The 57,671-nt window shown below is 59.1% G+C and carries 45 protein-coding genes (1 of these 45 running past the window's edge); 23 read left to right on the top strand and 22 right to left on the bottom strand.

All coding sequences use genetic code 11. The features are described from left to right. Positions 1–430 carry the 3' portion of a TetR family transcriptional regulator gene (locus tag H4J77_RS13485; RefSeq protein WP_182248857.1) on the top strand. The gene continues 182 nt to the left of window position 1, outside the view, so only the last 430 of its 612 coding nucleotides appear in the window; the start codon falls outside the window, past its left edge; it ends in the stop codon at positions 428–430. Positions 431–477: 47 nt separating this feature from the next. Here H4J77_RS13485 and H4J77_RS13480 read toward each other — a convergent pair whose 3' ends face one another. After that, the gene (locus H4J77_RS13480; protein WP_182248855.1) at positions 478–2,442 is read right to left on the bottom strand and encodes an alkyl/aryl-sulfatase; all 1,965 of its coding nucleotides are present in this window, start codon (positions 2,440–2,442) and stop codon (positions 478–480) included. Between the two features lie 318 nt (positions 2,443–2,760). Here H4J77_RS13480 and H4J77_RS13475 point away from each other — a divergent pair, with 318 nt between their 5' ends. Together H4J77_RS13475 and H4J77_RS13470 are read left to right on the top strand one after the other, a co-directional pair. Next, entirely contained in the window at positions 2,761–3,858 is a 1,098-nt protein-coding gene (locus tag H4J77_RS13475; protein ID WP_123890501.1) for a carboxynorspermidine decarboxylase, read from the top strand. A 46-nt stretch (positions 3,859–3,904) separates the two neighbouring features. After that, positions 3,905–5,143, top strand: a complete 1,239-nt coding sequence (locus H4J77_RS13470; protein ID WP_182248853.1) for a saccharopine dehydrogenase family protein — start codon at positions 3,905–3,907, stop codon at positions 5,141–5,143. Positions 5,144–5,191: 48 nt separating this feature from the next. Here H4J77_RS13470 and H4J77_RS13465 read toward each other — a convergent pair whose 3' ends face one another. Next, complete coding sequence (locus tag H4J77_RS13465) at positions 5,192–6,904, bottom strand: VOC family protein (RefSeq protein WP_182248851.1); 1,713 nt, start codon at positions 6,902–6,904, stop codon at positions 5,192–5,194. Between the two features lie 224 nt (positions 6,905–7,128). Between H4J77_RS13465 and H4J77_RS13460 the strand changes: the two genes are divergently transcribed. The 4 genes from H4J77_RS13460 (at position 7,129) to recD (ending at position 17,743) form a co-directional block, all read left to right on the top strand. Next, positions 7,129–8,478 carry a glutamine synthetase family protein gene (locus H4J77_RS13460; protein ID WP_182248849.1) on the top strand — a complete coding sequence of 450 codons (1,350 nt, stop codon included), beginning with the start codon at positions 7,129–7,131 and terminating at the stop codon, positions 8,476–8,478. 94 nt (positions 8,479–8,572) lie between these two features. Next, positions 8,573–12,055, top strand: a complete 3,483-nt coding sequence (recC, locus tag H4J77_RS13455; RefSeq protein WP_182248847.1) for an exodeoxyribonuclease V subunit gamma — start codon at positions 8,573–8,575, stop codon at positions 12,053–12,055. Next, a complete protein-coding gene (gene recB, locus H4J77_RS13450; protein ID WP_182248845.1) occupies positions 12,052–15,687 on the top strand; it encodes an exodeoxyribonuclease V subunit beta in 3,636 nt (1,211 codons plus the stop codon). Before recC ends, recB begins: the two co-directional genes overlap by 4 nt. Continuing rightward, a complete protein-coding gene (gene recD / locus H4J77_RS13445; RefSeq protein WP_182248843.1) occupies positions 15,677–17,743 on the top strand; it encodes an exodeoxyribonuclease V subunit alpha in 2,067 nt (688 codons plus the stop codon). Before recB ends, recD begins: the two co-directional genes overlap by 11 nt. Positions 17,744–17,771: 28 nt before the next feature. Here recD and H4J77_RS13440 read toward each other — a convergent pair whose 3' ends face one another. The 4 genes from H4J77_RS13440 to H4J77_RS13425 form a co-directional block, all read right to left on the bottom strand. Further along, a complete protein-coding gene (locus H4J77_RS13440; RefSeq protein ID WP_182248840.1) occupies positions 17,772–18,158 on the bottom strand; it encodes an NADPH-dependent FMN reductase in 387 nt (128 codons plus the stop codon). Between the two features lie 334 nt (positions 18,159–18,492). Beyond that, a complete protein-coding gene (locus H4J77_RS13435) occupies positions 18,493–18,816 on the bottom strand; it encodes a hypothetical protein (protein WP_123890492.1) in 324 nt (107 codons plus the stop codon). A gap of 199 nt (positions 18,817–19,015) precedes the next feature. Then, on the bottom strand, positions 19,016–19,687 hold the full coding sequence (locus H4J77_RS13430) for a gamma-glutamyl-gamma-aminobutyrate hydrolase family protein (RefSeq protein WP_182248838.1): 672 nt from the start codon (positions 19,685–19,687) through the stop codon (positions 19,016–19,018). After that, positions 19,684–20,688, bottom strand: coding sequence for an amidoligase family protein (locus H4J77_RS13425; protein WP_182248836.1), 1,005 nt, complete (start codon positions 20,686–20,688; stop codon positions 19,684–19,686). The genes H4J77_RS13430 and H4J77_RS13425 overlap by 4 nt, the downstream gene beginning before the upstream one ends. A 161-nt stretch (positions 20,689–20,849) precedes the next feature. Here H4J77_RS13425 and H4J77_RS13420 point away from each other — a divergent pair, with 161 nt between their 5' ends. The 3 genes from H4J77_RS13420 to H4J77_RS13410 all read left to right on the top strand — a co-directional run bounded on the left by H4J77_RS13420 (position 20,850) and on the right by H4J77_RS13410 (position 23,705). Further along, positions 20,850–21,041: a hypothetical protein gene (locus tag H4J77_RS13420; RefSeq protein WP_123890489.1), complete on the top strand. Its 192-nt coding sequence runs from the start codon at positions 20,850–20,852 to the stop codon at positions 21,039–21,041. Positions 21,042–21,065: 24 nt separating this feature from the next. Then, positions 21,066–21,749 (top strand): TetR/AcrR family transcriptional regulator, encoded by a 684-nt coding sequence (locus tag H4J77_RS13415; protein ID WP_182248834.1) that lies wholly within the window; start codon positions 21,066–21,068, stop codon positions 21,747–21,749. A 285-nt stretch (positions 21,750–22,034) separates the two neighbouring features. Next, on the top strand, positions 22,035–23,705 hold the full coding sequence (locus tag H4J77_RS13410; protein ID WP_182248832.1) for a BCCT family transporter: 1,671 nt from the start codon (positions 22,035–22,037) through the stop codon (positions 23,703–23,705). Between the two features lie 113 nt (positions 23,706–23,818). Here H4J77_RS13410 and H4J77_RS13405 read toward each other — a convergent pair whose 3' ends face one another. From H4J77_RS13405 to H4J77_RS13395, 3 genes are read right to left on the bottom strand one after another with little or no spacing between them, the layout of a single operon-like run. Further along, a complete protein-coding gene (locus H4J77_RS13405; protein WP_182248830.1) occupies positions 23,819–24,556 on the bottom strand; it encodes a 3'-5' exonuclease in 738 nt (245 codons plus the stop codon). Continuing rightward, complete coding sequence (locus tag H4J77_RS13400; protein ID WP_123890485.1) at positions 24,553–26,466, bottom strand: DUF294 nucleotidyltransferase-like domain-containing protein; 1,914 nt, start codon at positions 26,464–26,466, stop codon at positions 24,553–24,555. The genes H4J77_RS13405 and H4J77_RS13400 overlap by 4 nt, the downstream gene beginning before the upstream one ends. 60 nt (positions 26,467–26,526) lie before the next feature. Then, positions 26,527–27,465 (bottom strand): LysR family transcriptional regulator, encoded by a 939-nt coding sequence (locus H4J77_RS13395; RefSeq protein ID WP_182248828.1) that lies wholly within the window; start codon positions 27,463–27,465, stop codon positions 26,527–26,529. Between the two features lie 104 nt (positions 27,466–27,569). On the opposite strand from H4J77_RS13395, the gene H4J77_RS13390 reads away from it, so the two are divergent. The 3 genes from H4J77_RS13390 to H4J77_RS13380 are packed head-to-tail and all read left to right on the top strand — an operon-like array spanning position 27,570 to position 29,693. Further along, positions 27,570–28,034, top strand: coding sequence for a DoxX family protein (locus tag H4J77_RS13390; protein ID WP_123890483.1), 465 nt, complete (start codon positions 27,570–27,572; stop codon positions 28,032–28,034). A 22-nt stretch (positions 28,035–28,056) separates the two neighbouring features. Continuing rightward, the gene (locus H4J77_RS13385; RefSeq protein WP_182248826.1) at positions 28,057–28,866 is read left to right on the top strand and encodes a class III extradiol ring-cleavage dioxygenase; all 810 of its coding nucleotides are present in this window, start codon (positions 28,057–28,059) and stop codon (positions 28,864–28,866) included. Between the two features lie 47 nt (positions 28,867–28,913). Continuing rightward, positions 28,914–29,693 carry an NAD-dependent deacylase gene (locus tag H4J77_RS13380; protein WP_182248824.1) on the top strand — a complete coding sequence of 260 codons (780 nt, stop codon included), beginning with the start codon at positions 28,914–28,916 and terminating at the stop codon, positions 29,691–29,693. 22 nt (positions 29,694–29,715) lie between these two features. Here H4J77_RS13380 and H4J77_RS13375 read toward each other — a convergent pair whose 3' ends face one another. The 5 genes from H4J77_RS13375 to H4J77_RS13355 form a co-directional block, all read right to left on the bottom strand. Further along, positions 29,716–29,997, bottom strand: a complete 282-nt coding sequence (locus H4J77_RS13375; protein WP_123890480.1) for a hypothetical protein — start codon at positions 29,995–29,997, stop codon at positions 29,716–29,718. Between the two features lie 205 nt (positions 29,998–30,202). Next, positions 30,203–31,081, bottom strand: a complete 879-nt coding sequence (locus H4J77_RS13370) for a cache domain-containing protein (protein WP_235869749.1) — start codon at positions 31,079–31,081, stop codon at positions 30,203–30,205. 102 nt (positions 31,082–31,183) lie between these two features. Continuing rightward, the gene (locus tag H4J77_RS13365; RefSeq protein WP_182248822.1) at positions 31,184–32,581 is read right to left on the bottom strand and encodes an 8-oxoguanine deaminase; all 1,398 of its coding nucleotides are present in this window, start codon (positions 32,579–32,581) and stop codon (positions 31,184–31,186) included. 302 nt (positions 32,582–32,883) lie between these two features. Further along, positions 32,884–34,131, bottom strand: a complete 1,248-nt coding sequence (locus H4J77_RS13360) for an amidase (protein WP_182248820.1) — start codon at positions 34,129–34,131, stop codon at positions 32,884–32,886. After that, on the bottom strand, positions 34,128–34,937 hold the full coding sequence (locus H4J77_RS13355) for a cysteine hydrolase family protein (RefSeq protein WP_182248818.1): 810 nt from the start codon (positions 34,935–34,937) through the stop codon (positions 34,128–34,130). Before H4J77_RS13355 ends, H4J77_RS13360 begins: the two co-directional genes overlap by 4 nt. A gap of 90 nt (positions 34,938–35,027) precedes the next feature. On the opposite strand from H4J77_RS13355, the gene H4J77_RS13350 reads away from it, so the two are divergent. From H4J77_RS13350 to H4J77_RS13320, 7 genes are all read left to right on the top strand, one after another. Next, positions 35,028–36,020 (top strand): BMP family protein, encoded by a 993-nt coding sequence (locus H4J77_RS13350; protein ID WP_182248816.1) that lies wholly within the window; start codon positions 35,028–35,030, stop codon positions 36,018–36,020. Between the two features lie 2 nt (positions 36,021–36,022). Then, positions 36,023–37,588, top strand: a complete 1,566-nt coding sequence (locus H4J77_RS13345; RefSeq protein WP_220469363.1) for an ABC transporter ATP-binding protein — start codon at positions 36,023–36,025, stop codon at positions 37,586–37,588. Beyond that, the gene (locus tag H4J77_RS13340) at positions 37,585–38,658 is read left to right on the top strand and encodes an ABC transporter permease (protein ID WP_182248814.1); all 1,074 of its coding nucleotides are present in this window, start codon (positions 37,585–37,587) and stop codon (positions 38,656–38,658) included. The genes H4J77_RS13345 and H4J77_RS13340 overlap by 4 nt, the downstream gene beginning before the upstream one ends. Continuing rightward, positions 38,655–39,575 (top strand): ABC transporter permease, encoded by a 921-nt coding sequence (locus H4J77_RS13335; protein WP_123889543.1) that lies wholly within the window; start codon positions 38,655–38,657, stop codon positions 39,573–39,575. Before H4J77_RS13340 ends, H4J77_RS13335 begins: the two co-directional genes overlap by 4 nt. Before the next feature lie 28 nt (positions 39,576–39,603). Continuing rightward, a complete protein-coding gene (locus H4J77_RS13330) occupies positions 39,604–40,272 on the top strand; it encodes a TetR family transcriptional regulator (RefSeq protein WP_123889544.1) in 669 nt (222 codons plus the stop codon). Positions 40,273–40,390: 118 nt separating this feature from the next. Beyond that, a complete protein-coding gene (locus H4J77_RS13325; protein ID WP_182248812.1) occupies positions 40,391–41,962 on the top strand; it encodes a gamma-glutamyltransferase family protein in 1,572 nt (523 codons plus the stop codon). 101 nt (positions 41,963–42,063) lie between these two features. Next, positions 42,064–42,759 (top strand): GntR family transcriptional regulator, encoded by a 696-nt coding sequence (locus H4J77_RS13320; RefSeq protein ID WP_182248810.1) that lies wholly within the window; start codon positions 42,064–42,066, stop codon positions 42,757–42,759. On the opposite strand, the gene H4J77_RS13315 is transcribed toward H4J77_RS13320, so the two are convergent. From H4J77_RS13315 to H4J77_RS13300, 4 genes are read right to left on the bottom strand one after another with little or no spacing between them, the layout of a single operon-like run. Next, positions 42,733–43,980 (bottom strand): amidohydrolase family protein, encoded by a 1,248-nt coding sequence (locus H4J77_RS13315; protein ID WP_182248808.1) that lies wholly within the window; start codon positions 43,978–43,980, stop codon positions 42,733–42,735. The genes H4J77_RS13320 and H4J77_RS13315 overlap by 27 nt on opposite strands. Further along, the gene (locus H4J77_RS13310) at positions 43,977–46,469 is read right to left on the bottom strand and encodes a branched-chain amino acid ABC transporter ATP-binding protein/permease (RefSeq protein WP_182248806.1); all 2,493 of its coding nucleotides are present in this window, start codon (positions 46,467–46,469) and stop codon (positions 43,977–43,979) included. The genes H4J77_RS13315 and H4J77_RS13310 overlap by 4 nt, the downstream gene beginning before the upstream one ends. Beyond that, on the bottom strand, positions 46,466–47,335 hold the full coding sequence (locus H4J77_RS13305) for a branched-chain amino acid ABC transporter permease (protein WP_182248804.1): 870 nt from the start codon (positions 47,333–47,335) through the stop codon (positions 46,466–46,468). Before H4J77_RS13305 ends, H4J77_RS13310 begins: the two co-directional genes overlap by 4 nt. Positions 47,336–47,394: 59 nt before the next feature. Beyond that, the gene (locus H4J77_RS13300) at positions 47,395–48,582 is read right to left on the bottom strand and encodes an ABC transporter substrate-binding protein (protein ID WP_182248803.1); all 1,188 of its coding nucleotides are present in this window, start codon (positions 48,580–48,582) and stop codon (positions 47,395–47,397) included. 196 nt (positions 48,583–48,778) lie between these two features. On the opposite strand from H4J77_RS13300, the gene H4J77_RS13295 reads away from it, so the two are divergent. Beyond that, positions 48,779–49,177 (top strand): nuclear transport factor 2 family protein, encoded by a 399-nt coding sequence (locus H4J77_RS13295; RefSeq protein WP_182248802.1) that lies wholly within the window; start codon positions 48,779–48,781, stop codon positions 49,175–49,177. Here H4J77_RS13295 and H4J77_RS13290 read toward each other — a convergent pair. Next, the gene (locus H4J77_RS13290; RefSeq protein ID WP_182248801.1) at positions 49,174–50,004 is read right to left on the bottom strand and encodes a helix-turn-helix transcriptional regulator; all 831 of its coding nucleotides are present in this window, start codon (positions 50,002–50,004) and stop codon (positions 49,174–49,176) included. The genes H4J77_RS13295 and H4J77_RS13290 overlap by 4 nt on opposite strands. 93 nt (positions 50,005–50,097) lie before the next feature. Here H4J77_RS13290 and H4J77_RS13285 point away from each other — a divergent pair, with 93 nt between their 5' ends. Continuing rightward, a complete protein-coding gene (locus tag H4J77_RS13285) occupies positions 50,098–51,087 on the top strand; it encodes a bile acid:sodium symporter family protein (RefSeq protein WP_182248800.1) in 990 nt (329 codons plus the stop codon). 185 nt (positions 51,088–51,272) lie between these two features. On the opposite strand, the gene ppnN is transcribed toward H4J77_RS13285, so the two are convergent. Next, positions 51,273–52,646, bottom strand: a complete 1,374-nt coding sequence (gene ppnN / locus H4J77_RS13280) for a nucleotide 5'-monophosphate nucleosidase PpnN (protein WP_182248799.1) — start codon at positions 52,644–52,646, stop codon at positions 51,273–51,275. Positions 52,647–52,928: 282 nt separating this feature from the next. Between ppnN and H4J77_RS13275 the strand changes: the two genes are divergently transcribed. After that, positions 52,929–53,816, top strand: coding sequence for an alpha/beta fold hydrolase (locus H4J77_RS13275; RefSeq protein ID WP_182248798.1), 888 nt, complete (start codon positions 52,929–52,931; stop codon positions 53,814–53,816). A gap of 96 nt (positions 53,817–53,912) precedes the next feature. Here H4J77_RS13275 and hsdR read toward each other — a convergent pair whose 3' ends face one another. Both hsdR and H4J77_RS13265 read right to left on the bottom strand, forming a co-directional pair. Beyond that, the gene (hsdR, locus tag H4J77_RS13270; RefSeq protein ID WP_182248797.1) at positions 53,913–56,474 is read right to left on the bottom strand and encodes an EcoAI/FtnUII family type I restriction enzme subunit R; all 2,562 of its coding nucleotides are present in this window, start codon (positions 56,472–56,474) and stop codon (positions 53,913–53,915) included. Positions 56,475–56,545: 71 nt separating this feature from the next. Beyond that, positions 56,546–57,511: a restriction endonuclease subunit S gene (locus H4J77_RS13265; RefSeq protein WP_310734979.1), complete on the bottom strand. Its 966-nt coding sequence runs from the start codon at positions 57,509–57,511 to the stop codon at positions 56,546–56,548. Positions 57,512–57,671: the final 160 nt, after the last annotated feature.

Below are 57,671 nucleotides of genomic sequence, written 5' to 3'. Positions count from 1 at the left end.
GTTGGCATACTCTCAGGAACCGCTTGAGCAGTTGGTTGCGCAGGCGCGTAACGGCGAGCTACTGCCACTGGCAACCATAGAGCGCTTTGTAACGCGTTGGTTTGATTTATTGGTGGAGGACGCCTGGTTCCGACAGTCCTTTGAGATCCTGTTGAACAAGACAGAAATGACTGAAGCTGTTTCGGCCACGCTTAAGCGTGAACGCAAGCTGACACGCAGCATGATAAGCACTTTACAGGAGTTGCTTTTGGCGGCGCAGGAAGAGGGGGCTATACCGCAAGCTCAGCCTGCAGAGCAGTTGGCACTAATGGTTTATACGCAGCTTATGGGGATTACCCAGAGCTGGTTGTTTGCGCCGAGACTATTCAGCTTGAGTAAGCAACGAGGATTCTTTGCTGAGCGACTATTGGTCGCTTTGCAGCAACCATGAAAAACCCCGCCCTCGCCTCGTGGCCGAAAGGCGGGGGTTTTTGCCTACTAGTGCTTTACCGGTTCTACGATAGGAAAGTTGCCTGAAGGCACTTCCAGCATCTGCAGCAACCCGAAGAATGCACTTGGCTCGCCCGATATGGTGATTTCGCCGGCTTTGACCGCATCAGGGAACGTGGTGCGGCGCAGCAAGATCTGGTTCAGTGTTTCTCTGGTCATGACTACCGTTGCCTGTGCTGCATCGTCCTGCTCGTTTTCGCGATAAGTCAGGGTAGAGTGCTCCAGGTTCAAGCGGTAGTTTTCCTCGGTATCGCTGAGCTGCCAGTTGATCACCAAGTGCTTGCCTGCGGCCTTGTCGGCATCCAGGCGCACAGCCATCAGGTCAAAGAACATGCCGGTATCCAGCGCCTGCAGTACGTCGGGTGATAGCGAGCCTTCAGTGGCTTCGGTTGGCCCGTTGCGCAGCTCCATGGCACCGGTGAGATAGGCTCCTCGCCAGGTACCTGCTTCTGCCTGATAACCCAATTGTTCCAATGCGTCTGCGCCGAGTTCACGGGCCGCCTGATTTTCAGGTTCGGCGAACACTACCTGGTTCATCACTGACGCCACCCAGCGATACTCGCCGTTATCAAAGTCTTTGCGGGCTTGTTCGATAACCTTGTCGGCGCCGCCCATATAGGCCACGGTTTTTGCCGCGTTTTGCTCAGGCGGTAGCGGATTGAGGTTGGCTGGATTGGCGTCGTACCAGCCCATATAGCGCTGGTAGATGGCTTTGGCGTTGTGGCTCAAGGTGCCGTAGTAGCCGCGCGCGTACCATTGCTGATCAAGGCTTTCGGGCAGTTTTATTTGCTCGGCAATGTCGCCAGGCAGGTAGCCCTTGTTGATCATACGTACCGACTGGTCGTGGATGTATTTGTACATATCACGCTGGGCAGAGAGAAACTGCTTGGTTGCCTCCTGATCCCATACTGGCCAGTGGTGCTGGCCGATCAGAACATCAGTCTTGTCGCCAAAGCGCTCCAAGGCTAGATCAATATAGTGCGACCAGGCACTGGCATCGCGCACTGCCGCGCCGCGAATGGTATAGACGTTGTGCATGTGCTGGCTGGTGACTTCGCCGGTGTCCAATACCTTGAACTTGGGGAAGTACATCATCATTTCTGACTCCGCTTCCGAGCCGTGCGCCATCTGGAATTGGATTTCGATGCCATCGATGGTCAGATTGGCATTGTCTGGCACGGTATCGGTTGGCGCGATCAGCGATCGTGAGCCGTGAGAAAGGGCCTTGCCCAGGCCGGTGTCGACATGTCCGCGCTCACCAGGCGGTAATGTAGCGCCAAACTGGTAAGTGGCGCGCCGGCTCATCGCCGGGCCGGCGATGACATTTTCCGATACAGCGTGCTCCATGAAGCCTGCGGGGGCGTACACGTGCGCCTTGCCAGCCTTGACGTCAGCCTCGTCCAGCACGCCTTTAACGCCGCCCCAGTGGTCAACGTGATTATGGGTATAGAGCACAGCGACAACCGGTTTCTCTGGGCGGTTCTGGTAGTAGAGTTCGAGGCCCGCTTTAGCCGTAGAGGGCGAGAGCAGTGGATCAATGATGATCAGGCCTGTGTCACCCTCGATAATCGTCATGTTGGCCAAATCCATGCCGCGAATCTGATAAAGGCCATCGGTTACCTTGAACAGACCATGAATGTTGTTTAGCCGAGCCTGACGCCACAAGCTCGGGTTGACGGTATCCGGTGCGGCTTCTTGGTCAAGAAAGCTATAAACACTCATATCCCAGGCGACTGAGCCATCTTCGTTCGTTACTTTGCCGTCCGGCAGTTGGGCAATAAAGCCGCGCTGGGCATCAGTAAAAGCTTGCTGGTTGGCAAAGGGTAGTTGTTGCAATACCGCTTGGTTACTGGTGGCAGTGCTGGCGGTCGCAGGGTTGGTGCTAGCCTGTGTGGCAAGGCTTACGGTGGCTGCTATTGCACTAATGCAGTAGATGAAGGTGCGAGCTCGCATCGGGTGTCTCCCAGGATTTAGCTGGCGTCGTCTGGTTAGACGCGCTCTTGTTGTGATCGGAAAGAACGATTGGCGCTGACAAAACTATAGGCAGTCTTGTGCGTATCTGGCTAATGCATTTTTATTGTTATTTTGATGCTTTTTTTGCATGGGGTTGGGTGCTGAAGTGAAATTGAAGCATCGCGGGTGTACCCTTGGCGGGCAATCGCGCGTATTCAGAGTGGTTTTTATCGAAGCCGTTGCTTCGATAACCTATAATCGCGCGCTTTAAAATGTCCGGGTGCACCGGGCTTTAGACCGCTGGAGGTAACAACCGAATTGATCAAGACGCCTTACTACCTCATCGACAAGAGTAAGTTAAAGCAGAACATGGAGCGGATCGCCTACGTGCGAGAGCATTCCGGCGCCAAGGCCCTGTTGGCACTCAAATGCTTCGCCACCTGGTCCGTGTTCGACTTCATGAGTGAGTACATGGATGGCACCACTTCTTCGTCATTGAACGAGGTCAAACTGGGCCGCCTCAAATTCGGCGGTGAAACCCACGCTTACAGCGTGGCCTACGCTGACGACGAAATTGAAGAAGTCCTGAGCAATGCTGACAAGATTATCTTTAACTCGATCAGCCAGCTGACCCGTTTTAGCGACGCCTCGAAGAATACAGTGCGCGGCCTGCGCCTGAATCCTGGCGTGAGCAGCTCCGACTTCCTCATTGCCGACCCATCTCGTCCGTTCAGTCGTTTAGGTGAATGGGATGCGGAAAAAATTGCCGCTGTGCTGCCGCTGATTTCCGGTTTCATGATTCACAACAACTGCGAGAACGGTGATTTTTCTCTGTTCGATGACATGCTGGGTCAGATCGAAGAGCGTTTCGGTCATCTGTTACAGCAGGTCGAGTGGGTCAGCCTCGGTGGCGGTATTCACTTTACCGGTGACGATTATCCGGTAGACGACTTTTGTGCGCGGCTAAAGGCTTTCTCCGAGAAGTATGGTGTTCAGGTTTACCTCGAGCCAGGCGAAGCGGCGATTACGTTGAGTACGTCGCTGGAAGTTTCAGTGCTCGATACCCTCTACAACGGTAAGCAGCTAGCGGTGGTTGATAGTTCGATTGAGGCACATATGCTCGATCTGCTGATCTACCGCCAGGACGCTAAAATGGAACCCTGTGACGGCGCCCATCAGTACATGGTGTGTGGCAAGTCCTGTCTGGCCGGAGACATATTCGGCGAGTTCCAGTTTGATCGCGAGCTGAGTGTTGGCGATCGCCTCTCCTTTATCGATGCGGCCGGTTACACCATGGTCAAGAAGAACTGGTTCAACGGCGTGAATATGCCCGCCATTGCAATCAAGCAGCTTGATGGTGAAGTGGAACTGGTCCGTGAATTCGGTTTCCAGGATTACCTAGAAAGCCTCTCCTGAGGCACAACCCCAGCCTTTATCCAAGGAGGCGTTGCGAGGAAGAGTGATGAAAAAAAACGTTCTTATTGTCGGTGCCGGTGGCGTCGCTCAAGTGGTCGCGCACAAATGCGCGCAACATAATGATGTGCTGGGCGATATTCATATTGCCTCGCGGACCCTCGACAAGTGCCAGGCACTGGTCGACAGCGTGCGCGAAAAGAACAGTCTGAAAACGGCCGGTGAACTGCAGGCCCATGCGTTGGATGCGCTTGATATAGCTGCCACCAAGGCGCTGATTGACAAGACTAAATCGCAAATAGTCATCAACGTTGGTTCGGCATTCATCAATATGTCGGTCCTGCAGGCCTGTATCGAGACCGGTGCTGCCTACCTTGATACCGCCATTCATGAAGACCCGGAAAAGATCTGCGAAACGCCGCCGTGGTATGCCAACTACGAGTGGAAGCGTCGCGAGCTCTGTGCTGAAAACAAGATCACCGCCATTCTCGGCATTGGCTTTGATCCGGGCGTGGTCAACGCCTATGCCAGTATTGCGGTTAACGAATATTTCGACAGCGTAGATGAAATCGACATCATCGATATCAATGCGGGCAGCCACGGCAAGTACTTTGCGACCAATTTTGACCCGGAAATCAACTTCCGTGAATTTACCGGTCAGGTGTGGTCTTGGCAGAACAGCCAATGGACCAGCAATAAGATGTTTGAGGTCAAGCGTACCGACGACCTTCCTGTCGTGGGTATGCAGACCAGCTACATGACCGGTCACGATGAAGTGCATTCATTGTCGCAGAACCTGAACGTACCGAACGTACGTTTCTGGATGGGCTTTGGTGAACACTACATTAACGTGTTTACCGTGCTGAATAACCTGGGCTTATTGTCGGAGCAGCCAGTGACTACCGCCGAAGGGCTGGAAGTTGTGCCGCTGAAAGTGGTCAAGGCGGTATTGCCCGACCCTTCTTCGCTGGCGCCCGAATACACCGGCAAAACCTGCATCGGTGATGTGGTCAAAGGCAAAAAAGACGGTAAGCACAAGGAAGTATTTATCTACAACGTGGCGGATCATGCCGAGGCCTATGCCGAGGTGGGCAGCCAGGGTATTTCCTACACCGCTGGTGTGCCTCCGGTGGCCGCGGCCATTCTGATCGCCAATGGTGCCTGGGATGTAGAGAAAATGGTTAACGTCGAAGAGCTGGATGCCAAGCCCTTCATCAACCTGCTCAATGAGATGGGTTTGCCGACCCGTATCAAGGATGAGCAGGGTGATCGTGCGCTGAGTTTCTAAACACAGCGTCCGTCAAAAAAGGCCAGCTGAACAGCTGGCCTTTTTTTGTCAGGGTGTGGTCGTTGATTGCCCCCAGGGCGCTAGTAGTAACTCCAGCAGGGTACCGTCGGCATCCTTGGCGTAACCTACCAGCTGTCCGCTGCGGCCAACTTCCTCGGAAATCTCTGGCGTCTGAATGATGCGCTGGCCGGCATCGTCTATGGTCTGGATAAAGGCCTCTGGTGATGCTGTCGCAATCTCCAGTTTCACTGGATTGTCGTTATAGTTGCGGACTGAGCCGTTGGTCCAGTTCATCAGCACCAAGGCTGAGCCGCCATAACCCTGCAGGATGTACTCGTTGTACTGGCCGGCAATGGGCAAGAATAGCGATACCTTGAAGCCGAGCGTGTCGGCGTAGAATGCCTTGGCAGCAGCGAGATCGCTCACGCCGATACCGAAGGCACCAAAGTAGGAATCGGTGGCGGCAGCGTCGCCAACGATCTCGATCAGGTTATTGTCCAGATCACGACCAAAACCGACTACCGCATTGCCGAGCGCAGGGCCCTGATCCACAGGCTCAACCAGAACAACGCCACCGGCATCGCGGATATCCTGCGCAAACGCCGTCGGGTCTTTGGCGTAGAACACCAGCTTGCCCGGATTCTGGCGGTAGTTGCGAGTCACACCGTCGGTAAAGCCCATGAGAATGACCTGCGAGCCACGGCCATCGGCGGATTCCAGCACTACTTCCTCGCGGTTTTCGCGGGTACGCCGCTCAATCTCGCGCATGCCCAGCCCTTCAAGATAGAAAGCAAGCGAATCATCCAGACTGCTGACGCCGATCGCGGCGCCGCTCAGGTACGCGCGAAGCGACTGGCGGATTTCCAGCAATGTGCCGTCGGCATCAGTTGCATAGCCAACCAGCGCGCCCTTCAGGTCCGCATCTGTGGACGCCGCCGGCTCCAGGCTGACGGTTTCGCCAGCCTCGGTAATGGCATCGCTCAGGCGTTGCGGCTGAGCGCTGGCCAGCTCCAGCTTGACCGGGTTGTCGATGTAGTTGCGTGGGGTGGCATTGGTCCAGTGCATGAGCACCATTGCCGAGCTGCCCGGAACCGGTGAGGTCAAAATGTACTCGTCGTATTGACCGGGTATTGAGAGAAACTGGCTTTCGAGGAAGCCGAGTGTATCAACATAGAAGTTGCGCGCGCTTTCCAGGTCCGAGACGCCGATACCGAACGCGCCGAAGTAGGAGTCCTGGGCCGTTTCACTGCCGGTGATCTCAATCAGGTTATTGTTCTGGTCACGACCGAAGCCAACAACAATGCCGCCAACGCTGGCTTGTGGGGCGGGTGGCACTGTTATGCGCCCGCCGGCCAAGACAAAACGGCTGGCAAAGGCGCTCGGGTCTTTGGCATAGAACACCAGTTTGCCTGGATTCTGCAGAGTATTGCGGCCAAGGTCGTCGGTGTAACTCATCAGAACGATATATGAACCGCGCTTGTCGGCGGACTCCAACACAACCTCAATCCGGTCGTCCCGGGTGACGCGCTCAACTTCGCTCATGCCCAGGCCTTCGGTATAGACCTGTAGAGCGGCATCCAGATCAGCAACACCGATAGCGGCGGCCCTTAAGTAGATGCTGTTTTGGCGGTTATCGGCAGACGAGGGAGGGCTATTCTCACTGGCTGAGTCATTACCCCCTCCGCTGCTTAAACAGCCAGATAGCAATAGTGCGAGCAAGCCAAGGCTTAGCCTGGAGCGGAGGCGGGTGGTAACTGTCATGGGTATACCTTTTTATTGTCGTTATAGTTGCTGTCGTTCACAGCGTAGCGGCTTATATAGTGAATGAATGTTCGTTCATTTTGCAAGTATTCTGAATCAGCCACCAGTGCAAACCAGCGAGCTGCGGGTAAGAGGGCGGCCTGTGGTTGGTCTCGCCGCAAGTAGATGGGGTATGATCCGGCAACGCCATTTTCGGCAAACCGGCCAGCAAAGGTAGTCGCGCCATGAGTTCTCCACTGTCTGCAGTCCCCATGTCCGAGCGGTTGGCGGGTGTGGCTGATATTGAGTGTGTAACGCCTGATTTGAATGGTGTCCCGCGGGGCAAAGTGATGACAGTGGAGGGCTTTCTCAGCGAGCGTCGCCTGCAGCTAGCGCGCGGCGTGCTGCTGCAGTGCATCATGGGTGGCTATCCTGAGGCCGAGTTTTACGGACATGACGATGGTGACCTGGTGCTGTGTCCGGATGCCGACCAGGTGCATGTGTTGCCCTGGCTGGATCAGACCCGCGCACTGGCGATTTGCGAGGCGGTCGAGCTGGATGGTCAGCTATCCGGCCTGTCTACCCGCGCGCTGTTGCGCCGGGTGGTCAACCAGTACGCCGAGCGCGGCTGGACCCCGGTGGTGGCGACCGAATTGGAGTTCTTTTTGTTTGAGCCCAACCGTGACGATACCCAGGCGTTTCAGCCACCGGTCGGGCTGGATGGTCGCCGCGAGGTGGGGGCGGGCGCCTTTAGTGTCAGCACCAGCAACGGCCTGAAGCCTTTCTTTGACGAGATCAGCGCCGGTATGGCGGCACTGGGTATTCCGCGTGACACCTTTATGCACGAGATGGGCGTCAGTCAGTTCGAGATCAACTTTGTGCACGGTGATCCGGTGCTGATTGCCGATCAGACCTTTCTGTTTAAGCACATGTTGCACGAAGTGGCGCTCAAGCACGGGCTGATTGCTGTGTGCATGGCCAAACCGCTTGCGCGGGTTCCCGGCTGCTCGATGCATATTCACCAGAGCATTGTTGACCAGCACAGCGGGCAGAATATTTTTACTGACGCAGCCACGCAGGAGCCAACCGCCGCTTTCAACCATTTCATCGGTGGTTTGCAGCACTGCATGGCTGAACTGACACTGTTGATGGCGCCTTACGTTAACTCCTATCAGCGCTTCTGCCATGCCTACGCTTCACCCAACAATCTCTGCTGGTCGCACGACAATCGCGCCGCTGGTTTGCGTATTCCGGCCAGCGAGCCGGTCGCGCGCAGAGTCGAGAACCGTTTGCCTGGTGCCGACGCTAATCCTTATCTCGCCGTTGCGGCATCGCTCGCGGCCGGGCTATATGGGATAGATCATGCTTGTGATCCGAGCGCGCCAGCGCAGGGCGAGTTCACGGCGCCTGATGAGTTGGTACTGCCTAATACACTGCACGAGGCCATCAACCGTCTGGATCGCAGCGAAGTCGCCCGCGAGCTATTGGGTGCCGAATTCGTCAACGGTTACCTGGCCACCAAGCGCATGGAGCTGGAAAGCTTCATGGATGAGATAACGCCCTGGGAAAGGCGCTACCTGGGTAGCCAGGTATAACCGGCAGATAAACTGATTGTTATGCCCTGCGACTGGCTTTGTCGCAGGGCTATGTCAGACTGCCGTCGTTTCCCCCCCGCTGACAGGAGCCGCCATGCAGGACGCCGACACGCTCGCCCCCGGTTTGATGATCATCCATGGCAATCGCCTGGAAACCCTGCGTGAGCTGGTGGTCGACTGGATGCGCACGCATCCCCTCGGGCCGCTGGAGAATGAAGTGATACTGGTGCAAAGCAACGGTATCGCCCAGTGGCTGCAGATGGCACTCGCGGCCGATACGGACCAGGGCGGCAGCGGCATTGCCGCCGCCCTGGATGTGCAACTGCCGGCGCGTTTTCTGTGGGACAGCTACCGGGGCGTGCTGGGCCGCGATGCGGTGCCAGAGCAGTCGCCGCTCGACAAACAACCGCTGCTGTGGCGGTTGATGCGACTCCTGCCAGAGCTACTTGAGCAGCCCGAATTCGTTCCGCTGAAACGCTTTCTGGCCGATGACAGCGACTGCCGCAAGCGCTATCAGTTGGCCGAACGGCTGGCTGATCTGTTTGACCAATATCAGGTTTATCGTGCCGACTGGCTGAATGACTGGGCCGCGGGCGAGGACCGTATTGGCCTGGCGCGTGAGGGATTTCGTCAACTGGAAGCCGAAGAAGTCTGGCAGCCGGCGCTGTGGCGCGCGGTGTTGGCCGATGTAGGGATCGAGCGGCTGAGTGATAGCCGTGCCGGTATTCACCCGCGCTTCGTTGAGTACCTGTTGAATACCGAGCAGCGCCCGGCGAGCCTGCCGCGCCGGGTGATTGTATTTGGTATTTCATCGTTGCCGGCCCAGACACTGGAGGCGTTGGCGGTGATCGGACGCTTCAGTCAGGTACTGCTGGGCGTACTTAACCCCTGCCAGTTCCACTGGGGCGATATCGTTGCCGATCAGGATCTGTTGCGACACCAGTATCGTCGCCAGCAACGCCGCCCTGGCGCGCCGGTTCAGCTCGACGACAGCACCCTGCACCAGCATGCGCACCCGCTGCTGGCGGCCTGGGGTAAGCAAGGTCGCGACTACATCAATCTACTGGATCAGCATGATGAACGCGCCGCCTACGAGGCACGCTTTGCCGCTATCAATGGTGGCCGCGTAGACCTGTTTGATGAGCCGCAGGGCAGTCATCTGCTGGCGCAACTGCAGAGCGACATTCTTGAGCTGCGCCCACTCACTGAAACCCGTGAGCACTGGCCAGCACTGCAGGCCGAGCAGGACCATTCGCTGCGCTTTCACCTTGCCCACAGCCCGCAGCGCGAAGTGGAAATCCTGCATGATCAATTGCTCGACGCCTTCGCCAACGATCCGACGTTGAAGCCGCGCGACATTATCGTAATGGTGCCAGACGTAAATACCTATGCGCCGCATATCCAGGCGGTATTCGGCCAGTACAGCCCTGATGATCCGCGCGCCATTCCCTATACCCTAGCCGATCAGGGCCAGCGGGGTCAGGAGCCGCTGCTGATTGCGTTGGAGCATTTACTGCGCCTGCCGGACAGTCGTCTGCCAGTCAGCGAAGTCTTTGATTTGCTGGACGTGCCGGCCTTGCGTAACCGCTTCGAGCTGAATGAGCTTGAGTTGCCTACCTTGCACCGCTGGATTGAGGGCGCCGGGGTGCGCTGGGGATTGGATCAGCAGCGTCGCGAAGCACTGGGTATGCCGGCTGGCCTGGAAGCCAACAGTTGGCGCTTCGGATTACGCCGCATGTTGCTCGGTTACGCTGGTGGGGGGACGACTGCCTGGCAGGGTATCGAGCCCTATGACGAAATCGGCGGGCTGGACGCTGCGTTGATTGGACCGTTGAGTCAGCTGTTGCAGCGTCTGGATGAGTACGAGCAGCAGCTACGCCAGCCCGCCGCGCCGGTGGTCTGGGGGCAGCGTCTGCGGCAGTTGCTGGAAGACTTTTTTAGCGTCGATACCGAGCGTGATCAGCTGCTGCTGGCGCAATTGCACGAGAGCCTTGCCAACTGGCTGGAGCTATGTGAGGCGGTCAAGCTGGATAGTCCACTGCCGCTCAATGTGGTAGTCGAGGCCTGGTTGGACGGCGCAGGCCAGTCGCAGCTCAGCCAGCGCTTTTTGGCCGGCGCGGTGAATGTATGCACCCTGATGCCGATGCGCGCGATTCCGTTCAAACGGATTTGTCTATTGGGTATGAACGACGGTGATTACCCACGGGCGCAGCCGCCACTGGACTTTGACTTGATGGGGCGCGACTACCGCCCCGGTGATCGCTCGCGCCGCGAGGATGACCGCTACCTGCTGCTTGAAGCGCTGCTGTCGGCTCGTGATGGGCTGTATATCAGTTGGGTCGGGCGTAGCATCCGCGACAACAGCGAACGTCCGCCGTCGGTACTGGTCGGTCAGTTGCGTGACCATCTGGCGGCCGGGTGGTGTTTGCCCGATGGCGGAGACTTGCTTGCGGCCCTGACCACCGAACACCCTCTGCAGCCATTCAGTCGACGTTATTTTTCTGCCGACTCGGCGTTGTTTAGCTATGCCCGCGAGTGGCGTCAGCTGCACAACTCCCGTGCTGGCGATGATGAAGACCAGCCGCTGGCACCGGCCACGCTGGAAGCGCCCATCGAGCTGCTGGCGCTGCAGCGCTTTCTGCGTAACCCGGTTGAGCACTTTTTTGCCGCCCGGCTGAAGGTCTGGCTGCAGGAGCAGCACAGCACCAGCGAAGACGACGAACCCTTTGCACTCGACGGCCTGCAACGGCACCAGCTCAGCCAGTGGCTGCTGGAACAGGTGCAGCAGGGCGATTTGCAGGATGACTGGCAGGCCCTGCTGCTTGAGCAGGCCAGCCGCCTGCAGCAGCGCGGCAGCCTGCCGCTGGCAGGTTTCGGTGAGCTGACCCTGGCGCAACTGGTTGCGCCCCTGGGCGGACAGCTTGAGCGCTTCCGTGAGCAACTGCTGTTGTGGGATCAGCCGCTGGAAAATCCGTTGCTGCTGCAGGCGGTGGCGAGCACACCGGACGCTACTATCGAAGTGGTCAGCTGGCTTGCCGGCGTGCGCCGTTGTGCTCCGTTGGACGGCCTGATGAGGGTCCAGCTGGTCACCGGCAGCCTGCTCGGTAAAAAGGGCGCGTTGCGCTGGCGCAAGTTGCTGGGCGAGTTGTGCCAGCACGTGCTGGCTGCGGCCTCTGGTCACCGGCTCACGACCTGTCTGATCGGCGCTGATGCCAGCATTCAGCTGCTGCCGCTGGAGCAGGAACGCGCCGCCAGTATCGTGCGCGATTGGTTGCTGGGGTATCTGCACGGCCTGAGCCGACCGTTGCCGGTCGCTGTGGAAACCGCCTTCGCCTGGCTGACCGAGGGCAAGGACGAAAAGCGCCTCGGTGCCGCGCGGCTCTGCTACCAGGGCAACGACTTCAGTCGCGGCGAGGTCGACGGCAGCCCGGCGCTGCAACGCAGCTATCCCGACTTTGCCAGCCTGCAGGCGAACGACGAGTTTATCGGTTGGGCACAGTCCCTCTATCATCCGCTGGCGCAGGCGATTGAGGATGAATGGTTGATGATTACCCCGGCCGGGGAGGACCAAGCATGAGCAACCAACGCCCTCTGGCCCTGCGCTGCCCGCTGCGTGGCAGTCGCCTGATTGAAGCCAGTGCCGGTACCGGCAAGACTTTCACCATCTCGGCGCTTTATCTGCGGCTGGTGCTGGGGCATGGCGAGGGCGACAGTGCCTTCAGCCGTGAACTGCTGCCGCCGGACGTGCTGGTGGTGACCTTTACCGAGGCCGCGACCCAGGAACTGCGCGACCGTATCCGTGCGCGGCTGGTAGAGGGCGCACAGGCGTTCCGTGGTGAACTGACTGAACCGGACCCGATTCTCGCCGGCCTGCTGGCGGATATCCCTGAAGCCGAGCACGCCAGCGCCGCGCGTAAGCTGGATATCGCCGCCCAGTGGATGGATCAAGCCGCGGTATCGACCATTCACAGCTGGTGTCAGCGCATGCTGCGCGAGCATGCCTTTGACAGCGGCAGCCTGTTTACCCAAACGCTGGAAACCGACCAACGTGATCTGCTGGCCGAGGTCGCGCGTGATTACTGGCGGTTGCATTGCTATCACCTGCACGGCAGTGCGCTGGCCTGGGTGCAGTCCGGTTGGGGCCAGCCGGACGCGTTGCTGGCGCAGGCGCGCCGGTTGTTCGACCCGACAGCCGCTGCGCCAGCTACCGAACTGCAGGCGTTGCTGGAGCAGGTGCTCAACCAGCGTGATGCCGAACTGGCCGCGCTCAAGGTGCCCTGTGTGCAGTGGGCCGATGAGCTGGAAGCGTTGCTGGATCAGGCGGTCGAGCAGGGCGTGGTCGACAAGCGCAAGATTCAGAAGCGCTACTACGCGCCCTGGTTTGAGACCCTGCGCCAATGGGCGCTGACGCCGGAACAGATAAAGCTTGAACTGCCGCCGGCGGCCTGGGCCCGGCTCAGCGAAGACGGCCTCGGCGAGGCCTGGAAGAAGGGCGCTGTACCCGATCACCCGGCGTTGCGCGGCTTGCCGCAACTGCGCGAGGCGCTGGCTGCGCTGCCTAACCCGGACAGCGATGCTCTGCGCCATGCGGCGGACTGGATGTCGGTGCGCTTTGAGGCGGAAAAGCGCCGCCGTGCGCAAATGGGCTTCGATGACATGCTGACCCGGCTCGATGCGGCGCTGCAGGGCCCCAATGGCGACCGGCTGGCCGAGGTTATCCGTCTGCAGTTTCCGGTCGCGCTGATCGACGAGTTTCAGGATACCGACCCGCTGCAGTACCGCATTTTCGATCGCATCTACCGGGTAGCGGAAAACGATCAGGACTGTGCGCTGTTGCTGATTGGCGACCCCAAGCAGGCGATCTACGCCTTCCGCGGGGCGGATATTCATACCTACCTGCGCGCCCGTGGCGACACCGCCGGGCGGCACGAGAATCTGGATACAAACTTCCGCTCTAGCCAGGCGATGGTCACGGCGGTCAATCGGGTCTTCGAGCAGGCCGAGCAGAACTTCGCCGCTGGCGCCTTTCTGTTTCGCAAGGGTGATGACAACCCCATGCCGTTTCTGCCGGTGCAGGCGCGCGGGCGAAAGGAGGTCTGGTGTTGCAACGGTGAGCCCGCGCCGGCCTTGACCGCCTGGTTGCTGGAATCGGAAGAGCCATTGACTGGCGATGTCTACCGACGGGAGATGGCCGAGCGCTGTGCCAGCGAGATGACCGCGCTGCTGCAGGCAGGCCAGCAGGGCAGCGCCGGGTTTGCCCGCAGCGACCAGCCGCTTGCGCCGGTGCGCCCGGCAGACATGGCGGTGCTGGTGCGGACCGGTCGCGAGGCGCAGCTGATTCGTGATGCGCTGGCCGCCCGCGGCGTGCGCAGTGTGTATCTGTCCGACAAGGACTCGGTGCTGGCAACCCAACAGGCGCAGGATGTGTTGCGCTGGTTGCGCGCCTGTGCCGAGCCCGGAAACGACCGCCTGCTGCGCGCGGCGCTGGCCAGCCACAGCCTGCACCTCAACTGGCAGGCGCTGGAACAGTTGAATCAGGACGAGCGCCTGTGGGAGCAGCGGGTCGATCAGTTCCGTGATTACCGGCGCATCTGGCAGCGCCAGGGTGTGCTGCCGATGCTGCACCGCCTGCTGCACGACTTTGAACTGCCGGCACGGCTGCAACAGCAGGACGATGGCGAGCGCGCGCTGACCAATCTGCTGCATCTGGCCGAGCTGTTGCAGCGCGCCGCCCGCGAGCTGGATGGCGAGCAGGCGCTGATTCGCCACCTGGCAGAGCTGATTCGGCAGGCGGACGAGGGGGCTGCGGATGAGCAGGTGCTGCGGCTGGAAAGCGACGCCGAGCTGGTCAAGGTGGTGACCATCCACAAGTCCAAGGGCCTGGAGTACCCGCTGGTGTTCCTGCCCTTTATCTGCCTGAGCCGTCCGGTGCGGGCGGATCAGCCGCTGCGTCTGAGCGACGGCTGGGTATTGAAGCCGAACACCGATCAGGTGGCCGAGGCTGACCGCGAGCGGCTTGGTGAAGATCTGCGCTTGCTCTATGTGGCGCTGACCCGCGCGCGTCACGCCTGCTGGCTGGGCATGGCTGACCTCAAGAGCGGCAACAACAAGCAATCGGTGCTGCACCACAGCGCGATTGCCTGGCTGCTGGGCGGTGGCGCGGCGCTGGAATCATCTATTCAACTGAAAGACTGGCTGACCCGCTGGCAGCCGGACGGCGAGGTAATTGCGCTGCAGGCAGCGCCGGAGCCGCGTGATGATCGACTGCCACTGCTGGATGATGGCCCGGCATTGGTCGATGCTCGCAGCCCGGCACACGGTCGCTTCGATGCATGGTGGATCGGCTCCTACAGTGCGCTGGCGCTCAGCGGCGAGAGTGCCGACAGCGCGCTGGCAGAATGGATTGCCGACGACGAGCGCCAGAGCCGCTTTGTGCCGCTGCGTCGTGGCGAGCAGCCGAGCATTCACCGGTTCCCCCGTGGCCCGCAGCCCGGCACCTTTTTGCACGGTCTGCTGGAGCTGACGGCGCAGGAAGGCTTCGGAGCGCTGCAGGATGCCGAGCGTTGCCGCCGCTGGCTGGCACCGCGCTGCCAGCGCCGTGGCTGGGGAGAGTGGAGTGAGTGCCTGAGCGACTGGCTGGGGCAATTGCTGCAGCGCCCGGGGCTGGTGCCGGGTACCGAGCTGGCGCTGGGTGAGCTGCCGCCGTCGCGTTACCAGAGCGAAATGGCCTTTATGTTTGCCGCCAGCAAGGTCGACGTGCAGCAGATCGATCGGCTGGTCACGGCGATGACGCTGGACGGGCAGCCGCGTCCGGCGCTGCAGCGTGACCGCTTGAACGGCCTGTTCAAGGGCTATATCGACCTGGTGCTGGAGCACGAGGGGCGCTATTACGTGCTCGACTACAAGTCCAACTGGCTGGGTGCAACGGCGGCCGATTACAGCGAGGCGGCCATGAGCCGTGCGCTGCTGGAGCACCGCTACGACCTGCAATACGTGTTCTACCTGCTGGCGCTGCACCGCCAGTTGCAGGCGCGGCTGCCGGACTACGATTACGACCGTCATATCGGCGGCGCGCTTTACTGGTTCATGCGGGGTGTGGACGCGGAAAACGGCGGCCTCTGCCATCAGCGCCCGCCGCGCGAGCTGATTGAAACGCTGGACCGCCTGTTCGCCGGCCAGCCGGTCGAGGAGATTGACCATGCAGGGTGATCAACTGGACCTGCTGGGCGCGCTGCCCGTATCCGCAACGCAGCTGGACAGCAGCGACGCGCTGCTGCAGCTGCTGGACGACTGGCTAGCCAACGGCTGGCTGCGGGCGCTGGACCGGGCCTTCGCCGGGTTTCTGCTGGAGCAGGCGCCGGAAACCAGCCCGGCAGTGCTGCTGGCGGCGGCGCTGGTCAGCCACCAGTTGGGCCATGGGCATGTTTGCCTCGATCTGGCGACTACGCTGGCCGAGCCGGACTTTGCCCTGTCGCTGCCGCCGGAAGGGGAGAGCCTGATCGATACGCCGCTGCCGTCGGCGGTACTGGCGGGCGTTACGCTGGACAGCTGGCGTGCGGCGTTGCAGGCGAGTCGGGTGGTAGACAGCCAGCAACCGGAGCAGGGCAGTTGCCCGCTGGTGCTGATTGGCTCGCGGCTGTATCTACGGCGCTATTGGCAATACGAGCGGCAGGTAGTGGAAGGGCTGCGTGCACGCCTGCAGCCGATGCCCGTATCGGATGACTTGCCCTCACGACTGCAGGCGCTGTTTGCCGACAGTCAGCAGCAGCCGGACTGGCAGCTCATCGCCTGCGCGCTCGCGGCGCGTGGGCGTTTCAGCATTATTACCGGTGGCCCCGGTACCGGTAAAACCACCACCGTTGTGCGGCTGCTGGCACTGTTGCAGACGCCAGCCGTCGAGCGTGGCCAAGCGCTGCGTATTCGCCTCGCCGCACCTACCGGCAAGGCCGCTGCGCGCCTGACCGAGTCCATCGGCAAGCAAGTGGGGCAGTTGCCGGTCGATGACGCGGTGAAAGACGCCATCCCGACCGAGGTCAGCACGCTGCACCGCCTGCTCGGCAGCCTGCCGGACAGCCGCCACTTCCGCCATCACGCGGGTAACCCGCTGGCGCTGGATGTGCTGGTGGTGGACGAGGCCTCGATGATCGATCTGGAAATGATGGCCAACGTGCTGGCCGCGCTGCCGCCGCAGGCGCGACTGGTATTGCTAGGTGACAAGGATCAGCTCGCCTCGGTGGAAGCCGGGGCCGTGCTGGGCGACCTGTGCCGCGACGCGGACGCCGGTTATTACAGCAAGCAGACCCGTGATTGGCTGGAGCAGGTCAGTGGCCAGTCGCTGGCAGCGGCGCAGTTGCACATCGGAGACGACAGCCAGCACGCGCTGGCGCAGCAAACCGCTATGCTCCGTCACTCCCATCGCTTTGGTGCAGACAGCGGTATTGGCGAGCTGGCCCGCGCTGTCAATCGCTGCGCTGCCGATCAGGCGCGCGAGCTACTTACACGGGGCCATTTCACCGATATTCGCAGCCAGCGCTTGTCTGGCCCCAGTGATCCCTGCTTTGCCGCGCTGGCGCTGGGCAGTGACAGCGACACCGGGTTGCCGGGCTACGCTGCATACCTGCAGGTGCTGGATCAGCAGCGCCCGGCCTCATCGACAGCTGCCCTTGATCCGCTCTGGCAAGACTGGGCGCGCGCGGTGCTTAAGACATTTGATCGCTTTCAGTTGCTCTGCGCCGTGCGGCGTGGCGAGTGGGGGGTAGAAGCGGTCAATCAGCGGGTTGCTGCGTTATTGCAGCGGCGCGGCTTGCTGCGCAGCGAGCAGCTCTGGTACGAAGGTCGTCCGGTACTGGTGACGCGCAACGATTACAGTCTGGGTTTGATGAACGGCGACATAGGTATCGCCCTGCGGATTCGCGAGCCGGCCCTGATCGCGGGGCAGGCTGAAACCGATGCATTGCGCGTGGCGTTTGCGCGTAACGATGGGAGCGGCAACATTCGCTTTGTTCTGCCCAGTCGTCTGCCCGAAGTTGAAACCGTGTTTGCGATGACGGTACATAAAAGCCAGGGGTCGGAGTTCGAACACGCGGTACTGGTATTGCCGGAGGCGCGCAATCCGGTACTGACCAAGGAGCTGGTTTACACCGCGATTACCCGAGCCAGCCGTCAGTTTACCTTGCTGGAAAGCCGCCCCGGTGTGTTCGAGGCGGCCGTGCAAACGCCGGTACGGCGGATCAGCGGACTGGACTTGAGCCCCGGTCCAGACTGATCACATTTCGCTCATTACATGCCGTTCATTACATTACGTTCATAAAATCGGCCGGCGGGCTACGATGACGCTCGTGCAGTGCTTGCATAGCGCTCGCATATAACAGTGCCGGTTTGTGTGCCAGCTCGCGGCGGCCCGCGTAAAGGAATAGGTTCTTGACTGCCGGGCAGGCCATGCCGTGCCATTCCGGGGTGATCACCACCACTGCCTGTGCCGCATTTAGCGTGTCGACCATCCCCTGCCAGGGATTATTTGGCGACTCCTCGGGCCATAGCGGCAGCGGCGTGGCGGCCAGGTCAATTATGTCGGTTTCAGCGCCAAGGTGCTGCAGGCGCCCCGCCAGGCAAAGTGCTACGCGGCTGCTCTGGGCGTCAGGGCGATTGGAGCCGGCAATCAGGACAATGCGCGTGCTCATGAAGAAGCCTTGCTTGGCTGGGCTGCCGGCTTTTTGCTGCGGTTAGGTTTGCGAACCAGCGGCTTACTTGCATGCGCGCAAGCGTTGGACGGCAGCGCTATAGCGCAGGCTTTTGGATCGGTTAGTTTGACTATGCCTATGCCTATGCGGTAGAGCGGCTACTACAAGATGAATGTACCGCTTGCGCCTCTGGTATGAATTCGGTGATGACGGGTTTGATGGTGGACGTTACGCACGCCGAGGGTCGCAAGGATTTTTTGCCGGGCTTGCCGACGCCAGAAGTTGACCGCAACACCTATTTACATACGATCTTGCGGTGAAAGATCGGCTAAATTCAGCCGAAATAATCCTGCACCCAATCAAATAGTGTGGCGCTGCTCATGTCCGCCAGAAGAATTTGCTTGAATTCACCGCCGACCTCCTCTTCCCGTGTCACGAACTGGTAGAACACCACGCCGGGCTGCTGGTCGTGCAGTATCAGGGTTATGCGACGCTGGGTGCTTAAGCAGTCTAGGGTGAGCACATCTGCGGGTATGCCGGCATCACGCATGCTCTGGCGCACTTCTACCACCGGGTTGATGTGCTGATGCGCCGCTTGAATTTGCGCATGGGCATCGCTGACCAGGTCGGAAAGGGTTTTCAACGGATCGGTTGGCATGGGCTACTCCGACTTGAATTGGTTGGGACGGAATGTCAGGTAGGTCACCGACACAGTTGTGTTCAAGGTTGCGTACTGCTGGGGCTGGGCAGGCATTCAATACACGGTGTCGGTGAGTGTATTTACGCCGAAGAGGGGCAATTCTGCCAAGTTTTGTAGGGCTAAAAGAAGCGCCACTAACTGGTTTGGTATCGCTCTGCTATCCCACTTCCCGCGCAGCCGTCACCAAGGCCTGAAACAGCCGCCGCTGACGGCGCATGAAGAGCAGAAACTCCGGGTGCCACTGCACTCCGATCACGAAGCGTCGCCCCGGCGCTTCGATGGCCTGAGTGATATGGTCCAGGTCGCGTGCGCTGATCACCAATCCTTCACCCACCTTGTCGATGGCCTGATTGTGCAGGCTGTTGATCTTGCCACGGTCAACACCCAGCAATCGCGCCAGGTGACTGTCGGTCTCCAGGCATAGGGTCTTCAGCGGCAGCAGTGTGCGGCGGTTGGAGGTCAGCTTGCGGCGTGATTTGAGATCTTGAAATAAATCGCCGCCACAGCGCACATTGAGTAGTTGCGCGCCGCGACAGATGCCGAGTAGCGGCAGTTCCCGGGCGAGCGCATCATCGATAATGGCTGACTCCAAGGTATCGCGCGCCGCATCGTATTTGGGCTTTACCTCGGGTTCTGCCGCGTAGAGCACAGGATCGATGTCGTGACCACCGGTGACCACGACGCCCTGATAGGACTGGTTTCGCTTCTCGTCCCCGGGTTTAAGCTGCAGTGGCTCGCCGCCGTAATACCGAATAGCTTGGGCAACCAGAAAACGAGGGCCCGCGGCGCCTTTGCTCGGGCCGGTAATGGCAATGACCGGTTTACTCATCGGACGTCTGGTAGCCAGTTGCGGGTCAAGTGTTCGGGCCAGCTGTCGAGCAGTCGCCCGATACCCTGTCCCAGATAGGTTTGATAGGCACCGCAGCAGCCTTGCAGGCGTTCGTGATCGTTAGCCAGTTTCTCTACTTCAAGCCAATCGTTCCAGGCCGGAGTCAGGTCCCAGCCAGGCTGGTCGATCAGGCAATCGGGCAGGCGATAGTGAAAGGTGGGGCGTGGCTTTATCAGTTCGTCCTGGGTGCGCGCTAGCACGCGGGGCTCGTCGAGGTGGCGGAACAGCGGCAGCATGTCTAGCGCGCGGTTGCGGGTTGGGTTGTGCAGCAGGTAATCATCGATCAGTGTAGGCAAGTCCGGCCAGTAGTCGGTTGCGGTAACCTTGCGCACGTAAGCGCCGGGGAAAGGGTCTACGTAGGTGGTGACGCGGCGGGCAAAGTTGATGCTGGCGCGCTGGTTAATCCAGTCGTAAAGACAGAGAAACGCCTTGAGGTAGGCCGTTAGTGTCCGTGCGTCGGTAGCGGGCACCTCCGGGTTGAACTGCATGCCAAAGGCGTTGGTCAGGCGGTCGGCGGTGCCTTTGGCTCCTGCGTCGCGCAGCAGCGCAATCAACTCGTTGATGATGTTCAGGCGATCCAGCGGTAGCGGTGGGCTAACCAGCTCATAGGGGACCAGCGACTCGGCGACCCACATGATGGCGTCTTCTGCGGAGCTGACAATTTCAGCAGAGGTAGGGTCTTCAGGGTGCTCGGTACGTCCCATTTTCTTTAGCAGGGCAGAATCCAGCTCGACAATCCAGTCACCTGCCGGGTCACCCTTAAGCGTGCGTTCGTAACGACTGGTTTGCTCTATAGTGCATCCGCAATGCTCGGCAACCAGCGCACTTAGTTGACCGAGCTCCAGGCCGTTCATTTCCAGCTCTACCCCGACTCGCCGCTGCGCACCCTCGGCAGTTTTGGTCAGCGGTGGCAGGTTAAGCGCGGTGGGCTTTGACGGCATCGGAATCTCTCCACTTCTGTGGTTAATCAAACAAGACTAACATGCAGTTCATCGGCATGCGCACCCGCAGTACTGATGACAACTGCAATTACGGCGACTTGGTGTAGAATTCAGTGAAGTCCATGTACCCCTTCTTTTTAATCACCTTTAACAGGTAGCTTATGAGCAAATTGTCCGAATTTCGTGCGGCTGAGCGCTTGCTTGCCGACCAGCTGGCGCAGCTGGAAAGCCTGAAGCAGGATGCCGGCTTAAAGGAGGAGCTCGCCTTCAACGATGAGTTGAAGGCGCTCATGAAAGAGTATGGTTTCAATGCGAACTTGGTGTTGCAGATACTTGAATCGCAGTCACGCTGAAAGCCAGGATGAAACTGGAGTCGCATGACAGATAGTCAAAAGAGGCGCCGCCAATCCACGGAGGCTCCGGGCAAGCGTGCCCTGATGGATGCAGCAATACGTTTGGCGGCGAGCAGCCGCTGTATTTCCAGCCTTGGGCTACGCGAGTTAGCCCGTGAAGCCGCCCTGAATCCCAACACGTTTTACCGCCACTTCCGCAATATGGATGATTTGGGTCTGCAATTGCTGCGCGAAGGCAACGACAGGTTGCGTGGTCCGCTGCGGGCTTTGCGTCGGCAGGCAGCGCAGCAGAGCATCGCTGATAACACGACAGACTCGACGCAGGAGGCCGCACTGCGTGGTCGGCGGGTGGCGCAACAGACGGTTAAGCTCTATTTCGATTACGTCCTTGAACACCGCGATTCGGTCGTTATTGCCGGGCGTGAGCTGCATGGCCCATCGGAGCTGCTGCGTGCTGAGTTACGTGAGCAGATGAACGGTTTTGCCGAGGATATGGCGGCCGATATTCAGGAGCTGGGGTTGGCGCCATCAAGTATAAGCGCAGCACGAATCAACCAGATTGCCGCGCTGCTCAGCCGCAACCTGTTCCACCTTTCGCTCGACTTTATAGCCGAGCCGGAGCGTCGCGATAATATTCTGGAACTGGCCCATGAGCAGATCATCATGCTTTTTGCTGGCGCCTCTGTGCTGCAGGATATAGCGGGATAAGGTCGTGAATAGCAGGCCAATAGCGGCGAAAAGGTAGGCTATTGGCTGCAGCGCGATTTCCCTAATGGCTAACCAATGGCTATTATGTGCGCAGTATTACATTAGGAATAGCGTGCAGCGAGGCTTTCCGGTATGCGGAAAACGCTGCAATGCCAATACGTGTTTTACACTTCATAGGTCCCTTGTGGGGCTGTCAATTGTTGCTGCCCTGTCGCCTGTGCGCTGGGAGTAGTAATCAGAACGCGGTTGTTTTTACCGCGCCATTAGCACATCGGAGCACTTCAAATGGCAAAAGAACCATTGAATGATCACGACCCATCAAAGGAGCCACCTCTTCAAGATGGCATCCCAGCGCCTAGCGGCGATTCCAACCTGATTGACACCGATTATGTCATCGGCCAGGACAATATTTCTGGCAACTTCATCTTCAATCTCGATATCCACGGCAAGGTGTTCACCATTTCTTCTTTGGTGGTCGTTTTGTTTGTGGTGTTGACCCTGGCGCTACAGAGTGAAGTCGCTCCGCTGTTTACCGCTCTGCGTGGTTGGCTTACTGGGCACATGGCGTGGTTCTTTATCGGTGCTGCCAACATATTCGTTTTGTTGTGTCTGTTTTTGATTGTATCGCCGTTGGGTAAAGTGCGCCTTGGTGGTATGGATGCCAAGCCGGACTATAACTATCTGGGCTGGTTCTCCATGCTCTTTGCTGCGGGCATGGGCATTGGCTTGATGTTTTATGGGGTCTCCGAGCCCATGTCGCACTTCTCTTCGTCTCTTGGCGGTGTAGCTGTGGGTGAAGACGGCTTGCGCACTGACTGGGCCCCGCTTGCAGGTGCCGTGGGTGATAGCGATGCAGCGGCGCGCCTGGGTATGGCCGCAACCATCTTTCACTGGGGCCTGCATCCGTGGGCGATCTATGCGGTCGTCGCGCTGGCGCTTGCCCTGTTCTCCTTTAACAAGGGTCTGCCACTGACTATTCGCTCTATCTTTTACCCCATTCTGGGTGAGCGTATTTGGGGATGGCCGGGGCATATCATCGATATCCTGGCCGTTTTTGCGACCTTGTTCGGTCTGGCTACTTCGCTTGGTATGGGGGCTGAGCAGGCAACAGCGGGCTTGCATTACCTGTTTGGCTTTAGCTCTGGCAACGTGACCAAGGTGTTGTTGATTACCGGTATTACCGGTCTGGCACTGTTATCGGTGTTGGCTGGTCTGGATAAAGGCGTCAAACGTCTGTCCGAGATCAACATGGTGCTGGCTATCGTGTTGCTGGGCTTTGTTATTGTTGTTGGGCCGACACTGGCGATTGCCACCGGTTTCTTCGATAACCTGCTGGCCTATGTTACCAACTTGCCTGCTTTGTCTAATCCGATCGGTCGTGAGGACGCTAACTTTACTCAGGGCTGGACTGCGTTTTATTGGGCCTGGTGGATCAGCTGGTCACCTTTCGTCGGCATGTTCATTGCGCGGGTTAGCCGTGGCCGTACCGTGCGTGAGTTCCTGATTGCCGTATTGCTGGTGCCCTCACTGGTATCCGTGCTCTGGATGACCGTGTTCGGTGGCACTGCTATTGGCCAGTTCGTGACTGATGGCTTCACCGGTGTGCAGGAAGCAGCACTGGAACTTAAGTTGTTTGCCATGCTGGGTGAGCTGCCATTGACGGAAATCACGTCTTTTGTCGGCATCGTGCTGGTGATTGTGTTCTTCGTTACGTCATCTGACTCGGGGTCATTGGTCATCGACACCATCACCGCTGGCGGCAAGGTCAACGCACCTGTACCACAGCGTGTGTTCTGGGTAATCAGTGAAGGCGTGATTGCCATCGCATTGCTGTTGGGCGGTGGTCTTGCCGCGCTGCAGGCAATGTCGGTGTCTACCGGTCTGCCGTTTACCGTGGTGTTACTGGTTGGCTGTATCGCGATCGTCAAAGGTTTGATGAGCGAGCCGCGCAAGTAAGATTAACGCGGTGCAGAAAAAGCCGGGCCATTTGGGTCCGGCTTTTTTGTGGCCGTATGCTGGTGAGCCGCAGATGATATGGCCTGCGTCAGGTGTTACCCATGCTTACGAAATCAACTCCACAGCCGACTGACCGCCACCTGCGGGCTGTAATGGGTTAGCGCCTGAGCCTGCAGCAACTCCGCCGTAGCAATCGCGTCGGTCAGCGCGTGGTGCGCTTGATAGAGCGGCAGGTTGTAGCGCAGGCGACTGTCGGCCAGGCGGATGGACTGTTTGCGTTTGCCGAACATGCGCTGAAATACATTGGGTTCGCTATCACCGCGATGCAAGCGAGCTTCCAGCTCCATGGTGTCAATCACCGGAAACTGCAGGCCTTCCCCAAGTACTTGCCGGCAGGCCTGATCCAGGAAGCCGCGCTCAATGGCCTGGTAATGTACGACTACCAGTTTGCCAGCGAGTGCTTCCAGTACGGTCTCAATGACGCTGGCCACACGCGGCGCTTGATGAATATCCGAGTGAGTGATGCGGTGGAAGGTAATGGATTCGTCGCTTAGCTCGCTGGTGGGTTTGACTACTTGGTAGAGCGCATCACGACATCGAATCCGTTCCAGGCTAAACGGCACCATGCCCAGGCTTACAATGGCGTCGTGACGGGTATTGAGGCCGGTGGTTTCGATATCCAGTGCGATCAGTGGCGCGTCATCCAGAGCGCAGTCAGCTGCGGGGCAACCCGCCTGATAGAAGGCCTGCAGGGCTGGATGTTGCGCGTGCTCTGCCAGTTGCGCCAACTGATCTTGCCAGTCCGGCGGGGCTTGTCCTGGCTCGGGCGAGCCTGGCGTAAAGCGGATCATAGTGGACGGGTGGCCGGCATGTGTGGGTAGCGGAAGCGCAGAAATTTTTGCGCATTGCTTAGCACCTGGAAGGCGTCCTTCAGCGCTTGTCGCTCGGCGGCAGAGATATTTTCCGGCTCGATGTCGTTATCAGGTTCGACCGATTCCTCGATAGCCAGGGCTTGATGCTTGATTCGCACCAGCGAGAGAAACTCCAGTGCGTAACGCAAACGCTCCAGCGCCTCGGGTGGCATCAGTTTAGTCGCGGCGATCGCATCCAGGCGCTCGAATGAGTTCTGCGCACGTGAGCCGCAGGCCAGCGCGTGTACGCGTATCAGGTCGGTCAGCGGCGCGGTGCCGCGACGCTTCAGATTGATCACGTTTTTATGCTCGCCGTCTTTTTCCATCACAAAGGTGCGGAAAAAACCCAGTGGCGGTGTGCGATTCAGGGCGTTGCGCGACAAGGCACCGAGAAAGGCTTCGTTGCGGCTGGCTTTCTCGGCGAGCAGCTCCTGTAGCTCTTCTACCATTGCAGACTCACCGTAGACGCTATCCAGGTCGAAGAAAATGCAGCTGTTGAGCAAGGCCTCGGGCTTGGGGTTGTTGATCCAGTCAGTGAAGTACCGGCGCCATACTTTGAGCGGCTGGCGCCACTTGGGGTTGGTCGCCATGATTCCACCCTTACAGTAGGTGTAACCGCATGCTGCCAGGCCATCGCTGACGAAAGTAGCCAGCTTGAGGAAGTACTCATCGTGCAGCTTGGGATCAAAGCTGTCATCCAGCACCAGTGCGTTATCCTGGTCCGTCACTACAAGCTGTTCATCGCGGGCCATGGAACCCAGTGCCATGTAAGAGTAGGGCACCGGCGGTGGCCCGAACTGATCCTCGGCGAGCTCGAGCAGGCGTTGGCTGAAGCTGCGGCCAATGCCCGACATCGCACTGCCAATCATGTGTGCGCTGGCTTCGTCACGGGCCATACGCACAAAGGTGGCGCGTACATCCGGCAGCAGGCTTTGCAGCTCTTTGACCGATTGCTTGTTGTAGATACTGCTGACCAGATACAGGCTGCTCTGTGATTCGTACTTGATGATGTCGCTGAGATTAATCAGGCCGATAGGGCGCCGGCGTTGCACCACGGGTAGGTGGTGAATGTTATTGCGCAGCATGCTGAGCATGGCCTCAAACACGGTATCGTCGCCCTGCACGGTAATGGGATTGGGCGACATGATGTTGGCTACTGGTGTATCCAGTGGCAGGCCCTCGGCCAATACGCGTGTGCGGAAGTCGCGGTCGGTCATGATGCCGACCATGACGGCGTGATGTGGCTCGGCGACAGGCACGCGCTCGGCATTGGGCCAGCTGGTCTGCGGGTCGACTACGACCAGCGATGAAACGCTTTGTTCGGTCATCACTTGTGCGGCCTGTTGCACCGTCGTAGTCAGCGGTACGGTGACCGGCAGCCGCGAGATCAGCTTGCGCACCTTGATCTTCATCAGCTCACTGGCGCGGCCATTGTCGACCGCTGCCTTGAGCCGTGACTGACCTTCGGCCTCGACAAAGTCGGCGAAGTTTTCATATTGCTCGCAGAGCTGGTCGAAGAGTACGCCGGGAATGTAGTAGAGCAGGGTATCTTCGATAGCGCGTGCCGGAAAGCGCACGCGGTTATGCCTTAGCAGACCGAAGTGGCCGAAAATGCCGCCCTCCGTCAGCCGGTTATACAGATCCCCGTTGCGGCGGAAAATATCAACCGCGCCACTGCGCACATAGTGCAGCTCGTGAATCTCCTGGTTGAAGGTGAGAATCTCTGTACCTGCCTTGAAGTAGGCGATCTCTACCTGACGAGCAATATCGTTGAGCTGCTCTTCGGGCAGTTCATCGAATGGCGGAAAGCGACTCAAGTGGTCGCGTATTTCGATCAGCTCAATCTGCATGCGGGTTCCAGCCTTGAGTGTATGAGGTCAGTGTAATGGCTATCTTTCCTTTGGTCAGGTTTACGCCTGACTTTTCCCTTGGAGCTGCACTAGTTCACTGCGTAGAAACTCACGGAACACGCGAACCCTCGCGGGTGCTTCGGCGCCGCCCAGACTGATGGCGTAGAGCGTTCCCCGGCTAAGATGCCAGTCAGGTAAGACCTGCTCTAATCCGCCACTGGCAAGGCTACTGGCAGCGACCAGGTCAGGCAGTGAGCCAATACCCGCGCCGGCTAGTAGCAGGCGTTGCGCACTGGCATAGTCGCTGGTACGAACACTGGGCTGCACTAACAACTCGGTGTTGCGACCGCGCTGGTCTTGCATTGCCAGACTGGTCACACCCGCCAGCTCGCGGCCTGCGACCAGGGCGTGTTCAGGCAGTTGCTGCGGGATTTGCGGTGAGCCGTTTTCGCTGAGATAGCTGGGTGCGGCGTAAAGGTTCATGGTGAAGGCGCAGAGGATGGATGCGCGATAGTTCATGCTGGGCAGATTGCCAGGTGTTGCCCGCAGTGCGAGGTCTATGCGGTTGGCGGCAAGGTCTAGCGTGCTATCAGTCAATAGCAGCTCAATGCTGATTTGCGGGTGTTGCGCGCGAAAGCGGACCAGTATGGGGGGGAGTACGTCGATCCCCAGGTCCATAGGCGCCGTGATACGCAAATGCCCCTGTGGCACCGAGCCGGATTGACGTGCATCGTGGGTTGCTTCGCTCAATAGCGATAGGGCGTCGCGTGCTTTCAGGTAAAAGGCGGTACCTTCTTCAGTCGCACTCACCGCCCTCGAGGTACGTGCCAGCAGCGCAGCTCCCAGACGCTTCTCGAGGCGAGATATACGGCGACTGACGCCACCCTTGGTTTCCTGCAGCTGGCGCGCTGCAGCGGAAATACTGCCGAACTCAATGACGGCGCAGAATGCCTGCAGATCTTCCAGTGCGCCGCCTAGGGTTTCCGATTTATCAACCATGAGTTCCTTTTCAGCTGTCTTACGTGAAATTGGAAACGATTATAGGATGTTTTCCAGCAACACAAACAACCTGTTTTTCGGCAAAGTGCCGATGGAGAACACTCATGAATAATCAGAATACAGGCAGTACTGCTACCCCAGGTCCAGCCTTCATCGCGCGCTTAGCGCCCCTGGGCTACCCGCTGATTCGCATTACTGCGGGTTTGATGCTGATGCCCCACGGTGCGCAGAAGCTGTTTGGCTGGTTTGGTGGTTATGGTTTGCAAGGCACCGGCCAGTTTTTCGGTGAAACCCTGGGCATGCAGCCGGGTGTACTGTTTGCCTTGTTGGCTGGCCTGGTCGAGTTCTTCGGTGGCCTGGCGCTGGTCCTTGGCCTGCTGACTCGTCCGGCGGCACTGGCAATCACCTTTATGCTGGGTGTGGCGCTTACGGTGCACATGGCTAATGGCTTTTTCTGGACTAACGGTGGCGTTGAATACCCGCTGTTCTGGGCCTTGACGGCTTTCGGCATCTTCCTGCGCGGCGGTGATCGCTTCTCGCTGGATGCCCGCCTGCGCCTCCCTATCTGATCCTGTATACGAGGAGTCGAGCATGTCTACTGTGATGATGCCGACCGTCTTCCTTCCCCACGGCGCTGGCCCCTGCTTCTTTATGGAGTGGGAGCCGGCCGACACCTGGAGGCGGATGGAGGCCTGGCTTCGCGAGCTACTGCCTACTTTGGGTGTAGCGCCGCGAGCACTGTTGGTAGTTTCCGCCCATTGGGAAGAAGCGGTATTTACTCTGAACACTAATGCAGCCCCTGGGCTGTTGTTTGATTATTACGGCTTCCCACCGCACACCTACGAGTTGCAATGGCCAGCACCTGGCGCGCCTGAGTTAGCCGTTGAAGTGGCCGCGTTGCTTGATCAGGCGGGCATGGCAGTAGCGACTGATAATCAGCGCGGACTGGACCATGGCGTATTTGTGCCGTTGAAGCTGGTTTGCCCGCAAGCGGATATTCCCGTCCTGCAATTATCGCTGCAGGCTGATATGGACGCGGCCGGTCACATTGCTCTAGGTAAGGCACTTGCTCCCCTGCGGGAACAGGGCGTGCTGATTATCGGCAGCGGCATGAGCTTTCATAACATTCCGCTGATGCGCTCCAATTTGGCTCACTCAAGCCCGGCCGCTCTGGCGTTTGATCAATGGTTGGCGGAGATTGTGGTGTTGCCCGAGGCACAGCGCAACCAGGCGCTAACGCACTGGCGCCAGGCGCCTGGAGCGCGTTTGGCGCACCCTGATGCAGAGCATCTGTTGCCTTTGCATGTGGTAGCTGGCGCCGCTGGCCGTGACCCGGGTGTGTGTGCCTTTCGCGATGTTGCCATGGGCGTGCCGCTGGCAGGCTATGTATTTGCCGGCTAATTCGCGCTCTGTCAGTATGCGTCAAAGGCTCAATTCAGGCGCATTAGATGAAATTTGACCAGGCATTACCAGCGCAGCTGCGTGCAGCTCAACGGGTCGTTGTGTTCACCGGCGCCGGTGTGTCGGCAGAAAGTGGCATCCCTACTTTTCGCGATGCCTTGACCGGACTCTGGTCGCGTTTTGACGCAGCCCGTTTGGCTACGCCAGACGCGTTCATTGATGATCCTGAGCTGGTGTGGGGCTGGTATGAATGGCGCCGTATGCAGCTATTGGCCAGCCAACCCAACCTGGCGCACTGGGCGATCGCGCAGCTGGCTCAGCATGTTCCTAAGCTGACGCTGATTACCCAGAACGTGGATGATCTGCATGAGCGGGCTGGCAGCACTAAGGTTTTGCACCTGCACGGCAGTCTGCAACAGCCGCGTTGTTTTGACTGTAATGAAGACTATTCGCTGCCTGATGCAGCGCCGCAGGAGCCAGCAGAAGGACGTCGCCTGGCGCCGCCCCGATGCAGCCTGTGCGGTGGCGCGGTGCGGCCTGGTGTGGTCTGGTTTGGTGAAAGCTTGCCGGTGCCGGTGATGGAAGCTGCCTTTGCCGCAGCGGCCAACTGCGACCTGCTCTTGTCGGTCGGCACCTCCGGCGTGGTGCATCCCGCTGCGCAGATTCCAGAGATCGCCTTACGCAGCGGGGCGGGGGTGGTTCATGTTAATCCTGAGCCGAAGGCGCTGGGTATAGGGCGAGAATGGGTGTTGCCCGGGCTGGCTGGGCAGGTATTACCAGAACTGTTGCGCGAGGCGTTCAATACAGCCAAGGCAGGTGGCAAATAGCGCTGCCACCTGGCTGACTGATTCAAACGAAAGGCTGGTTGCCAAAGCCGCGGGGCAGGCGTTGAGGCCCTTTGAGCTCTGCCAGCTGTTTGCTCCAGCCAGCACGCCAGGCGATGGCGCTGTGTGCGGTACTGGCGCTTCGTGAGGCACGTCTTGCAGCGTTGCGTTGATCGCGGCGAGCCTGTTTGAATACTTCGGTATTACGGCAGTTGCGGCATTTAACCTTTTTTAGCAGCGTTGTGCTGGTCAGGTCGCCTTCACGGCCACAGGCAAGTTTTCCGTCGTGCATAAAGTGCGTAATCATAATTGCCTCTTCTTGTTATCGATTGCACAGTCGGCAGCGCGAGCGTTTTGACGCACCTCTTTTCTGCTGTGCTGTAGCATCTGACCTGTTTCCTGGCTGTAGGTTCGAGGTATTGCCAAGCACGAATAAAAGACAATAAAAAACCGGCGCCCAAATGCTTGGGGCCGGTTCTGTCTTTAGCCTAGTGGCTTAGTTCTGTTGAGCTTTACTCCCCAGCAGACCTGATCTCTTGGTAGTAACCAACCGCGACCAGATAGTTGCCTACTTTGCGGATATGCGTTTCTTTCTCTTCATTGTTGCCGGTGACCGGGTTGGGCCATACATAGCTAACTGAGGTCTCGCCCGCGTTAGCGGCGTCAATCAGCTTTTGCCCCACGAGCATCCCTTCACGATTTTTCATATCCGGGAAATGAATGCCGACCAGGCGACGGTTGTAGCCGTGGGCAACCATGGTTTGGCTGTCCAGGTCGGCTACGAAAACGTAAAGGTCATCACGATTGAACTCGGGGTCCAGGCGATTGATACGTTCTATAGTACCCTCAGCGTCAGCCTGCATAGCCTGCGCCGCATCGTCCAGCAGCTGCTCTGCGGCGGCGGGGCTGGAGCGGTTGACGAAATAGCCTACGGCAAAGGATTTGTCGTCATAGAGTTGATAGTAAACGCGCTTGCGTTCTACCTTGCCGTCACGCCAGTTCTTCCAGCGGTATTCGTCACTGTGGATCTGATCTGAATCCGGCTGCTGCAGGGCGGTCGCCAGGTGTTCTTTCAATTCCTCATCCAGCAGGGGCGAAACGTCCCGGCCAATCAGTGCGGCAGACGGGCCACCGGCGGCCAGCATGTAGCCGTTACGGTCCAGTACGTAAACGTACAGGTCGCCATCAGTAAACTCGCCCTGACGACTGAACTTGGCGAATGCGGCATTACCCTCTTCCTTGTACATGGCTACGGCCTTTTGCAACAAGGCGGAAGCGCGAGCAGCTTCTTCTTCGTAGCCCGGGGCAACGGCGGTATCGGCGTAAGTGGGTGCGGCAATAACAGTACTGAGCGCCAGCGCGCACAGTATGAAACGGGCAAACATCTTCATTGAGCATTCCTCTGCGGGATTTTAACGTCATGCTGGGCACACAGACACGTGCCCCTGTTCCAGCTTAGTAGTATACGCAGCTCTGTCTGGGCTCTGTTGCTGTTACAGATAAATTCGTTGCATTACCCTCTCGTGTTCACGCAGGAGGATGGGGGTCTGGTGATCGATCAGGCGTCCGTCGGTTACCCGTAAACGCCCATTTATCCAGCTGTGGCTGGTGGTAAAAGGACCACACATGATGAGTGCTGCGAGCGGGTCTCGCTGGGTGCCGGCGAAGGACAAGTGTTCGGTACTCACGGCGATGATGTCTGCGCTCATGCCGGTGGCCAGATGGCCGATATCGTCGCGCCCGAGCAGACGAGCGCCGCCGCGAGTTGCCATCTCCAGTGCTTCACGGGCCGACAGCGCGCCCGGATCTCCGCCAAAGCCACCGCGTCCGCCGGGTGCTTCCGAGCGATAACGTGCCGGCGCCACCCGCTGCAGCAGCTGCGCCAGGCGCGCTTCAAGAAACAGGTTGCTGGAGTCATTGGAGGCCGAGCCATCTACACCCAGCCCAACTGGAACGCCGGCATCCAGCATCTGGCGTACCTTGGCGATGCCCTGGCCGCAGCGCATGTTGGCGCTGGGGCAGTGAGTGACGCCGGTGCCGGTCTGGGCGAACAGTGCGATCTCGGCATCATCTAGAAAAATGCCATGGGCAAACCAGACGTCGTCGCCGATCCAATCGACCGATTCGGCGAAGGCGACGGAGCGCATACCGTAGATCTGCTGGCAGTACTCCTCCTCGTCCAGCTCTTCCGCTAGATGCGAATGCAGGCGCACGCCCGGGTACTTTCGCGCCAGTTGCGCGGCGTCCTTCATCAATCCAGGGGTAACCGAAAATGGTGAGCATGGCGCCAGCGTAATGCGCAGCATCGATTGCGCTGCCGGGTCGTGATAGCGCTGAATCAGCCGCTCGGCGTCGCGTAGTATGTCTTCTTCTTTTTCGACGCAATTGTCCGGAGGCAGACCGCCCTCGCTTTGTCCGCGCGACATGGCGCCACGCGAGGCGTGAAAGCGAATGCCCATTTCCTCTGCCGCAGCGATCTGGCTATCGAGCGTCGAGCCATTGGGCAGCATATACAGGTGGTCTGCAGCGGTAGTACAACCGGACAGCATGAGTTCGGCCATGGCGACCTTGCTGCTGACGTGGATGGCATCGTCATCCAGCTTGGCCCAGATGGGATAGAGAGTATTCAGCCACGTGAACAGCTCGTCGTCCTGCGCCATCACGCGCGTCAGGTTCTGGTACATGTGGTGGTGTGTATTGACCATGCCTGGCATCACCACGTGGCCACGCAGGTTGTGGGTCTGGCCAGCGACGACATCCGGCTTGTCGGCGCTGGCGCCAACCCAGAGGATCTTGTTGCCGTCGATCAGTATGGCTGCATCGCGGATCTCGCGGCGCTGATCATCAAAGGTGGCGAGGTAATCGATATGGTCGAGTAATTGAATGCTCATGGCTATGCCTTGTTCAGTGCCAGCCGGTGCGGCTGGCATGCAGTCGTATTGGTCACCGCTTCAGGCGGTGGCAGTGCAAGGTTTTTTCGGTACGACGATGCAGCTCAGTTGAGCTGAAAGGGAAAGGCAGACTCTTGCCAATGAGGCACGTAGCTCACCTGCCAAGCTGAGCGGTGAGGGCGGCCGGCGTTGGCTCTGGGCATGATGGTCAACTGCGGGGTCATCTGGCATGAAGTCCGGTTAGTTCATGTGCGCGCTGGAGAGACAGCCATGGGTAGACGCACAAAATTATCCAGCAAGGGTCATGCCAGTGTTTCCGCGGCAGGTAAGTTGGCGCCGAATCCGCTGTCCTCCAGTACTCTGACCCAGGCAGGCAGCGCTTGCAGCAGTTGGCCGTCAGCGCCCTGTGCGCCAATGAACGACAGGCCGGTCGGTTTACCGTGCAGCAGTCCAAGCGGTACGCTGACCTGCGGTAGCCCGGCATGACCGGCGATAGCACTGATACTCAACGAGCGGACGTAGAAGTCGCCGCGCTGCTCGGCACTCGATGCTTTGGCCAGTGCCGTGGTGGGGGAGGTTGGCAGCAGTAAGATCTGGTTGTTCGTCAGTTGCTGTTGCAGTTGCTGGCGATACTTCGTGCGTCGTGCACCAGCCTCACGTATTTGCTGATCGCTGATGTCGCTTAGCTGGGCAAAACGCGGCGCAATGGCGGGACCGAACTGGGGTTGCACGCGTTCCAGCCAGGGACCCAGTGTCATGCGAATATCTGCGCCCTGCAGTATCTGGTAGCTGCTTAGCCAGGCTTGCCAATCGCCGTTGAACACCTCGATCTGCTGTGTTGCACCCAGTGCCGTAGCAGCGCCTTGCAGATACGTGGCGACCGCCGGATCGCAGAGGGCAAAGGCGTCACTGGCGATCAGCAGGGTTGGCGCAGAGTGGGACGTGGCTACCTCGCCGTTGTCCAATAGTACCTCGCCCACGCTGGCCAGCATCTCGGCGCTGCGGGTAAACCAGCCGATGGTGTCATAGCTGGGAGCAAAGGGAATGACGCCGTCCATGGCAACGGCACCCTGGCTGGGGCGCATGCCGAACAGTCCGCAGAATGACGCGGGTATGCGTACTGATCCGCCGGTGTCGGTACCCAGAGCAAAGTCCACCAGCCTGGCGGCGACCGCAGCCGCCGAACCGCTTGAGGAGCCTCCGGGCAGGCAGTCGGGGCAGCGTGGGTTGACAGGTGTACCGTAGTGCCAGTTTTCGCCCTCCAGACTGAAGGCCAGCTCATCGGTGACCGTCTTGCCACGCACGCTGGCACCCGCCGCTAGTAGTCTGGCAACGGCGCTGGCATGCCGTGTCGACTGCACCTGCTCGGCGAGCCAGTGCGGGTTGCCGCCGCCGGTAATGTATCCCGCCACATCAATCAGGTCCTTTACCGCAAAACGCAGTCCGTTCAGTTTACCGCTCCCGGTTGCGGCAACCCGGCAGGAGGCGCCCGGTACAAATGCGCGCGAGCGGCTGGCCGAGATCGATGGTTCAGAGCGCGAGCTGTTCATACCGAAACAGTCGCCTGCATGGCGCTGATCAGGCGTTTTGAGTCGGTGACGAAACCAAAGCACTTCTTCACATTCCAGATGGTGGCCTGGGTGCAAAAGTCGGGAGACAGCGTGGCGCAGCAGTCTTCCAGCAGTACGCAGCCGTAGCCTAGAAAGTTGGCATCAGTCAGTGAGTGCAGTACGCATTGGTCAATATTGACTCCGGCAAACAGCACGCTTTTGACGCCCAGGTTACGCAGTATGCTGTCCAGCGGTGTATCCCAGAATCCACTGATGCGGTACTTGTCGACGCAGATATCGCTGGCCTCGGGGGCGAGTTCGTCGACTACCGCTGCCGCCCACGAATCCTTCTGCAATACGGGCGCGCCGTTGCTGTCCAGCGGATCGCCCAGACCGACGCCTTCGCCACTGTTCTTATATAAGTGAATCTGGTTCGGCGGCATGTTGGCCAGGTCCGGGCGATTTCCCCAATTAACCCAGATGACAGGCACCCCCTTGGCGCGTAGCTCGGGCAGCAGGCCCTGAAGTGGTGCAATAGGCGCTCGATTGGGGCTTGGGTCGGTACCCATCTGATCGACCCAGCCACCGGCTGCGCAAAAGTCATTCTGCATATCGATAACCACGATTGCGCTCTGGCGCAGGTCAATGATGACTGACTGCGGCTCGCACGTGAGCTGAATCCTTACCGGTGCTGCAGGGGCTGGCGTCATGTCGACCAGCTCAACGCTGGCTTGCCAACGATTATTGCTGGCGCTGCCCAGAACGCCATTGCGACTTTTGATCAGCGGCTGAAATTCGGTAGTCATTGAGGTCTCCATTGTCTGGCATGCGGATTGCTTTAGTAAATTAAGTAAACGTTTACTTACTTATTCGAAAACTGCAAAAGGGGTGCCAGAATGTCTAATCTGCAATCGCGTAGTGGAGTTGTGCTGTCTTTTACTGCGGCGCTGTTCATGGGGGCCAGCGCAATTCTTCTGGTACCGCAGGTGCAGGCTGCTGATCAGTTGACGGTGGGTGTGCTGATTCCCGGCTCCAAGTCTGACAAAGGTTGGATGGAGTCAGGCTACGACGGTCTCATGGCCGCCGAGCAGACCCATGAGGGTGAGATCAAGGTTCAGATGATCGAGAACATCAGCTATGCCGATATGGAGCAGGCGCTGACTAACCTGGCATCGCGCAACGAGCTGGTGATCGGGATCGGTGGTCAGACTCAGGCTGCCGTCTTCAAAGTAGCCAAGCGTTTCCCCAATACGCATTTTTCGATTGTTGGCGGTAATGCGGGCACTGAAGCGCCGAATGTGGCTGGCTACGATGTCAAACAGGCTGAGATCGCCTATGTTGCCGGTGCCGCAGCCGCGATGTTGTCGAAGACCGGTGGCGTAAGCTATGTCGGCGGCATGGAGCTGCCTTCTATCGTCAACGCCGGTACGGAGTTCGGTAATGGCGCTCGCTCAATCAACCCCGATATCAAGTTCATCGAGAACTATACCGGCGACTTCGACAACGTCGCGATGGCCAAGGAAGCGACGCTCGCCGCCATCGCCCAGGGCGCCGATGTGCACTATCACATTCTCAACCTGGGTCTGCGCGGCATGGAGCAGGCAGCCAAGGAGCAGGGCACCCACATCGTCGGCAGCTACACCAACCGTTGCGGCAGCGATCCGCTTTATGTCGGTTACAGCATTACCGGTGTTGGCTATCAGGTGCAGTACGCTATCGATCAGGCAGTTGCCGGCACCTGGGTTCCCGGCTACAAGGCGTTCGGCCTGAATATGGGGCCTGAAGCTGCGGATATGCAGGTCTGTAATGCCACGCCCGAGATGGAAGACAAGCTCGAGCAGATCATGCAGGACATCAAAGACGGCAAGATTTCAGTACTTGAGGGCTGAACATGGAGCACAGCGCCAGCGCCATGCATCAGTCCCAGCAGCATGCAGCCAAGGCCGGTCAGCCTTGGCTGCAGCTGGAATCGATCGGCAAACGCTTCGGCAGTTTTCAGGCCTTGCAGGACGTCGCGCTGCAGATTCGTCCCGGTGAAATCCAGTGTTTACTCGGGGAGAACGGCGCGGGCAAGTCGACCCTCTGTAATCTGATATTTGGCGTACATGAGCCAACCGCCGGACAGATGTTACTCGATGGCGGTGTTTACCAGCCCCAGGGCCCGGCGGATGCCTTCGCCCAAGGCATTGCCATGGTGCACCAGCATTTCAGTCTGGTCTCTGATCTGAGTGTGGTCGACAACCTGTTGCTCGGGCAGGCGCATGGATTTTTACGGCGCGGCGCGATGGCTGACCGGGTTGCGCGCCTGGCCGAGCAGTATGGCTTGCAGTTGGACCCGCACGCACTGATCAGTACGCTCTCGGTGGGCGAACGTCAGCGGGTTGAGATCGTAAAGTGCCTGATGCGTGAACCGCGTCTGCTGGTGCTGGACGAGCCGACGGCGGTACTGCTGCCGGATGAAATTGATGCCTTGTTACGGGTCTGTCGGCGGGTCGCTGCGCAGGGCTGCAGTGTGCTGCTGGTGACGCACAAACTGGCGGAAATAAAGCAGGTGGCTGACCGGGTAACGGTGCTGCGTGGTGGTCGTATTGTGGCGCACTCGGAGCATCCGGCGGACGAGCTGGATGCCCTGGTGCAGGCGATGATTCAGCATGCGCCGGATAGCCCTGCGCCGCCTGCCGCTGCTGCATCCCGGTCAACGCGCCTGCAGGACGAGGTGCTGCAGGTAGATGGCCTGGGTGTTACCGATGTGCAGGGCGTAACGCGTCTGGATAACTTTACGCTGGTGCTCAATCGCGGCGAGATTATCGGCGTGGCCGGCGTTGAGGGTAATGGTCAGAGTGAGCTGGCGTCGGTGCTCTCGGGCATGAGCAGCCCGAGCCGAGGACGATTTTTCATCAACGGTGAGGAGCTCAGTGGTGCGTCGCCACAAGCGGTTACCCGTGCCGGAGTGGGTGTGGTGCCGGAAGATCGCCATGCAACGGGCTGTATCACCGACCTGAGCCTGGCGGAGAATATTTTCCTCAACCGGCTGCATGAGTTTCAGCGTTGGGGCTGCCTTGATCGCGCGGCAATGCGTGCGGCTGCCAGCGAGCTGATGCGGCGCTTTGACGTGCGTGCTGCCAGTGTCGACAGTCGCTTTGGCGGCCTCTCGGGTGGTAATCAGCAGAAAGCTGTCCTGGCGCGTGAACTTACTCTGCGCAACCTCACTTGTCTGATTGCCTCGCAACCTACACGCGGTCTGGATGTGGGTGCGGTACAGGCGGTATATGGCCATATTCGTGCGGCCCGTGATCAGGGGGTTGGGGTGCTGCTGATTTCCTCAGAACTGGATGAGCTGCTGACTGTGGCTGATCGTATTGTCGTGCTGTATCGCGGGCGCATCATGGGCAGTTGCCCGGCGCAGCCGGATCAGCGTGCTCGTATTGGTGCCATGATGGCGGGACAAACTCCATGAGCCTTTCGTTTTTGCAACGTGTGCCACAGCCGCTGCTGCGGCCATTGATTCCCCTGACCGCGGTGCTCATCGCATTGCTATTTGGTGTCGCCCTGGTAGCTGCGACCGGGGCCTCCGTCAGCGAGGCGCTGGGCGCTTTCGCCGAGGGCGCCTGGGGGTCACCCTATGCCATTGCCGCGTCGATAAACCGCTCGCTGGTGTTCGCCTTGGTAGGTATCGGTTTTGTCCTGGCCGAGCGTGCCAGGTTAATCAACGTAGGTGGTGAGGGGCAGATTGCAGTGGGTGGCATCGCTGCGACTGCGGTCAGCCTCTATGGTGGCGTAGCCGATCTGCCACTGGGGCTGGCATTTATTCTGCCGTTGCTGGCTGCTGCGCTGGCAGGCGGACTCTGGGGCGGTTTACCGGGCGTGCTCAAGGTCAAGGCCGGTACCAATGAGGTTATCAGCACTCTGATGCTGTCGTTCATTGGCATCTGGTTGCTTTACTGGTGTGTGCAGTCCAGCGCGCTTTTGCGTCAACCCATGTCCAATTCCGGAACATTGCCCGAGTCGCTCGAGATTCCGTCCAGCACCATGCTGCCGTTCTTTTTCGGTGATCCATCAATGCCTTTGCATGTCGGGCTCCCGGCGGTGCTGGTGATTGGCCCCTTGGTTGCGCTGGTGCTGTGGCGCACGCTATTTGGCATGCACCTGCGTTCAGTTGGGCTCAATCAACAGGCCGCACATCGTGCGGGTATGCCGATTGCACGCACGCTTATCCTGGCCATGTTCATCGCCGGCGCGCTGGGTGGTTTGGCTGGCGGCTTTATGTTGCAGGGCGAGCAGTATTCCCTGAAAGCGGGATTTTCCTCTGGCTTCGGTTTTGACGGCCTGGTGGTCGGGCTGTTGGCTCGGGGCTCTATTGCTGGGGTTTTTGCGGGTGCTTTGCTATTCGGCTTCCTGCGCTCGGGGGGGATCTACATGGAAATGGTGGCGCAGGTGCCTTCGGCGCTGGTGCTGGTAGTGCAAGGGGTGATCATTCTCACGCTGGCGGCCGTCACGTTGATTAATCGTCGTGGAGAAGCCGTATGAGCTGGGAAATGATGGCGGTATTCATAGGTTCAACCATACGTCTGGCTGCCCCCTTGCTGCTGAGTGCAACGGGTGAGCTGGTCAGTCAGCGTGCCGGTGTCCTGAACATGAGCCTGGAAGGCATGATGCTGACGGGCGCTTTCGCTGGCGCTCTGGCCTCCTGGTATACCGGTAACCCGTTGATCGGGTTGCTGTTCGGTACCCTCGCTGCCCTGCCAGTCGCGTTGCTGCAGGCGTTCTTCAGTATTACCCTGAAGGCTAATCAGATCGTTACGGGGATCGGCATCAATATTCTCGCGTTGGGTGCGACTACCCTGGCCTATCGAGAAATCTTCGGCAGCCGCTCCAGCGAAGCAATACCGGGTCTGAGCAAGTGGTCACCGCCTGTGCTGCGTGATATTCCGCTGTGGGGGGACCAGGTGTTTGATCAGGTTTGGTTGCTCTATCTGGGCGGGCTGATCATCCTTCTGACGGCGCTGGTAATGCACCGTACTGCACTCGGGCTGGCGCTGCATGCCTGTGGCGCCGAACCTCGAGCGGTCGACAAGTCCGGGCTGTCGGTTGCACGTCTGCGCTATCTGGCGGTCTTGTTCAGTGGTTTGATGGCGGGGCTTGCCGGTTGCTTTATCTCCATCGGAGACATCCATACCTTTACCGAGGGTATGACCAGTGGTGCCGGCTACCTGGCAATTGCCGCTATCATCTTCGGTAACTGGAAGCTCGGTCGTATGGTACTTGCCTGTTTACTGTTTGGTGCGGCAGCTGCGTTGAAGTTCTTTTTACCGGCGATCGGCATCCAGGTGCCCAATGCGCTGCTGATCATGTTGCCCTACGTGCTGGCGCTGATTGCTGTTGCGGGCCTGATCGGTCGTCAGACCGCGCCGGGCTCGCTGGCTCAGCCCTATAGTCGAAGCTGAACTCACCTCTGATAACTGGATGATCGACATGGAAGCTGCCCCCACCTCCCGCAGCGAAAACAAGCGCTCAAGGCCGCCGCGTAATGCTGCTGCCACACGCCAGCGGATCCTTGCGGCGGCGGTTGGCGAATTCGCGGCCAATGGCTTCAGTGGCGCGCGCATTGAAAATATCGCACGTGCCGGTAAGTCCAACATACGGATGATCTATCACCACTTTGGCAGCAAGGACCAGCTGTATATCGAGGTGCTTGAGCATGTGCTGGATCAGTTGCGTGAAGATGAGCTAGGTCTGGATTTCGAGCACGTCAGTCCGCGCGAGGGCGTGCACCGGATTTTCGACTTCATTCACGGTCACTTTGCCAGTCATCCTGAGCTGATGAGCCTATTGTCCTCAGAAAACCTTAACAAGGCAGCCTTTCTGCAACGGTCGACGCGCATCCCCGAACGCGCCTCGCCGGTGATTGCGGCGCTGGCTACCTTGCTACGGCGTGGCGCTGAGCTGGGGGTTTTTCGATCGGATGTTGATCCCCTGCACCTGTACGTGACTATTGTCAGTCTCGCGTACTTCCATCGCTCGAACGCCTATACCCTGTCACAGATATTTCGGCATGATCTGCTTGACCCTGCATGGCAGCTCCAGCATCGCGAGCAGGCACGCGAAATGGTTTTCGCTTTTCTGGCTCCGGTTAACGCGTAGAGCAAAAAACAAATTCCCATACAGGTTTTCGCTTGAGCTAGGGCGTGAGGCTGGAACGGGTCTTGCTTGCATTGCTAGCAATTAACACAACTATCGCTAGAGAAGAAGAGAGGTTGGCATGTTGGCTGAATCGCGCGCAGGCGTCATTTGTACTCCCCATTCCGAGGCCAGCGCCGCCGGCATGCGTGTTCTGGATGCGGGCGGCACGGCGATTGATGCCATGCTGGCGGCCAGCGCCATGTTGTCAGCGGTCTATCCACACATGACCGGGCTGGGTGGTGATGCACTGTGGATGATTCATGATCGCCGGGTGCGCACCATTGTGGGGATCGGCCAGGCAGGGCAGCTATTGCCCGATGGCGGCGTGATTGGCTTGCGCGGCCCTAGCGCTGTTGCCACAACGGCCGGTGCGCTGGCCAGTTGGCAGACGGCGCATAACATCAGCCGGGGCGAGTGGGGTTCACGCATGGGCTGGCAGGACTTGCTTGGTGAGGCTGCGCAGGTGGCGCGTGCGGGCGCCGAGGTGAGCGAATCACATTTATTTTGGCAGCAGCAGCGCCAGGCGCTGATCGAAACCCTGCCGGATCTCAAAGCGTTGTGCCAGGTGGATGGGCGCTGGTTGCAGGCTGGTGATCTTCTGCGTCAGCCGCAGTTGGCCAACACCCTTGAACAGTTGGCTCGCCATGGCGTAGAGGACTTTTACCACGGTGAGCTAGCCAGCGCCTTTGCCGAGTCCTTTAAGCGAATAGGCTGTGGGTTACGCCGTGAAGATCTCGCCGCTACCCGCGCCGAAGAGTGCGCGCCGCTGTCGATTCGCTATCGCCAGGGCACCTTGTATAACGTTGCGCCGCCCTGTCAGGGGCTTTACACCTTGCAGGCGATGGCGGCACTGCAGCACAAGGCGATAGCCGCATGCGGTAACGGCAGTGCGCGTTATTACCATTATCTGGTCGAGGCGATAAAGCAGGGATTGCTGCGGCGCAATGCCGAGCTCTGTGATCCTGGGTTCGTTGATTGGGACTATGCCGCCAGCCTCTCGGATGCTAGTGGTCGCGATTATGCCGCCATCATCGATGATCAACGGGCCGCTGCCTGGAGTGAGGAAGGGCGCCCGGCTGATACCATCTGGATGGCCGCGACCGACGCGCAAGGCCGCACTGCCTGCCTGATCCAGAGCCTGTTTCATGACTTCGGCTCTGGCTGCGTAATGGGCGATACCGGTGTGCTCTGGCAAAACCGCGCGGCCGGGTTCAATGCCGACCCGCAGCATGCCAACGCCTGGGCGCCGGGCAAACGACCGGCGCATACGCTGAATCCGTCTGCTTATCTGGCGGACGATGGCCGGCGCTTGTTCTTCGGTACCCAGGGTGGTGATGGTCAGCCGCAAACGCAGATGGTGCTGGCGACGCAGCTAGTGGACTTCGCGCAGCCGATAGACAAGGCGCTGCGTATGCCGCGTTTTCTGCTTGGCCGCAGCTTCTTCGACAGCACCGACAACCTCAAACTGGAGGCCGACATCGATCCTGCGGTAGTGGGCGAGCTGGCAGCGTTGGGGCATGAGGTAGAGGGTATTCCTGCGCTAAGCCCCTTTACCGGCCAGGCCGGTGCTATTGCCATCGAAACCGATGGGCGGCGCTATGCGATGCATGATCCGCGCGGGCAGGGGGCAGCCCTGGGTCAGCTCGGCTGAGGGGGGCGGGCCGGTTGTATCGGCAGTGTGCGTGGGGTCATAATATTGACCTGCAAGGTATCTCCCGCCGGCCTCCCGCCGGTGGGATCGACGAGAGAATCATGGTCGCGAAAATCCAAACCACTAAACAGGCGGAAGTGCAGCGTATCTTTGATGCGTTATCGCGGGCCATTGCCCAGCATCGCCTACGTCCCGGTACCCGTCTGGTCGAGGCGCAGATAGTCGAGGCGCTCAAGGCAAACCGTAATCATGTACAGAGCGCGCTGCAGCGACTGGCCTTGCAACGCATCGTCACCATTGAGCCGAACCGGGGCGCCCTGGTGTCGCAGCCCAGTGCTGGCGAAGCGCGTGATGTGTTTGTGGCGCGCCGCGCCATTGAGCGGGCGATTGTCGAGAGCATTACGCCTGAGGCTATGCGCAAGCATCAGCAGCGAGTCAGCAGCCACGTGAGTAACGAACGCAAGGCAACCGATTCGGATGACCGCCGCGACATTGTGCGCGAGTTGAGCGAGTTTCACCTGATGCTGGGTGACCTCAGCGGTAATCAGGTGCTGAGCGATATTCTCGCCAACCTGATGGTGCGCAGCTCACTTATCGTATCGCTGTATCAGCGTAACGACGTGCCGTCCTGCGCATCGGATGAGCACGAGGAGATTCTGTCTGCGTTGGCCCAGGGCGACCGTGAGCGCGCTGTGCGGGTCATGATCGAGCACCTCGATGAGCTGGAAAGCCAGCTCGATCTGAGCGAAGCGCCTGATCCCGAGGTTGATTTACGCCAGGCGCTGGCTGACCTCTAAGCCGGGCATCAAGAGCTGCGGCTGCTCACGGACAAAGGTCTGCCGGCCCGCCTTGAAGCCCATCGACGGGGCTTTGATCTGCGCCACTACAGCTGCCGCTGAGGGCGCATCAAACACCACAAAATCCGCCTTGCAGCCGGGCTTGAGTCCATAGTCCGGCAGTCGCAGCAGGCGTGCAGATTCCGTTGAAACCCAAGCCAGGCAGCGTAGCAATTCGGCCTCTGTGCCCAGCTGGCTGACGTTGGCAAACAGGTTGGCCTGACGCACCAATGACGCATCGCCGTAGGGCGTAAAAGGGTTGTCGATGTTGTTGGTCGAGAGCGAGCAGGTCACTCCGCACTGATCCAGCTGCGCCAGGGGCGCGAGGCCGCGCGGTTTGTTATGGAAGTGCTCGCGACCAGTAAGAAACAGGTCGGTGCTGGGTAGGCAGGTAACATTGACGCCGGCCTGCGCCAGTTGCGCACCCTTGCGCAGCAGTTCATCGCGCGGCAGCGCCGATAGCTTGGTCACGTGACCCACGGTCACCCGGCCCTGCCAGCCAAAGCGCTCGGTGCAGCTGATGACCTTATTCAGTCCCATTTGGTTGGGGTTGAGGTCAAAGTCGAGGTGAAAGTCCAGATCGCAATCGTGTTCCTGTGCCAGAGCAAACAGCCGTTCAATCTGGCCGTCCGGGTCGCTATCGGTATAGGGGCAGCCGCCGAGCAGGTCTGCACCCTGCTGCAATGCACGCACCAGCAGGGCCTCGGTGCCCGGATTGTTGAGCATACCTTCCTGCGGGAATACGCAAATCTGTAGGCTAATCGCCCACGCGTAGTCTTCACGTAGGCGCTGTACCGCATGCAGCCCGGTCAGTCCGATTTGGGGATCAATCTCCACATGCGTGCGCATGTGCGTGGTGCCTTGAATAATTGCCTGCTCCAGCACCTGCGCGCCGCGCTGATACACGTCGTCTTCGCTGAAGGAGGCCTTGGCCTGCCGGGTCTGCTCGACCGCTTCAGCGAGCGTGCCTTGCTGCAGATGGCAGCGGCTCATGATGCAGGCCTTGTCCAGATGAATGTGGGTTTCCAGCAGGCCGGGCAGCACCAGGCAGCCTTTGAGGTCGAGGGTGCCGGCTGACTGGCCGGGGCTGAAGCTGCTGACAAAATGTCCGTCTTCGATACGCAGTTCGCACAGTCCACTTTGGTCCGGCAGGCGGGCGTTGATTACCCGTAATACACTCATGCTACTGCTCCTTCACCCAGGTAGGCCGCTTCCAGCGCACTATCACCGCGTAGTTCTTCGGCGGTACCGGATTTGACGATGCGCCCGGTTTCCAGCACGTAGGCGCGATCCGCAACCTGCAGCGCCAGGTTGGCCATCTGGTCTACCAGCAGCAGGGTGACGCCTTCGTCGCGCAGCGCCGCCAGGGCGTCGTAGAGTTCGCCGATCATGGCTGGCGAAAGGCCAAGCGACGGCTCGTCGAGTAATAGAATCTTTGGCTTGGCCATCAGGCCGCGGCCCACTGCTACCATCTGCTGTTCACCGCCGGACAGCAGCCCGGCCGGGCTATCAATACGATCACGCAGGCGTGGAAAGCGGCGCAGGATGGCTTCGATCTCGGCATCGGCATCCACCTTGTCGGTGCGCGAAAAAGCGCCGAGCATCAGGTTGTCACGCACGCTCAGCTGCGGGAACATTTGTCGCCCTTCGGGCACCAGCGCCAGGCCGCGTGCGGCAATCTGGCTGGCGTCCAGGTGATGGATACTTTCGTCGTCCAGCAGGATAGAGCCGGAGGTGGCGGGATGCAGGCCCGCGAGACTTTGCAGGATGCTGGATTTGCCGGCGCCATTGGCGCCAAGAATGGCAATCAGCTCACCCGGATTGACCACCAGGTTGACCTTGTTGACCACCGGTGCGGCGCCATAGTCCAGTACTAAATCTTTGATATACAGACGTGCGTCACGTGAGCCTTTCCAGGGCTGCTCACGCGGCGTCGCCTGATAGCTGGTGCCGCCCAGATAGGCGGCGATCACGCGTTTGTCCTGGCGTACTTCGCTGGCGCTGCCCCAGGCGATCGGGCGGCCGGCATCGAGCACCAGAATGCGTTCGGAAACGGCCATCACCAGCGTCATGTCGTGCTCGACCAGAATCACCGCAATGCCATAACCAGCCAGTGTGTGAAATAGCGCCGCCAGTTGTTGGGTGTCCTGCTGGCCAAGTCCTGCCGCGGGTTCATCCAACAGCAGAACGCGCGGTCGGGAAGCCAGCGCGCGGGCAATCTCGACCAGCCGGCGATCCACGTGCGGCAGCTCATCCGCGAGGCTGTTGACCGAGCCGCGATAGCCAACCAGGGCCAGCAGCTGCAGCGCCAACGCACGCTGCTGGTCGCTGGCACCTTTGACGATATTGCCCAGGTGCCCCTGTTGCATGCCGGCCAATAGGTTGTCGAGCACACTCAACTCACCAAACAGCTGAGTGGTCTGGTAAGTGCGGGCAATTCCGGCGCGGGCCAGCTTCCACGCGGGGAGGCCGGCCACTTCGGTGTCCAGTTTGATGCTGCCGCTGTTGGGCGCATAAAAGCCACTGATCATGTTCAGCACAGTGGTTTTACCCGCGCCGTTCGGGCCGATAATGCTGGTGATGCTGCCGGGCGGCGCGCTGAAGCTGACGTCCTTGGCTGCCTGCACGCCGCCGAAGCGGATGCTGATGTCCTTTACCTCAAGCCCCTTGCTGGAAGGCGTATCGGCGAAAAAGGCACTCAACTGGTCCAGGTCGGGTTGCACCGGTGCGGGTTGTTGCACCGGCTTCAACCACAGCCGCGCCGCGCTACCGAGCACACCGCGTGGTGCCACCCAGAGCACGCCCAACAGCAGGCCGGAGAAGATCAGCAAACGGTATTCCGCAGCGCCGGACAGCGCCTCCGGCAGCAGCACGATCAGCAATGCGCCCAGTACCGGACCCATCACGGTGCCAGCGCCGCCCACTATCACCGCCAGGACAAAGAGAATCGACTGGGTAAATGGAAAGGACGCCGGATTGATGAACATCATCAGCGGCGAAACCACCGCGCCCGCCATACCGGTTAGCAGCGCCGAGAGAGCAAAGGCAAGCGTTTTGGTCTGCACCGGGTTGAAGCCCAGTGAGCGTGCGGCGATCTCGGATGCCTTGACCGCGCGCATGGCGCGGCCCCAACCGCTGTTGCGCAGCAGCTGGAAAAATACCAGCGCGCCGAGCATCAGCGCCGTGGAGATCAGTGCCAGTAATACGGCTGGATCGGTGTCGCCCAGGCTGGGCATGGGAATGCCCATCAGCCCGTTGGCGCCGCCAGTCAGGCTGCGCCACTCTACCAGCCCGTGATGCACTACCAGGGCAAAGGCAATAGTGATCATCGCCAGATAAGGCCCGTTGACCCGCAATGCCGGAATCGCCAGCAGACCGCCGGCGATGGCACACACCAGCCCGGCGGCAGGCAGCGCCAGCCAGAGTGAAATTCCTTGCATGGTCAGCAACGCCGACACGTAAGCGCCAATAGCGTAAAAGGCGATGTGCCCGAAAGAAATCTGCCCGCTCAACCCAATCAGGATATTCAGGCCAACGCCGACGACCACGGTCAGCGCAAAGAAGCTGAATACCAGCAGGGAGTAGCTGTCGAGCGTGAAGGCCATGATGACGCTGGCGATACCCAGTGCTGATACGCCGCTGGCCAGCAGAGTTTTGCTGTGTTTGCTCATACCTTCACCAGTGTTTTACTGCCAAACAGGCCGTTGGGGCGCAACGCGAGCGCCAGAATAACCAGTCCGAACGTGAAAATTTGCGTAAAGGCAGAACCGAAGTAAATGGTCACCATGGCCTCTACCAGACCAAACAGCAGGCCGGCGAGAAAGACGCCGCTGGCGCTGGATATCCCGCCGAGAATCGCCACGGCGAACGCCTTGAGGCCAAACAGCGTGCCCATCTCGGCGCTGATGTTGAATAGCGGTGCGATCAGCATGCCAGCAATCGCAGCGAAAACCGCCGAAACGGCAAAGGCGATAGCCACCACGCGATTGACGCGGATGCCCATCAACATGGCGGCTTGCGGATTTTGCACGCAGGCCTCCAGAACCTTGCCGAGCCGGGTGTAACGGCGCACCAGCAAGAGCGCTAGAGCAATCGCAGCGCCGATCACCGGGATTAGCATCTGCAATACGGAAATATTGGCGCCCAACAGGGTGACGCCGGTATTGGTCAGCTCAGAGGTGAACTGACGGGGTTCCTTGCCGAAGGTGAACATGGCCAAGTTGTCGACCAGAATGCCTGCCGCCACTGTCGCCATCAGCCAGGCTTCAGAGCCACGTGAGCTGAACGGTCGGACCAGAAAGCGTTCGACCGCCAGACCATACACTGCACACAGGGTCAGGGTCATCGGGACTGCCAGCCAGATCGGCCAGCCCCAGGTGATGTGGAAACTGTAACCCAGTACAGCGCCTACCATCATCGCGCTGCCCTGGGCGAAGTTCACCGTGCGCGAGACCACGTAGGTAATATGAAAGCCCAGCGCGAGCAGGGCATACATACTGCCCAGGCCGAGACCGCTGATAAGGGCGGCGGTAATCATCTGCATGCTCCTTTAAGGCGGCGCCAGGTAGTGCGCGCCACCGGATTACGGTTTACCGGTCAGGGTTTGACTGGAACGATGCTGCCGTCGACAAAGTGGGTGAAGATGTAATCCTGCGGCCCCAGCGCGTCGTGCTGCTCGGCTGTGAATGGCTGCTTATAGTCCTTGATCAGGCCTTGGTACTCGTCAATCGCATAGAACCCATCGCGTACCGCAGTGCCCTCAGTGTTGCCGGCCTTTTCGATCGCCAGTGCCGCCAGGTGCATACCGTCGTAGGCGTTGGCGATACCCACAGCAGGGGTGATGTCAGCCAGCGTTTCTATCTCGGGGTAAGTGGATTTCAGTGCGCTTAGCACCTGGTCACCCTTGGCACTGTTGTGGTCGGTAAACACATAGGTCTGGATGAAGTGCACACGGCTGGCATTGGGACCGGCCAGCTCACTGAAACGGCCACCGGCCGGACCCCAGTGCGAGACCACGGGTACGTCCCACTCCATGCGGTCGAGCGACTTGACCACTTGCGCGGAGGGGCCAACGTTGCCAACCATCAGCAGGGTATCGGCACCGGCGTTTTTCAGGCGGGTCAGCTGGGGGATGACATCCAGGTCGCTGGACTCGATCCGTTCGATACCGGCGTAAGGCATGTCGCGGGTTTCCAGCGCATGGCGAAAGCCCTTTTCGTTGGATTCACCCCAGGGGTTGTTGATCAGCAGCATGCCTGGCTTCTGCATGTTGTATTCATCAATGCCGTATTGCACCAAGGCTTCATCGACGATCTCATCCATGGCTGAAACGCGGAACACGTAATTATCTGCGGCGCCGTTCTGCGTGATGCCGGTGCCAGCAGCCCAAATACCCATGAATGGCACTTTCATCTGGTTGGCCAGTGGCACAATAGCCAGGGAAACCGGCGTATCCAGGCCACCAAAAAGCACGGTTACCTCTTCCCGCTGTATTAGTTCACGGGCGGCCAGCATGCCCTTGGCCGGGTTGCTTTCGTCATCGCGGCGGATCAGCTCAACGGGCTGGCCGAGGATGCCACCAGCGGCGTTGATTTCGTCGATGGCAATGGTCAGGCCACGGGTCAGCGCCTCACCCGACTTGGCAGATTGGCCCGACAGCGCGGCAACCAGGCCCACCTTTATTGCCTCGGCGGCTTGTGCCGGGCTCAGTACCAGCAGGCTTAAAGCAGTGACAGCAGCGGCCTGAGGCCAGCGGCGGCGCAGTGGTTTGAGTAGCTTGAACATGTGTTTCTCCTGGATGGCTAGCATTTGTACGATATTTGCTAGCAAAATGGAGGCCATGCTTAAAAAGCGGATAAAACGGCGTTTTTTGCAGGCTTTCTGCGTTTTTTCGCACTCACGTGGTGCGTTGTGCACTGAATGCAGGCAATGGACAACAGCATCCAGCTGGGTCACACATTGATTCAAGAAGAGGCAGGCAATGAGTTCTGAAAATAAAGCAGTACAGATTGTGAACGATTTTCTGGCGGCATCTATGGCGCCAGACCCCGTCAAGGCGGCTACCTATATGAGTAGTGATGTGCGCATCACCTTTACCGGAGGCCGGGTCATGCCGTCGGCGACGGAGATCACCGCATTCAATGCCGCGCGCTATAACTGGGTAAAGAAAGAACTGGGCCAGTTTGACTGGACCGAGCACGCCGATTACACCGTGGTGTACTCCAACGGCACGCTCTACGGCGAATGGCCCGATGGCAGCAGCTTCAGCGGTAACCGCTATCTGGACCGATTTGAGGTGCGAGACGGCAAGATCACGCGTATGGATGTCTGGAATGACAGCGCCGAGTGGATTCTCGCGCCCGAGGTCGCCAAACCCTAACGCTGCGGCGCGCTGAGCGGTTGCTGCACATGGTCGGGCAGATCACCAAAGGCGCTGGGCGTGACGCCCAGGTGTTTGCGGAAGGCGGCAATAAACGCTGAGGTGGAGTCGTAGCCGCAGGCCAGTGCTACATCGGTTACTCGCTCTCCCTGTTGCAGCAGGGGCAGGGCGCTGAGCAGTCGCAGGCGCTGGCGCCAAGCGCGGAAAGTGAGGCCGGTGTGCTGCTGGAACAGACGTGTCAGGGTTTTTTCCGACAGCGCCAGGTGGCTGGCCCAGTCGGCTAACCTGTGCGGTAGATCAGGTGTCTCATACAGCGCCTCGCACAATGGTTGCAGGCGCGGATCAGCCGGCCAGGGCAGATAAAGCCCGGATTCGGCGGCTGCCTGCAACTGGTCCAACAGCACCGCAACCAGGCGCCCGTCTGCGCTGTGCTCGTCGTACTCGGCAGGCAGGCCACCAAATTGACTGATCAACTCGCGGGTCAACGGGTTAATCTCCAGCACCTTGCAGTGGCTGGCTGCCCAAGGGATGGCGCTGCGGTCGATGTACAGGCTGCGCATTTCGGTTGCTGGCGAGCTGATCACCGCGTGCGGCAAATCAGGCGGCACCAGAATCGCCCGTTGCGGAGGCGCGAGAAAACGCCCGCGTTGCGTATGCACCGAAAGCACCCCGCGAATTGCGTAGGATAACTGCGCCCAGGGATGGCTATGCCACTCCGTTGCGGCGCTGCGCTGCAAGGATTCCACTCGGGCGTAGAGCGGCCTCGGCAAGCTACCTAAGGCGGGTACCGCACGATGGATTGGTAGGCTTTGTCCGTTTCTCGACATTGTGTGGTCAGATCGCGTTAGTCGGTCGTGATGGTAGACAGTAAACTTCGGCCTTGTGCAGTGGCAAGCCCCATCATAAAAAGAGAGTTGATTATGGCCAGACCCCGTTTTCTCCCCGACAACATGACCCTGTGTCTGATTGCAGTGGTTATCGCCGCGAGCCTGTTTCCGGTCAGCGGCCAGGCAGCGGTGGCCTTTGATGGGCTAACCAATGCGGCTATTGCGCTGCTGTTCTTTATGCATGGCGCCAAGCTGTCGCGCCAGGCGATTATTGCCGGTATGGGCCATTGGCGCCTGCATTTGCTGGTGTTTGGCTGCACCTTCCTGTTGTTTCCGTTACTCGGGCTGGGTCTTAAACCGGTGTTGCTACCGCTGGTAGGCGATGAACTCTATCTGGGCCTGCTGTTTCTCTGCGCTTTGCCGGCCACTGTGCAATCGGCCATCGCTTTTACCTCATTGGCACGCGGTAATGTTGCCGCCGCCGTCTGTAGCGCGGCCACCTCCAGTCTGCTGGGCATCTTTGTGACGCCCTTGCTAGTGTTGCTGATGATTGGTGCCCAGGCGGGCGAATCCAATACGCTGGATGCCATCGGCAAGATCGTGGTGCAATTGCTGCTGCCCTTTATTGCCGGTCAGATCGCCCGTCGCTGGATTGGTGACTGGGTTACCCGCAACAAGGGTTGGCTCAAGTCGGTGGACCAGGGCTCCATTTTGTTGGTGGTGTTTGGTGCCTTTAGCCACGCAGTGGTGGAGGGTATCTGGCAGCAGGTGCCACTGGTTCAACTGGCTGGTCTGGTGGTGGCGTGCTGTCTGCTGCTGGCGCTGGTGCTGCTTATTGTCAGCTTTCTGGCCCGCCGCGCCGGGTTCAATACCGAGGATCGCATCACCATACTGTTCGCCGGCTCAAAAAAGAGCCTGGCGACTGGCGTGCCCATGGCCCAGGTGCTGTTTGCGGGGGGTGCCATTGGCGCGCTGATTCTGCCGCTGATGCTGTTTCACCAGATTCAGTTGATGGTGTGTTCAGTGCTGGCCGAGCGTTATGCCCGGCGACCTGAGGTAGAAGCGCCGCTGGCGGAAGTCTGAGGGGCCGGCGAGCTAGAAGCTAGAAGCTTAAACCCGCACCGGTCGAGTTGGTTTTGAATTCCCTCGAGCACTCACTCGAGGGAATTATCGCAAGAAACACCAAAATGTGGACTAATGTCACTCGCTTTCAGCGAGGCGCCAGACTCTACTCTTCCAGCTGAAAGCTTCCAGCTTCCAGCTGAAAGCTAACTGACCACCCGATAACAGGGCACATAGTCAGCGCCGCCCGGCAGCTTCATCCGGTGTTGACTGACGAACGCCTGCAGTAGGCGGTCTAGCGGCTGCATTACCGCTGCATCGCCATGAATCTCGTATGGTCCATGCTGCTCGATGCGGCGAATACCTTTGTCCTTCACGTTGCCGGCGACTATGCCGGAAAAGGCGCGGCGCAGGTTGGCGGCCAATTCGTGTGGGGGCAGGTCACGGCTTAGTTGCAGGCTGGCCATGTTTTCGTGGGTTGGGTCGAAGGGACGCTGAAAGCTTTCCTCAATACGCAGTAGCCAGTTGAAGTGAAAGGCGTCGTTACGTTCGCGGCGGAAGCCCTCGACATCACGCAGACCCCGGGTCATTTGCCGTGCTACTTCCGCCGGGTCGTCGATGATCATCTGATAGTGCTGTTGCGCAGACTCACCCAAGGTCGCGCCGACAAATTCGTGCAGTTGTTGCAGGTAGGCTTTGGCACTGGTCGGGCCGGTCAGAATGACCGGGAAAGGCAGCTCTTTATTGGCCGGGTGCATCAAGATCCCCAGCAGGTAGAGAAACTCCTCGGCCGTGCCGGCGCCGCCGGGGAAGATGATGATGCCGTGGCCCACGCGTACGAAGGCCTCCAGGCGCTTCTCTATGTCCGGCAGAATAACCAGTTCGTTGACGATCGGGTTGGGCGCTTCGGCGGCAATGATGCCCGGCTCGGTCAGGCCCAGATAACGACCTTCCAGAATCCGCTGTTTGGCGTGGGCGATGGTGGCGCCCTTCATTGGGCCCTTCATCACGCCCGGCCCGCAGCCGGTGCAGATATCCAGGCTACGCAGCCCTAGCTCGTGGCCGACCTTCTTGGTGTACTTGTACTCTTCAGTGCTGATCGAATGACCGCCCCAGCACACCACCATTTTTGGTTCTACGGCCGGGCGCAGCGTGCGTGCGTTGCGCAGCAGGTGGAAGACGTAATCGGTGATGCCTTCGGAGCTGCTCAGATCAATACGCTGGCTTTCCAGCTCGCTCTCGGTGTAGACGATATCGCGCAGCGCGCTGAACAGCATCTCGCGGGTGCTGGCGATCATCTGGCCATCGACGAAGGCATCGGCCGGTGCGTTTACCAACTCCAGGCGAACACCCCGATCCTGCTGGTGAATATAGACGTCGAAATCCTCGTAGGCTTCGAGAATAGTCTTGGCGTTATCCACATGGGCGCCAGTATTGAGGATCGCCAGTGCGCACTGACGAAACAGGCGATAGGTACTGCCGGAGCCGGCGGCGCTGAGCTGTTGTACTTCACGTTGCGATAGGGTTTCCAGGCTGCCCTTGGGGCTGACTGAGGCATTGATAACGTTCTTTGCTGGCATGCGGTATTCCTGAGGTAACGATCGCAATGGCCTGTGGGTGCGAGTGCGCGACAGGCGCTGGCGGTGATGTTTGCATTGTCTATGGCTGGCGGGCTGGAAAGCAATGGTTCTGGCACGCTGTGCTGGCGGGTTGCGTGCGGGTTGACAGGAGAGAGTTGTTAAATGATGATCATAATTCAATGGTTGTCGTGACCTGTCATGCTGCGCGTGGTGGGGTCAGTGGTCGGCGATCTGTTGGGTTCTGCCGGTAGGGCAGGGTTCACCCTCAGACCAGGAGTCATTATGAATACCATCGCAGCATTACCCTTGGCCGACACGCACGCCGCACTCTGCGCCTTCGAGGCCGTGGTTGAGCACCATTACGCCCTGAACGACCGCGTGCGCATCCATTACGCCGCGGCTGGCGCCGGCCCATTACTGGTTTTCTTGCACGGCTTTCCCGATCACTGGCTGGGCTGGTGGCAGGTGATGGACAAGCTGCGCGCGGACTATCGCGTGGTGGCGCTCGACATGCGTGGCTACAACCTGAGCGACCAGCCCGCTGAGCAACAGGCTTATGCCGTCAGCGAACTGGTCATGGATGTACAAGCGGTGGTCAGCCATGAGGACGCTGAACGGGCGACCATCATCGGCCACGATTGGGGCGGCTTCGTGGCCTGGCATGTGGCAATGGACGCGCCAGCGATTGTCGAGTCGCTGGTAGTACTGAACATGCCGCACCCGTGGGCAATTTCACGTGAGCTGGCCAGCAACCCGGCGCAGCAGAAAGCCAGCGAATACGTGAAGTTGTTCAGTCATCCGCAGTCGCACCTGCAGTTCCCCCGTGAGCGTTTGGCGGCCTGGGTCAACGACCCCGCCTTCAAGACGCGGCAGCAGCAGGCCATGGATAACTCATCGCTCAATGGCATGCTCAATTACTACCGAGTGAACTGGCCGACGCCACCCTGCCGTCAGCACGCCGCGCCGCCGCCCAAGGTGCACGCACCCACCCTGCTGATGCATGGCCTGCAGGACCCCTACGCGCTGCCCGCTGGCCTGAATGACGTGTGGCAGTGGGTCGACAATGAGCTGGATATTTACACCCTGCCAGAGGCTGCGCATTTCATTCAGCATGATCATGCCCCAGCGGTCACGGCGCGGTTGCAGCAATGGTTGGCGCGCCGGGGGTAACCGGCTGCGCGGGGCGGGCGCTGCCGCTATATTGGCCAGCGCCGCTTACACTGCTTTCCGGCGGCAGGCCGTCGGAACGTCAACACAGCTGTGGCGTCAGGTCCGCTGGTTTTTATCCTGGCTCTGCGCTGCGTAAAGCAGCCTTTGAAAGCCCAGAAAGGTCTCGCGGATCGTTGCCGTTGAGCCCAATTCACTCGCCGCATCGCTGATGGTGTTGTATTTCAGCTCGATCAGGCTGCGCATCTTTTTCGGTGATAACTCCGCTACACCGTCTTCGATGTATTTGCTCAGCACAAAATCGATGAATTCCTGCTGTTTGTAGTTGCTGTAGGCCTGAGCGATGGCGGGTTTGGCGCTGTGTACCCGCTCTGTGCGGGTGTGGGTTTCGGCGGCATAGGCCACGTAGGCCAGCACGTCGTAGACGTCGCTGTCTTTGGCGTCGATGAGTTCTTTCATGCTGTCCAGCTGTTCTTCGCCGTAACCGGCCTCACTCAGGTCTTCGAGCAGCTTCTCGCGAGTGGTAGGGTCGCTCCATATCTGGCGCAGTTGGTCTTCGTCGCTGAAGAACTGGGGAATCTCGCCAAACAAACGCTCGATAAATTCCCTGGCGGTAATCGGCTTGCCCTCGGGGCTCCAGTACAGCGCCGAGGCGATGTGTTTGATGCTGCGCGTTTTGCCGTCGCTCAGATGAATAACCAGTTTCTCAGGTTTATCGCACGCGCAGGGGGATGCACCGCATACCGCGCATGGCTGACCGGCACACACACAAGGGTTGTGCCCACATTCCGCGCAGCCTGCTGCTGGGCAGCGGCAGGGCGCCTGCTCACAAACCGGGCAGGCCGTTACGCAGTCACAGGGATTAAAGCCACAAATAGCGCAGGGCTCTTTGGGGCAGGAGCAGGGGTTGTGGCCGCAGGTTGCGCAGTCTTTACCTTCTGGCGGCAGCGGCTCGCCATCCCACGCCGGGTCGGCAAAGTTGTAGTGGGCTTTGACGAAGTCGTAAATGGTGAAATAGTCCTTGCCGTCGTACAGACGGGTGCCGCGACCGATGATTTGTTTGAACTCGATCATGTTGTTGCAGGGGCGCATCAGCACGATATTGCGCACGTTGCGGGCATCCACGCCGGTGGAGAGTTTGCGCGAGGTGGTGAGAATGGTGGGGATGGTTTTTTCGTTGTCCTGAAATACCTTCAGGTCACTCTCCCCGGCGCTGCCATCGTTGGCAGTCACGCGCACGCAGTAGCCGGGGTTGCTGGTCCATTTCTTCTCTACCGCGTACTGGTTAATAAAGTCCCGCACCATGCCGGCGTGTTCCTGGGTGGCGCAGAAGACGATGGTTTTGTCATGCGGGTTGATGCGATCCATCCAGTAGCGCACGCGCATCTGCTCGCGCTGGGGGATGGTGATAATGCGGTTGAAGTCCGCCTCTTTGTAGATGCGGCCCGGTTCCGGCTGGCCCTTGATTACCACGCCGTCTCCGGGGGTATAAACGTACTCGTCCAGGGTGCCGACGATGGGCAGCACCTTGAACGGCGTGAGAAAGCCGTCGTTAATGCCTTCTTTCAGGGCGTAGCTGTAAACCGGCTCGCCAAAGTAGCTGTAGGTATCGGCATTCACCGTGCGCTTGGGCGTGGCGGTCAGGCCCAGCTGCACGGCGGGGGCGAAGTAATCAAGAATATCGCGCCAGCTGCTCTCGTCGTTGGCGCCGCCACGGTGACACTCGTCGATGATGATGAAGTCGAAGAAGTCTTCGGGGTATTGGCCGAAGTAGGGCGTCTTGTTGCCGTGCTCGTCTTCCGGCCCGCTCATAAAGGTCTGGAAGATGGTAAAGAAAACGCTGGCATTCTTGGGCACCGCGCCCAGTTTTTTTACCTCGCCCGGTTCAATGCGCACAATGGCATCTTCACCAAAGGGGCCAAAGTCGTTAAACGCCTGATTGGCCAGTACGTTGCGGTCGGCCAGAAACAGAATGCGCGGGCGTTTTTTGGCGGCAGCGGGGTGGGTTTGCGCGTGCAGGCTCCAGCGACTGTGGAACAGTTTCCAGGCGGCTTGAAAGGCGATGCAGGTTTTGCCGGTGCCGGTAGCGAGCGTCAACAGAATACGCTGCCGGCCCTGAGCGATGGCTTCCAGCGCGTTGTTGATGGCGTTTTCCTGATAGTAGCGGGGCTGCCAGTCGCCTTTACACTCAAAGGGAATCTGGGCAAAGCGCTGGCGCCACACGGCGGCAAAGTCCGGCTCGGGCAGGGCGCCGGGTTTATGGCTGGGGTCAAAGGTCAGCTGCCACAGCTCATCCGGGCTTAAAAAGCGCTCTACCAGCTTTTCTTCACCGGTGAGCATATCCATCTGGTAGATATCGTGGCCGTTGGTGGCGTAGCCAAAGCGGCACTGCAGGCGCTGGGCGTAGTCTTTGGCCTGGCGCACGCCCTCGGTATAACTCAGGCTCTCTTTCTTGGCCTCAATCGCCGCCAGCTTGCGGCCCTGATACTCCAGCACATAATCACTGCTCAGTGCCGAAGCACGCTTGCCGCGGCCGATGATCCGGCCCTGGGTAATCGACCACTCACGGCGGATATAGCTGTGTTCCACCAGCCCCCAGCCCGCCGCGACCAGTTTGGGGTCGATCAGGTTGGCTCTGGTATCGGCTTCGTTCATGGTCATAAGTAATGCATCCCTGCGTCTGAGTCTTGGCTAGTGGGCTCGGTTTTTAATTGAATAAGTGGAGTGAATCATCAGACCGCCACCTCGCTGCCTTTGGTCAGTTCACCGGAGAAGGTTTTTTGAAGCAAAGACTTTTTTAATTCGCCTAGATTTTTCAATTTATTAGAGTAAATGCTCTTCAGTTCTTTAACCTTAAATTCTACCCTCTCCAGATCGTCACAAATTTTCTGTTGCTGCTCTATAGGAGGAAGCAAAATTGGAATCTCACGCATAGTTACAGTTGATAGATTTGCTTGACGAGTACCATTCGCCGTTGAATAAAGCTCATCCAGGAAACCTCTTGAGCGGAGCGTTCTAAGCAGGAACCGCTTATCTATTTTTGAATAATCAATTTTTATAATCTTGGCTATTCGCTGATTTAAAAGCAGGTTTCTTTCGGTGTTAGGTATTTCGACAGTAAAACCATAATCTTCCTTGCCGACAGTTCCCGTTAAAGAGATGATCAAGTCACCGCTATCCAACGCAAACTGACTGTATTCTTTAAAGAAGGAGTCAGGATAAAACGATGGTTTTCTATTCAGATCGAGAATATTTTTATACAAATTTCCCATGCGAATTAATTGTGTGTTGGAATTGGAAATTGCATCTCTGCTTTTGAACGCAAAGCCATTTTGAAAGTCACAAACAGACCCGAGAGTGGTGTCAACCCACCCCACCCCACGCTGGCTAAACACCTGCTGCAAATAGCTTTCGAACAGTTCGCGGGCATTCTTGAGGTTTTGTTCGGTTAAGGCGCGAGCTTTGTCGATGTCGGCAAAGGCCTGGTCGAGTATGGCGACGATGCGTTTTTGTTCGGGTATTGTCGGGGCTGGCACCTTAATTTCTTTCAGTATTTTAACTGATGCCATATTTTGAATAGCTACGCCTTGCGATAATGACTCGATTTGCTCTTGAAAATTTTGACTTTCCATCCAAAGCTTTAAGAATTGAGCATCTAAGGTCTCGCTGGGACTAAGCTTTAATAGCGCTTGATTGATAATTCCTCGGGGTATAGACGGGGGAACGATCGCTGGGACTGTCAGGTTTTTTGTGTTCGGGCTCTTAACGGCCTGCCATCAGGTAGGCCTTCACTTACCAGGTTGGCCTGGTGAAACGATCTTCATACAGGATCGCAAACTGGTTCATAGCGGCTTTCCA

Origin of the sequence: Pseudomonas sp. 5Ae-yellow (assembly GCF_014077575.1) — a bacterium.
In the GTDB taxonomy this organism is placed as follows: domain Bacteria; phylum Pseudomonadota; class Gammaproteobacteria; order Pseudomonadales; family Pseudomonadaceae; genus Halopseudomonas; species Halopseudomonas neustonica.
The sequence above is the reverse complement of the archived record's forward strand: the minus strand, read 5'-3'. Positions and strand labels throughout refer to the sequence as shown.

Coding starts and splice junctions, on each gene's coding strand:
- H4J77_RS13480 (WP_182248855.1), bottom strand. CDS start 2,442: ATGCGAGCTCGCACCTTCATCTACTGCATTAGTGCAATAGCAGCCACC.
- H4J77_RS13470 (WP_182248853.1), top strand. CDS start 3,905: ATGAAAAAAAACGTTCTTATTGTCGGTGCCGGTGGCGTCGCTCAAGTG.
- H4J77_RS13465 (WP_182248851.1), bottom strand. CDS start 6,904: ATGACAGTTACCACCCGCCTCCGCTCCAGGCTAAGCCTTGGCTTGCTC.
- H4J77_RS13460 (WP_182248849.1), top strand. CDS start 7,129: ATGAGTTCTCCACTGTCTGCAGTCCCCATGTCCGAGCGGTTGGCGGGT.
- recC (WP_182248847.1), top strand. CDS start 8,573: ATGCAGGACGCCGACACGCTCGCCCCCGGTTTGATGATCATCCATGGC.
- recB (WP_182248845.1), top strand. CDS start 12,052: ATGAGCAACCAACGCCCTCTGGCCCTGCGCTGCCCGCTGCGTGGCAGT.
- recD (WP_182248843.1), top strand. CDS start 15,677: ATGCAGGGTGATCAACTGGACCTGCTGGGCGCGCTGCCCGTATCCGCA.
- H4J77_RS13440 (WP_182248840.1), bottom strand. CDS start 18,158: ATGAGCACGCGCATTGTCCTGATTGCCGGCTCCAATCGCCCTGACGCC.
- H4J77_RS13435 (WP_123890492.1), bottom strand. CDS start 18,816: ATGCCAACCGATCCGTTGAAAACCCTTTCCGACCTGGTCAGCGATGCC.
- H4J77_RS13430 (WP_182248838.1), bottom strand. CDS start 19,687: ATGAGTAAACCGGTCATTGCCATTACCGGCCCGAGCAAAGGCGCCGCG.
- H4J77_RS13425 (WP_182248836.1), bottom strand. CDS start 20,688: ATGCCGTCAAAGCCCACCGCGCTTAACCTGCCACCGCTGACCAAAACT.
- H4J77_RS13420 (WP_123890489.1), top strand. CDS start 20,850: ATGAGCAAATTGTCCGAATTTCGTGCGGCTGAGCGCTTGCTTGCCGAC.
- H4J77_RS13415 (WP_182248834.1), top strand. CDS start 21,066: ATGACAGATAGTCAAAAGAGGCGCCGCCAATCCACGGAGGCTCCGGGC.
- H4J77_RS13410 (WP_182248832.1), top strand. CDS start 22,035: ATGGCAAAAGAACCATTGAATGATCACGACCCATCAAAGGAGCCACCT.
- H4J77_RS13405 (WP_182248830.1), bottom strand. CDS start 24,556: ATGATCCGCTTTACGCCAGGCTCGCCCGAGCCAGGACAAGCCCCGCCG.
- H4J77_RS13400 (WP_123890485.1), bottom strand. CDS start 26,466: ATGCAGATTGAGCTGATCGAAATACGCGACCACTTGAGTCGCTTTCCG.
- H4J77_RS13395 (WP_182248828.1), bottom strand. CDS start 27,465: ATGGTTGATAAATCGGAAACCCTAGGCGGCGCACTGGAAGATCTGCAG.
- H4J77_RS13390 (WP_123890483.1), top strand. CDS start 27,570: ATGAATAATCAGAATACAGGCAGTACTGCTACCCCAGGTCCAGCCTTC.
- H4J77_RS13385 (WP_182248826.1), top strand. CDS start 28,057: ATGTCTACTGTGATGATGCCGACCGTCTTCCTTCCCCACGGCGCTGGC.
- H4J77_RS13380 (WP_182248824.1), top strand. CDS start 28,914: ATGAAATTTGACCAGGCATTACCAGCGCAGCTGCGTGCAGCTCAACGG.
- H4J77_RS13375 (WP_123890480.1), bottom strand. CDS start 29,997: ATGATTACGCACTTTATGCACGACGGAAAACTTGCCTGTGGCCGTGAA.
- H4J77_RS13370 (WP_235869749.1), bottom strand. CDS start 31,081: ATGAAGATGTTTGCCCGTTTCATACTGTGCGCGCTGGCGCTCAGTACT.
- H4J77_RS13365 (WP_182248822.1), bottom strand. CDS start 32,581: ATGAGCATTCAATTACTCGACCATATCGATTACCTCGCCACCTTTGAT.
- H4J77_RS13360 (WP_182248820.1), bottom strand. CDS start 34,131: ATGAACAGCTCGCGCTCTGAACCATCGATCTCGGCCAGCCGCTCGCGC.
- H4J77_RS13355 (WP_182248818.1), bottom strand. CDS start 34,937: ATGACTACCGAATTTCAGCCGCTGATCAAAAGTCGCAATGGCGTTCTG.
- H4J77_RS13350 (WP_182248816.1), top strand. CDS start 35,028: ATGTCTAATCTGCAATCGCGTAGTGGAGTTGTGCTGTCTTTTACTGCG.
- H4J77_RS13345 (WP_220469363.1), top strand. CDS start 36,023: ATGGAGCACAGCGCCAGCGCCATGCATCAGTCCCAGCAGCATGCAGCC.
- H4J77_RS13340 (WP_182248814.1), top strand. CDS start 37,585: ATGAGCCTTTCGTTTTTGCAACGTGTGCCACAGCCGCTGCTGCGGCCA.
- H4J77_RS13335 (WP_123889543.1), top strand. CDS start 38,655: ATGAGCTGGGAAATGATGGCGGTATTCATAGGTTCAACCATACGTCTG.
- H4J77_RS13330 (WP_123889544.1), top strand. CDS start 39,604: ATGGAAGCTGCCCCCACCTCCCGCAGCGAAAACAAGCGCTCAAGGCCG.
- H4J77_RS13325 (WP_182248812.1), top strand. CDS start 40,391: ATGTTGGCTGAATCGCGCGCAGGCGTCATTTGTACTCCCCATTCCGAG.
- H4J77_RS13320 (WP_182248810.1), top strand. CDS start 42,064: ATGGTCGCGAAAATCCAAACCACTAAACAGGCGGAAGTGCAGCGTATC.
- H4J77_RS13315 (WP_182248808.1), bottom strand. CDS start 43,980: ATGAGTGTATTACGGGTAATCAACGCCCGCCTGCCGGACCAAAGTGGA.
- H4J77_RS13310 (WP_182248806.1), bottom strand. CDS start 46,469: ATGAGCAAACACAGCAAAACTCTGCTGGCCAGCGGCGTATCAGCACTG.
- H4J77_RS13305 (WP_182248804.1), bottom strand. CDS start 47,335: ATGATTACCGCCGCCCTTATCAGCGGTCTCGGCCTGGGCAGTATGTAT.
- H4J77_RS13300 (WP_182248803.1), bottom strand. CDS start 48,582: ATGTTCAAGCTACTCAAACCACTGCGCCGCCGCTGGCCTCAGGCCGCT.
- H4J77_RS13295 (WP_182248802.1), top strand. CDS start 48,779: ATGAGTTCTGAAAATAAAGCAGTACAGATTGTGAACGATTTTCTGGCG.
- H4J77_RS13290 (WP_182248801.1), bottom strand. CDS start 50,004: ATGTCGAGAAACGGACAAAGCCTACCAATCCATCGTGCGGTACCCGCC.
- H4J77_RS13285 (WP_182248800.1), top strand. CDS start 50,098: ATGGCCAGACCCCGTTTTCTCCCCGACAACATGACCCTGTGTCTGATT.
- ppnN (WP_182248799.1), bottom strand. CDS start 52,646: ATGCCAGCAAAGAACGTTATCAATGCCTCAGTCAGCCCCAAGGGCAGC.
- H4J77_RS13275 (WP_182248798.1), top strand. CDS start 52,929: ATGAATACCATCGCAGCATTACCCTTGGCCGACACGCACGCCGCACTC.
- hsdR (WP_182248797.1), bottom strand. CDS start 56,474: ATGACCATGAACGAAGCCGATACCAGAGCCAACCTGATCGACCCCAAA.